Below are 57,671 nucleotides of genomic sequence, written 5' to 3'. Positions count from 1 at the left end.
TTTTAAGGTGTGCAACCCTTTTGGAAACAATGGACTCAGGTACACTTAAGTATGAGGATACTATAGTTGCCGAGAATGATCCCAACGGTAAGGCTGCATATGCAGATAAAAAAACCATAAGAAAAGTAAGTTCCGTATTCGGACTCGTTTTCCAGCAGTTCAATCTGTTCCCGCACTGGAATGTAATGCAGAATGTTACTGATGCGGTGATAAATGTCCAGAAAAAATCAAAAGCCGAAGCCGAAAAGATCGGAATGGAGCTACTGGAAAAAATGGGATTAAGTGATAAAGCAAACTACTATCCATTTCAGCTTTCCGGAGGACAGCAGCAGAGAGTAGCAATCGCAAGAGCCCTTGCCCTTAATCCAAAGGTCCTCTTTTTCGATGAGCCCACCAGCGCCCTGGACCCCGAACTTACCGGCGAAGTCCTGAAGGTCATTAAATCTCTGAAGGATCTTAAGATCGCCATGGTCATAGTAACCCACGAAATGTCCTTCGCCAGAGACATTTCCGACAAAGTTATCTTCATGGCCGACGGAGTAATCGTCGAGCAAGGCTCCGCCGAAGAAGTCTTCAACTCCGAAAACGAGCGCATGCAGACCTTCCTCGGCCGATATAAGGATATCCTGTAAAGTTGTCGTAGTAAATGTTTAGCACATTGACTACATATTCATATTCTTCACAATTAAGTCAACAATCTCAAAGCGCCTGTTCTTGATGACTGAAAATTTGGAATTATCTGATATGAGTCAAAACGCTATTACTGGAAGCAATTGAAATGTGGAAAAACCATTATGAATGCAGATTTTATGAAGATGTAATTCAGTTTAATTTACGTTTATTCCACATAAAATGTGGAATAATTTGCATAATTGTGGACAACTATGTGGATAAAAAAATGTTGCATAAAATGTGTGGATAAAATTTGTTAATATAATCAATTGTGAAAATGAAAAAAATTGATTAGTGACGTATTTAAACCTAAAAAGTGCAGATGTTAGAGAATAATAAACTCTGACATCTGCACTTATTTTTTTAAAATAAAAAGAAAACGTGAAGAAAATGCAAGGGATGGGTGGCTAGGGCTGCGAACTGAAAGAACAACACGGTCGGAATGTACGGCACAGATGCACGCCAGTGCAGCTGGGACGAACATTCCGACCGTGTTGTTCTTTCAACTTCGTGGCCCGTCACCCGTCCCTTGCATTTTCTGTACCATTATATAACCAAAAACTATGGCAAACTTTCAAATTTTATATATAATTGTTGTGTAATGTATTGCCACATTCCAAAACCTTAGATATACTCTTTAAAGTTTTGGACAGACAGCGGAAACGCTGTAAAAAAACATAGGAAGCTAAACGCTTCAAGCCAGGAGGAGAAGAATGAGGAAATCTATTTCTTTAGTTATGGCTGCTTTAATTGCGGCATCAACACTTGTAGGTTGTGGATCATCAACACCTGCAACTGAGTCAACAAAGGCAGCACAGGAGACAACTGCTGCAGGAGCAGAGGGAGAGAAGAAGGAAGCTGTAGAAGCACCTGCAGATGCAAAGGACGTAGACGTGCTTAATGTAGCATTCGTTCCATCACGTGAGCCGGACGAGATCGTTACAGCTACAGAACCCCTTAAGGAGATGATCAAGAAGGAGATGGCTCCTCTTGGTTACAATATCAAGGATGTTAACATCACAGTAGGAACAAGCTATGAGGCTGTTGGTGAGGGACTTGCTGCAGGAACTATCGATATCGGATTCATCCCCGGCGGTACCTACGTTCTTTATGATCAGGACGCAGAAGTTCTTCTTACAGCTACAAGAGACGGTCTTTCAATCGACAGTGACAGCGCAAAGGACTGGAACGATCAGAAGCCTACAGAGGCAGTTGAGAAGCAGGTAACATTCTACCGCGCACTTATCATTGCAGGACCTTCAGATAACGGTAAGGCTGTTGCAGAGAAGGTAAACAACGGTGAAGAGCTTACATGGGAAGACCTTGACGGTCTTAACTGGGGTGTAATGGGACCTACATCTTCAGCAGGTTACATTTATCCGGCACTTTGGATCCAGAAGAACTTTGGAAAGAACATCACAGATCTCGCACATGCTGTAGAGTGTGATTCATATGGTACAGCTTTTGCACGTCTTGCTCAGGGACAGATCGACGTACTTTGCACATATGCTGATGCACGTCGTGATTATGTTGAGAAGTGGAATGCTGAGTATGCAATGCCGAATTCAATCTGGGATGACACTAATGTTATCGGTGTTACAGAAGGAATCTACAATGACACTATCTCAGGTTCAAGAGTATCTGACGTTATGATGGATGAGGATTTCAAGGCTGCATTCAAGCAGGCTATGATCAACATCGGAAGCACAGAAGAGGGTAAGGAGATCATCTCTATCTACAGCCACAAGGGTTATGTAGAGGCTAATGACGCTGACTACAATTCTGCTCGTGATGCTCAGAATCTTATCAAGGAACTTCGTCTTGGTCAGAACTGATAAAAGCGGTACACGTTAAAGATTCGGAAAGTCCGCAGAATGCTTGCATTCATGCGGACTTTCTTTCTTTGTAAAATTGAGTATCAGGATTAGCGGGACATAATGATAATTACTGAATTCGACTAATTATTTATTATTTTTTATCCGATATTAGATGTGAGTGCTTAACGATTTAAACATTCACATGGAACATTGGGTTAAATAAACAATTTTATTTCATAACAGGAAAAGGAAATAACCATGATAAAGTTTGAGGATGTAGGAAAAAGATACCCAAATGGCTATGAAGGCCTGAAGCATATCAATCTGGAGATAGAGCAGGGCGAATTTGTTGCCATCATCGGTTTGTCAGGAGCCGGCAAGTCAACATTGATCCGTACCATCAACCGTATGCATGACGTAACAAGCGGAAAGCTTACTGTGGATGGAACTGATGTTATGACGCTTTCAGGAAAGAGTCTTCGTCGTTTCCGCAGAAAGATAGGTATGATCTTCCAGTCTTTCAACCTGATAACACGTACTACTGTTATCAATAATGTTCTTACGGCATTCGTTCCTGATATGCCATGGTTCCGTTCTGTTTTCGGTATTTACAACCAGGATGAAAAGATGAAGGCGCTGGAAGCCCTTGATAAGGTAGGAATCCTTGACAAGGCCTTTGTCCGTGCGGATCAGCTTTCCGGAGGACAGCAGCAGAGAGTTGCCCTTGCAAGAACACTTGCACAGAATCCTGAGATAATCCTTGCGGATGAGCCGGTTGCGGCACTGGATCCCGTAACTGCAAATCAGGTTATGGATGATTTCACACGTATCAACAAGGATATGAACATAAGTATCCTTATCAATATCCACCATGTAGACCTGGCTCTCAAGTACTGCTCAAGAGTTATAGGTATCAATGCCGGTGAGATCATTTATGACGGACCTGCATCAGAGGTTGATAAGGAAGTCCTCGATAAGATCTACAAGGGAGGACGGGAGGATAACGAATGAGTATTTACGATAAAATCTTCCCACCTAAAAAGTATACTCTGGACAACGGAAAATCAGTGGAGCAGAAGAGCTCCAGAGCACCAATTTACGTTATCCTTGTACTTATTATGAGTTACGTTTCCATAAGGGTAACAGGCTTTGATCCGGCTACACTTGCAAAAAGAGGCAATCAGTTTTTTGTAATCTTAAACCGTATGTTTCCGCCTGAGTATGGATATTTCAAAAATATAGTTAATCCGATCCTTGATACAGTAAAGATGTCTCTTCTCGGTTCAGCGCTTGGATCTATTTTATGTTTACCATTTGCAATGCTGGCGTCCACCAACATTTGCAAAAATCGTTTCGTAGTTGCGGCAATGAGACTTATCTTCAGTATCATCCGTACACTGCCTACACTTGTCAGCGCACTTATAGCTACATTTATATTTGGTCTCGGAACCATAGCCGGAACCACAGCTATTGCGATATTCTCATTTTCTTACATCGGAAAGATCATGTATGAGGAGATTGAGACTGTGGATATGGGAGCATTTGAGGCCATGGAGGCAATGGGCTTTAACAGAACCGAAGCCTTTATACATGCCATAGTTCCGCAGGTTATGCCGGCATTCCTTTCAAACAGTCTCTACAATTTTGAGGGTAATGTTCGTTACGCTGCCGTACTTGGTTACGTTGGAGCCGGTGGTATCGGTCTCATTCTCAATGAGCAGCTTGGATGGAGAGAGTATCCCAATGTCGGAATGATCCTTCTGGTGCTCTTTGTGACTGTATTTATCATCGAGTCTGTAAGCCGCTATGCGCGTAAGAAGCTTGTTTAAGGAGGTGCTCGTATGGATGAAAGAATTGTAAAAGCATATGAGAGCCGTCCCAAGGACTGGATCTGGCAGCTTGCCATAGCTGTTATTGTTATAGGACTTCTTATATGGAGTCTCGGTGCCATGGAAACCTCAGGCGCCAGTGCAAATGGCGGAAAAATGGCCATTAACATCCTGAACGGTATAGTTCATCCGGATCAGGAGCTTCTGTTTAATCTTACAACCGAAGGTGTTCCGTATCTTCTTGTGGAGACTATCTGTATAGCCTTTATGGGAACGGTTGTCGGTGCCATTTTTTCAGTGCCTCTGGCATTTTTATCCGCAAGCAACCTGACACCAAAGCCGGTTGCATTTATCGGACGTATACTCATCATGATAGTACGTACTGTGCCTGCATTCGTTTACGGACTTATGTTTATCAGAGTTACAGGTCCCGGACCCTTTGCCGGTCTTATGACAATGTCTGTGACCTCCATAGGTATGGTTTCCAAGATGTATATCGAAGCCATCGAGGATCTGGATACAAAGATCCTGGAATCACTGGATGCCATGGGATGTTCAACCTGGCAGAAGATACTTTACGGTATCCTTCCGCAGCTCATGCCGAACTTTGCATCAACGGCTATTTATCGTTTTGATATAAACCTCAGAGATGCAACCGTTCTTGGTCTTGTTGGTGCCGGTGGTATCGGTGCACCGCTTATTTTTGCCATGAATGCATATCGCTGGAATGAAGCGGGTTCTATATTGATCGGTCTTGTGGTGCTGGTTCTTATCGTAGAGTGGATCAGTACAAAGATTCGTGTTAAATTAACAAGAGGTTAATAAAGATGGGCGGAGAGTTTTCTCCGCCTTTTGCTGACTTATAGATAATGTTTTTGGAGAATCATAAATGAAAAGCTTTGAAATATTTTTCACTTCCGATACACATGGAAAGGTAATGCCTGTGGATTACGCCACAGGCATGAAAAAAGACTGCGGACTTTTAAACATTGCCCGGGATATAAAGAAAAGAAAAAACGAAGTAAAGGTTGAAAAAGAGATACTGGTCATGGACGGAGGAGACAGTCTTCAGGGAACTCCGCTTATAACAAACTATCTGGAGAATCCACAGAAGTTTTCCTGCCATCCTGTGGCTGAGGCTTTTAACGCCATGGGGCTTGATTTTTACACCCTGGGAAATCACGATTTTAATTTCGGCTACAATGTTATACGTGATTATGTTAATGCCATGAACGCAACTCTCCTCATTGCCAATGTGGAGGATCTCCGGGGTGAGATAAGACATAAAAGATTCGTTATATGTACTCTTCCGAATGGCCTCAGACTTGGTATCACAGGCGTTGTTACAGATTACGTAAATGTATGGGAACAGCCGGAAAACCTTACGGAGCTCAGGGTTAAGGATGCATTTGAATCCGCCTCAAATGTCTATAAGGAGATGAAAGAGGCGGGATGCGACATCACTATACTGATATATCACGGCGGATATGAGGAAGATCTGAAAACCGGCAGGAGTCTTACCGACAGCAGGGAGAATATTGCCTGTGAAATGTGCAGGAAGCTTGATTATGACCTTATGCTTACGGGGCATCAGCATATGTCTGTGCCGGGACTTGATCTTTACGGAACCTGGAGCGTTCAGCCTTCAGCCAATGCAGAGGAGTTTATCAGTCTTAAGGCAGAGTACAGCGAAGACGGAAAAATCAGTTTTTCTTCAAAACTTTTGAAAACAGGTTCTGAAACTGATGAAGTCGCCCAAGAAAAGATAATGCCTTTGGAAGAAAGCACTGAAAAGTGGCTTGATGAGACAGTCGGAGAGTTTGATAAAGAAATAGAGCCTGAAAATAAACTTGAGATAGCTCTTCACGGAAGTAAGGTTGCGGCTCTTTTTAACCAGGTGCAGCTGGAATCAGTTGAGTGTGATTTTTCCTGCACCAGTCTTGGAAATGGCGAAATAGGATTTAAGAAGAGTGTAAGCATAAGAGATATTTATGCGGCATATACATTTGCCAATACCTCAGTGGTGAAGGAAGTTACAGTGGATATACTTAAGGAAGCTCTGGAAAGATGCGCACAGTATCTGGAGCTTGACGAGGAAGGAAAGCCATACATTTCGGATGTTTTTATGAAGCCGAAGATCGAGCATTACAATTATGATTTTTATGCGGGGCTTGATTATGCTTTTGACCTGAGAAAGCCTGTAGGCAGCAGAGTAGTACGTTTAAGGAAGCTTGACGGAACCCCTCTTAAGGAAGGTGAAACCTACCGTCTTGTGACTTCAAATTACAGAGCCACCGGAACCGGAGGCTATGAGATGATCGGCAATGCTAAAGCAGTGTACGAGGATCCCGACAATGTTCAGGATCTGTTGGTGGAGTACATAAGGAAACATCCGAAACTGACTGTTCCGGATAATTACAGGTTTGAAGTAATATACTAAAAAAACACCGATCAAATCGGTGCTTTTTTAGAACTCCGTCGGGGAGATGATCTGTGTTTTCAGATTTCCGACGGGGAGATGATAATCTGTGTTTTCAAAACTCCGTCATGGAGACATTGCCAGATGATGTTTATATCAGAATATCAGCTGATTCCTGCAGCTGCCATTCTTGCAAAGGCGTAGCCCATAAGGGACTTCTTCCAGATATCGTAGCCTCCTTCGGTAAGGTGCATAAACTCGTCACAGCAGTATGCCGGATTCAGATCACCGTTTTTATTGGCGAGAGGATCACCGACATTCACATAACCCCAGCCATAGGTATTGGCATATTTTTGCATTGCAAGATTAAGTTTTTTGATATTTTCACTGGTGTATGGCCCGCCGCTTTTACCGGGATACATGTAGCTGGCACCGATGATAGTGACATCTGAGTCAGGAACATACTCTTGAAGAGTCTGGATAAGCTTAACGTAGAGCTCCGGAGTATCATTCCATTTCTGATCCTTGTATCCGAAGTGAAGATAAATATGAGTGGTTTCTCCGGGGTGAAAATCTTCGGCCAGGAGCTTAAGGGACTCCCATACCGGATGTTTTACACCTTTATATGTAGGAGTGCCGGGATCTTCTATAGTATCGTCAAAAGCAGAATGAACGCAGAATCCGGGACATGCCAGATACAGGAAATTTCCCATTACAGGATCAGTAGGATACTTAATGGCCTGATATCCCCAGCCGCAGCCTATGGAATCGCCAATGATAACGGAATTTTTGAAATATTGTTTCAGAAGCTGGTTTTGATGTTCAGTGGTAGTACCGGTAAAAGTATATACTCCAGAAGGATTGGCAGCAGCCACAGAAGCAGCTACGGAAGGGTCACCTACAGCTTTAGAGGGTGTCATGGCAAGGAGGGTTCCCTGGGCTAAAGCAGAAAGACTTTGTGTGACCATGATGCCGGTCAAAAGCAATAGTGTTGCAAAACTTTTTTTGAAATTGATTCTCATAAGTACTCCCTTGTAAAAGAATGTTTTTCGCCGTTTATTTCTGACAAACAGATCTGATTGGTGCTTCTTATAGTTCTGTTTTTTGAAGCTTGAATATCCGACATACAGAAGCATGTCGGATTGGCTTTACTGTTAACGGTAATGATTTTTTTATGTGTGTTTAGTACAATTCTAACAGATTATAATAATTATATCGAATTTTTAGAAAATATGTATAAGTTATCGGCAAGAATTGTAAGTACTCTTATGGAAATAGATTTACAATTTATGAGATAAATCCGATATAATAAAAGTCACTGTAAACAGATTATGATTTGCATATGTTCATATAGCAGGGTTTCCATCCGATTGGTGTTATGAGATATATGTGGAAAAGGAGATGTAATGAAGAAAGTCAGACTTTATATTGCAGGAATATCTGCTGTACTTTCATTAAGTATGACAGTTCCCGTATGGGCAGGAGTTGCCGGTTACGGGATTGATGTCAGCAACATGGAAAGCAATATGATGGGGCCGGGACCTATGGCCGGAGAGACCACAGGTACTGTTGTAAATGAAGTTTCTGGAACAGCATCAGGTGATACCACAGGTACTGCTGCAAGTGAAGCTGCAGGAACAGCATCAGGCGAGACCCCGGGAGCTGCTGCCAGTGAAGCTGCAGGAACGGTATCAGGCGAGACCCCGGGAGCTGCTGTCAATGAAATTGCCGGAACCGCGGTCAATATAGCTAATTCTGTTTCAGAGAAATGGGCGCAGAGAGATGTGGCCTATCTTACAAATGATGAAATAGAAGCTCTTCGGAACTATTTCCAGGGATCTGTCATCATCGGTGATTCAGTTGCAGAGAATTTCCAAAGATATAACATGGCCGGTGGGGCAGGGGACGTTGTAAGTGATAGTTTCACTTCCCTTGGAGTCGCAGGTTACAGTATCGCAAATGCTCTTCTTCCAAATGACGGAAAGAATATCCATCCCATGATCCAGGGAAAGAGATACAGACTTCCCGAAGCCATCGGCATGATCGGAGCCAAGCACGTTTACAGCTTTTTCGGCTACAAGGATCTTGCGGATCCCAATGCTGCCAATAACTACGAAATTCTCCTAAAAGAGATACAGGCCGCGAACCCGGGAATAGATATCAATGTCATCTCCACCACTTATATGACCGCAGCCTACCAGAAGACCGGTTACAACAATGATTCAGTCCGCATGCTCAATGCTGCCATGAAACAGAAATGTGCCGAAAACGGATGGACCTTCATAGACGTCCAGGAAATAATGAGCGACGGAAACGGAAACCTCCCGGACAGCTGGAGCATAGACCAGAAGATACACTATAACTACCAGTACTATATCTACTGGATAAATGAAATGAAACGAGCAGCCCTCACAAAGCTCGGACTCTGATCTCAAAGAATTACTGAATTCAGCTAGAGCGGTCGGGCATCCATTTAAAGCCGTAAAGCTGAGGCGTTGAAAAATAAAAATCGGACCCCTTAGAACCACTTGGTTTACTTTTTCCTTAGCCCCCTCGCCAAGTCAGAGTTGTCATAAAGAGAACTCTGACATTGGCGAGGGCCTAGTGGTTCTTAGGGGTTCGATTTTATATTTTTCCGCCGAAGCGCCTCGGCTTTAAATGGATGCCCGACCGCTCGGACGGATTTAGTTATCGCTGGCGTCATCCTCAGAAAGGGTGAATGTAAATCTCTTCTTGATATCCTCGTCGGATGCAAGGTACTCATCATAGGTTGTCATCTTATCGATGAGATGACCGTCGATGATCTCAAAGATACGGTTTGCGGTTGTCTCAACAACCTGGTGATCACGGGATGAGAAAATGATAACACCCGGGAAGTTCTTGAGACCGTCATTGAGAGCTGATATAGACTCCATGTCAAGGTGATCGGTAGGCTCGTCAAGGATGATAACATTGGAACCTGAGATCATCATCTTACTGAGCATACATCTTACGCGCTCTCCTCCGGAAAGGACATTAACCTTCTTTAAGCCATCGTCGCCCTTGAAAAGCATTCTTCCAAGGTAACCGCGGACAAACTGAGTATCCTTGTCAGGGCTGTACTGAGTGAGCCACTCAACGATGGTATCCTCAGACTTGAACTCTGCTGTGTTGTCCTTAGGGAAGTAGGACTGGCTTGTGGTTACGCCCCACTTGTAGTCGCCGCTGTCAGCCTCCATCTCACCGGAAAGAATCTGCATAAGGGTTGTCTTTGCAAGCTCGTTGGGACCAACAAGTGCAATCTTATCTGTACGGTTTACGATGAAGGAAATATTATCCAGAACCTTTACGCCGTTAATGGTCTTTGTAAGATTCTTAACCTCAAGAACGTCATTACCGATCTCACGGTTTGGCTTAAATACGATGTAAGGATACTGTCTTGAAGAAGGCTTAATGGTATCAAGCTCGATCTTCTCGAGAGCACGCTTACGGGAAGTTGCCTGCTTTGACTTGGAAGCATTGGCAGAGAAACGCTGGATAAATTCCTGCAGCTCCTTGATCTTCTCTTCCTTCTTACGGTTAGCTTCCTTCTGCTGGCGAACGATAAGCTGTGAAGACTCAAACCAGAAATCGTAGTTTCCTGCAAATACTGTGATCTTGCCGTAGTCGATGTCCGCAATGTTGGTACATACCTTATTAAGGAAGTAACGGTCGTGGGATACGACGATGACGGTATTCTCGAAATTGATAAGGAACTCTTCAAGCCACTCGATGGAGTTGAGATCCAGGTGGTTGGTAGGCTCGTCCAGAAGAAGGATGTCAGGATTTCCAAAAAGCGCTTTGGCAAGGAGAACCTTAACCTTCTCTGATCCCTTGAGCTCATTCATAAGCTTGTAATGAAGGTCTGTACCGATTCCGAGACCGTTAAGCATAGTCTCTGCATCAGCCTCAGCATTCCAGCCGTCCATCTGAGCGAACTCTGCCTCAAGCTCGGCTGCTCTCATACCATCCTCATCTGAAAAATCAGGCTTTGCATAGATGGCATCCTTTTCCTTCATGATGTCATAAAGACGCTGGTTTCCGCGGATAACAGTGTCGATAACCGTGCAGTCATCGTACTTGAACTGATCCTGTTCGAGAACGCTTAAACGCTGTCCCGGAGTCATGGTGATCTCACCGCTTGTGGGCTCCAGAGCGCCGCTCAGGATCTTGAGAAATGTTGACTTACCTGCACCGTTGGCACCGATGATACCGTAGCAGTTTCCCTCGGTGAACTTGATATTAACATCCTCAAACAGTGCCTTCTTGCCTACACGAAAGGTAATATTGTTTGCTGCAATCATTCGCTTCTCCTTTTCTGATATATATTATGTAAAAAAAGAGTGGCCATTGTAGCCGCTCTTAAATGTCATTAACCTTAGGCATTATATCCGAGACACCGCATAAAAGCAAGGTATTTAAAGGGTATAAATCTGCATAAATCTGTAATAATAAGTAAAATTTATTTGGTTAAGAATATTGTATAATGAAAAAAAGCATAAGTGGAAGATGAGCGGGTAACAGGTAAAACGCGAATAATCGGTTTTTGTTATCAGAGCTGATCAGATCTACATCCGTATTTCAGAAATAAACAGGAAAAACAAGAGTATTTATATTAGAGAATGAAGAAAGGGTAATGTATGAAAAACAATATATTAAAGAAAGCGGCGGCATTGGCGCTTAGCAGCATCATGACTGCCTCCATGAGCATACAGGCATTGGCATTTTATAACACACCGGAGAGCATAAAGGGTATACATTCATCTCACGTAACAATGGTTCATGATATGGTGGATCTGGGATGCAAGCAGGTTATTTTCCAGTTCAATGCAAGCTTCCTGAAAGATGAGTTCCAGATGCAGGGGGTTGACGCCCTGATAGATGCATATAATGCTGCGGATCTTACCGTTACTATAGGGGTTATGAATGACTTCCAGCCTAATGATGCTTTACTTCCGGTTGATCTGTCAGTTTCAAATCTCTATCAGTTTAATACTTTGACTGACATGGGAAAACAGAGAACCGAAGAGGTAGCCAATTCTCTGGCCTACAGATATAAGGATAAGATATCCAACTGGGTCATCGGAAATGAGATCAACAATCAGCTTCAGTGGAACTATCTCGGAGTGTCGGATATAAATGAATATGCCAAGGCTTATGCTGATGGTTTCCGCATTTTCTACAATGCCATAAAGACCTATAATCCCGATGCGAGAGTTTTTATCCCCTTTGACTATAACTGGACCATGTCCGGAGGAGATATGTACTATGCTTCGAGGGATCTTTTAAGTTATCTCAATATGTATCTTACAGATACAGACTATGGTATAGCATGGCATCCTTACCCTCAGGATCTTACAAATCCTGATTTCATGAATACTTCACCACTGGCAACAGATGATGCAGATTCAAAGATTATTAACATGAAGAATCTCCATGTTCTTACCGATTACATGCAGAATCAGGAAATGCTGAGTCCCGAAGGAAAGGTGCGACATCTGATTCTTTCAGAGCAGGGCTTCAGTTCTATAAGAGGTGAAGAGGCCCAGAGCTGGGCAATCATGCAGGCCTGGGAAAAGGCCAAGGAGAATCCTTACGTTGAGGCATTCCTTCTGAGCCGTCTTGTGGACGCTCCTGTGGAGGCGGTTCAGGGCTACGCCTTCGGTCTCTGGAACTCAAACGGAGCCAGCGAGACACCTACAACAAAGAAGCAGGCCTGGTACTACTATCAGGCGTTGAACTAGTACGAGCGGTCGGGCATCCATTAAAACACGAGTCGCTGCGGCGGAAAAATCTAAAATCGGACATCTAAGAGGCTCTAGGCCCTCGCCAATGTCTGAGTTTACTTTTATGAAAACTCAGACTTGGCGAGGGGGCTAAGGAAAAGGAACCAAGAGCCTCTAAGATGTCCGATTTTGATTTTTCACGTCCTCGCTCAACGCGTTTTAATGGATGCCCGACCGCTCTGGTCTTTATATCCCGGTTGAAATGGTTATTACAGCAGTCCCTGCTTTACGAGCTTTTCCAGTTCTTTCATTTCTTCTGTGACCCACTTGTCTTTGTGGTAGAAGATCTGACGATACATGGTCATGCTGAAATCTGCAGGTTTGATTTCCTTGAGTTCACCGTTGTGGATACATTCCTGTACGGAGAAGGCCGGAAGGAAGGTGATGCCTTTGTTTTCTTTAACAAGGCGGATGATGACCTCAGTGTTTCCGGTTTCGAAGAAAGGACGGATCTGCATGCGGTCTGCGGCCAGATCCTGCTCGAGAGCATATCTGTAATTGGAGTCCTGCTCCGTCAGGAAGAAAGGAAGCTGCAGAAGGTCATTCATATGAACCTGTCCGGTTTTTGGGTCTTCTCCGGGGATTTCCAGATCCGGGCTTGCCACAAAAATGATGGGTTCCGGTTCCTCAAGTATCTTTATCCAGTTGGAGTCATAAACACGTCGGTCGAGGAAATAAACCATATCCACCAGGTTATGCTCCAGCATATCTATGAGCTCTTTAGGTGACCCTGTTTTTATTTCCAATGTTATCTCCGGGTGATTGTCATAGAAGTATTTCACCACATTCGGAATCTTATAGGTAAGAAGAGATTCAAGTGAGCCTATACGAAGCTTATGTTCCTGCATCTGGGGATTTCCGAGGGCTGTGTGGACATCATCAACCCGGCGGAGGATTTCATTGGCATACTGGAGAAACTCCCGGCCCGGAGGGGTGAGGACAACGTGTCTTCCCACTCTGTCAAAAAACTTTGTATTGAATTCCTGTTCAAGCTGACGTATCTGAATAGTAACCGCAGCCTGAGTATAACCAAGGGACTCGGCTGCCTTACTGAAACTCTGCATTTCTACTATTTTAACAAAAGAATTTAGCTGTCTTATTTCCATAATATCTCCATTCCGCCTCTTTAAGCCGGCGGTACAAACAGTGATGTAAAGTGTTTTTCAAATTATCTCCATCACTTCAATAAAGCATGGAATAGTATATATAAAAAAAAGAGAGCTATCAATCTTTAAATAAAAAATATTTATTAAAAAATTAAAAGTTTTAAATTGGATTTTTATTCAAAAAAACCTTGGTTCTCACTATTGACGATATAAAAAAGTTTGTTAAAATAGTAAAAAATCAAACGAGGGATTTTAAAATTAAGATGAAGATACTGATTAAAAGGTCATTGTAAATAACTATCAAGCACGCAAGGAGGGAATTTTTCCTCCTAAGCGTGCTTTTTCTTTGTAATGACTAATTAGGAAAGGGGTTAATAAATGAGTAACGAAAAAATCAAGATTGGAGAAGAAGGTATCTATGATGCCAGAAAGCTTGGAACAGGAAAGGTTTTGATCCTGGGATTCCAGCATATGTTTGCGATGTTTGGATCAACTGTTCTGGTACCACTGCTCACAGGACTCAGCGTGTCGGCAACATTGCTCTGGGCAGGTCTTGGTACACTTTTGTTCCACCTTATAAGTAAGAAAAAGGTACCTGCATTTTTGGGATCATCCTTTGCATTCCTTGCCGGATATGCTGCCATTGCTCCAAACGGCGAGCCTGATCTTCTTAGATATGCGTGCTTCGGTGTAGCCTGTGCAGGTCTTGTTTATCTTGTACTTGCCACTGCTTTCAAGGCCTTCGGTGAGTCAAAGGTAATGAAATATTTCCCGCCTGTAGTAACCGGCCCTATCATCATCGCAATCGGTCTCAACCTTTCAAAGTCAGCTATCGAGAACTGCTCTTCCAACTGGCCCATCGCCCTGGTAGCTATCTTTATAGTTGTTATCTGTAATATCTGGGGACGCGGCATGGTGAAGATCATCCCTATCCTTCTCGGTGTTATAGGTTCATATCTCGTTGCAGCAGTTGTGGGAGTTATCGATTTCTCACCTGTTTCTGAAGCTGCATGGTTCGGACTTCCTTTAAATTACAGCCGTACAGTATTCTCACTTTTTACTGACGGAACCCTGGACAGCTCACTGCTTATAACTTCAGTGATAACCATCGTGCCTATAGCATTCGCAACCATGATGGAGCATATCGGTGACATCTCAGCTATCTCTTCAACAGTAGGAGAGAACTTTATCAAGGAGCCGGGTCTCCACAGAACACTTACCGGAGACGGTCTGGCAACAGCTCTTGCATCTCTTTTCGGAGCACCTGCCAATACAACCTACGGCGAGAACACAGGTGTGCTTACACTTACAAAAGTTTATGATCCTATGGTTATCCGCCTGGCTGCATGCATTGCTATCATCCTCAGCTTCTGCCCTAAGTTCGCAGCTCTTATCGAGGTAATGCCGGCGGCTACAGTCGGTGGTATCTCACTGGTTCTTTACGGTATGATTTCTGCTGTCGGAATCAGAAACATCGTTGAAACTAAGGTTGATTTTTCAAAGACCAGAAACGTCATCATCGCAGCACTTATCATGGTACTTGCAATCGGAGTCAACTACTCCAGCGCCGGCGCCATCATCATCCCGCTTGGAGCTATAACGATCAACTTCTCAGGTATCGCAACAGGTTCACTTGTAGGTATCATTTTGAATGCCATCCTTCCCGGTAAGGATTATGCCTTTAAGGACAGCGAGCCTAATGCTACAGGCGTTGACCTTGAGATCGCCCAGGGTGAATCCCTTGTCTGGCAGCTTGCCAAGAAGGCAGGAGCAAAGAACATGGTTGAGGATGGTTCTGAGAAGTCAAAGAACTAAGACGATAACCAAAGAATCGAAGTGCTCACAGATCATTCTTAATCGGATACTGCTTTCATAGCAGCAATTCGGATATGAATGGAGCTCGACATTTACACTTCAGATTAAAAAATCTTTAAAGATTTATGAGGACCGGTTTTATACCGGTCCTTTTTTAGTATAATGAAGCGAGGGGTATAATCAGACGGGGACAGGATTGGATAAGATAAAAACCGTTCCCAATGGATAATGGGGGAGATCATTGGATAAGGATAACGAAACTAAAAAAGAAAATCTCAAGAATGATCATAAAAATACTGTCAAAAAGCCCAAAAGGAAAAGGGTGCAGATAGATCCGGAGTACCAGTGGGAGAGTCTTCATCATAAATCCATCAGGATGAATGAGAGGAATGTTAATCAGAATCTCCATGATGAGCATGAAAAATCCCATAAAAAAAGACGGCTTACAGAACATAAGATGATGGTAAAGTTTGCCATCGGCAGTATCATTTTCTTTGTTTTTCTGCTTTTCTGCATTTTCCTGGGGAAGAGAATCAGATCCGGAATCAATGAGACACAGGAGGTCTCGGAAAGCAGCAGTACAGCGGCAGATGAGAACACTCCTACAGGAGATGAATCAGAAGAAGAAACCACAGCCTCAAAATATCTGATCGAAGAGAACGTGGCGCCGCCCAATGACATTGAAAACCTCGATATCATCGGAGGAAACGGAGAGCTTATAGGCTTCTCCTTCCCGGATCAGCAATGTGAAAAGTGGATGCTTATGGAGAAGCAGATTGATAAGGTGCTTCATGCTTCCGGATATAATGCAGACTTTAAATATGCTGTGGAGCAGCCTCTGGAGGAAGGCCCTTCAGTGGAGGGATTCCATAAAGATAAGCTGGTTAAAAAGCAGATTGAGGATATCGAAGAGCTGGTAAAAGAAGGAGCGGGGATCATATTTGTGGCCCCCGGGGATGTTTCGTCGGAAGCCCTTGCAGCGGAGCTTACACAGGTGAAAAACTCGGGTATCTATGTTGTCGCCATCGATCATGTACCCATGAGAACAGACGGTGTGAATTTCCTTTTTGGATGTGATGACTACCATGTGGGTGAAACCATGGGTAATTACATCGTTGATGCGCTGGATCTCAAGCATGCTACAGCGGAGGAGCCAAAGACCGCGGAAATCTTTACGGGAGACATGTCGGATGAGACCCTGTACTTCAGGTTCCCGGGTCTGATGGAAGCATTGTTTCCGTATATCGATTCCGGAGCCCTTGTTATACCTTCCGGGCAGATAGAGCTTGAGCAGGTGAGTACATTGGACAACAGTGAGTCTGAGGCCTATGAACGTATGAAGGAGCTTCTTGCCGAGGTTTATACCTCCGGAAATCTTGATGCTGTTATATGTATTGACGATGTGCTTGCGGGAGGCGTATCCAGGGCGATGGCTGAGGCCGTTATGGACGGCACATATGGAGGAACTATGCCGGTCATAACCGGAGACGGTTCAAGTGAAGAGGCTCTGGACAGGATACTTCAGGGAAAGCAGTCAATGTCTGTATTTTACGATCCTGCGCAGTATGCTTTCAGTATAACAGAGCTTGTGGACGACATATATCACGGCACAGAGATTGAGATCACGGACGCTGAGATGTACCAGAACGGGGCGATTGTGGTGCCCGCTATCGAGTTGTTTCCTTTAGTTGTGACGGCTGAGAACTATGAGGATATGATAGTGGATACCGGGTATCTGCATACGAAGGCGTTGTTGGATTGATTACATATCCGAAATAATGTTTTTGAGTCAACTATCAAGTGATGATCAATTGACTTATAACTCGAAAAGCGGAGGATGGGTCAAGCAGGAGCAGGGTTCTGTATGACTCAAATCACGAGAAATGAAGAATGGGTCAAGCAAGAGCAGGGTTCTGTATGACTCAAATCACGAAAAGCGGAGAATGGGTCAAGCAAGAGCAGGGTTCTGTATGACTTAAATCACGAAAAGCGGAGAATGGGTCAAGCAAGAGCAGGGTTCTGTATGACTCAAATCACGAAAAGCGGAGAATGGGTCAAGCAAGAGCAGGGTTCTGTATGACTCAAATCACGAAAAGCGGAGAATGGGTCAAGCAGGAGCAGGGTCCTGTATGACTTAAAACACGAAAATCGAAGTATGGGTCAAGTTTGGCTGAATTTTTCTCAGCAGGAACCAAAGGGTGATGTTATAGAGAAATAAAATATCCTATGTTATACTTTTTGGAGAAAAAGCAAATTTAAATGTTTCAGTTCATCCGTCACCAGGGTTCCGGATGAGCTGCTACATTAAAATAGAATTTATAGAATGGAGATCAGTTATGAAATTAGTAATCGGAAATGATCACTCATCAGTAGATATGAAGAAGGAAATCAAGGAGTATCTCGAGGGAAAAGGGATCGAGATGATTGATGTTGGAACCAATTCAACAGACAGCTTCAATTATCCGATTTCAGGATACCGCGTAGGAAAGATGGTTGCAGAGGGAAAGGTTGACGGCGGTATCGCCATCTGCGGAACCGGCGTAGGCATCAGCCTTGCATGCAACAAGGTTGACGGTGTTCGTGCCTGCTGTTGCAGCGAACCTTATTCTGCTGAGATGAGCAAGCGTCACAATAACGCAAATGTTATATGTTTCGGTGCGAGAGTCATCGGTATCGAGACTGCAAAGCAGATTGTTGATGCCTGGATCAATGCTAAGTTCGAGGGCGGACGTCATGAGACCCGTGTTAATATGATCATGGAGATTCAGGATACACAGAAGCTTAAGGCAGCAGAGGAATAAGATAGTTTTTTAAAACTCCCGGTCATTTTGACCGGGAGTTTTTTTGTGGGACTAACATTATAAAAATCGGACTTTTAGCCGTATATTCAAGTGTCAAAGTAAAGTGAAAGGAGCGAAGTGTTATGAGAAAGAGGATTGCGGCTGTGGCTGTGGCAGGGTTGATGGTAATGAATATTTCTGCCTGTCAGACACCGAACACAAGTGTTAATACTAACGGAAGTGCCGAAGCCACTGTGGGTGCTGCGGAAGGAGCTTCAACTGTTGCAGAAAACGAAACAGTTGAGGCTGCTCAGGGTAAGTCAACGGAAGAATCAGAATCGCAGGAACAGGAAGCAGTTGAGGCTGCAGGCATAGAAAAGAAAACTTTGCCCCTTTATGTTACATCTGCAGATAACAAACAGGAAATAGACCTTTACTTTGTGGATGGCAGTGTGATCCCTTATGTTTCCGTTGCAGATATTTCTTCACTTCTTCAGCAGGTTTACGAAAGTGATAATCCGGCAGAGCCTTTTTATGAACTTAAGTATGAGACTGACGGGAATCAAGCTGGGTATGCTCGAGGTGCCTACAAGCTTGATTTTGATTTCGAAAATGACACCATCGAGTTTAATGATTACGATGCCTTTTTCAAAATGGATAACAGTCTGTTGGTAGATATGGTGTGCCTTACCGCCAATACCGCAAAACTGTTTCAGCAGAGCAGCCTGTCCACAGACAGATATGGCAAGGTGGTAACATTTGACCTTAAGCCCTACGGCATAAAGCTTATAAGGGACAAGGATGGTTATTACGCGCCGCTTCAGACAGTAAGTGACGTGATCTTCAGCTATTATGAGAATATGGCGCTTTATAATGGAGACAGCGTTATCATAGCGGCATATATGGATGATGATCTCAAGAAGATATTCAATTCCGGAAGCGAAAAATGGAGTGAAGAGCTGGCGGAGTTTTCATATAATGAGATCTGTTTTGCCCTGGACTACCAGTATGGATTAAAAGAGATCCATGATATCGAAAGTTTCGATAAGCTTCTCAGCGAAACCGGCTTAAAGAGTGAGTTTTTAAGCTCAGATGAGACAGTGGCGGAAGCTGCATTATATAAGCTTATATATCTTTATCTCGGAGATCTGCACAGTCAGTTTAACGGAATATCCTATATGACAGACAGGGACAAATTAACCGGGATGGTGAGCCCCATAGGGATGGGACTCGCAGGTACAGCCTGGGGAAATGACAGGGATGAGTTGAGCACTGCGCGGGATAAACATTATCCTGAGGGGATTCCGGCGTATGAGGAAATCTGGAATACCGCATATATAACTTTTGATCACTTTACGGACAGAAAGCCGGAAATCGACTATTTTGCCGAGCCGACAGATGAGGATAACAGCGATGCGGATACCATCAGGTTAATGCAGTATGCCTGCCAGCAGATACTGAGGGAAAACAGTCCTGTTGAAAATGTTGTTATGGATCTGTCCATCAATGGGGGCGGCGATACCTGTACGGCTGAGTATGTTATGGCAACATTTTTGGGACAGGCAGATCTCAGCGCCAAAAATACACTTTCAGGGGCTATGACTGATGCTGTATACACTATCGATACAAACCTGGACGGGGAATTTGATGAGAAGGACACTCTGGCAGGAAAAGGCCTTCATCTTTTCTGCCTGGAATCACCGGTGAGCTTTTCCTGCGGAAACCTTGCGCCGAATGCATTCAAAGCCTCTCACAAGGTAACCTTGCTGGGACAGGAATCCGGCGGTGGATCATGCTCAGTACACTGCTTCTCCACAGCAGGTGGAAGCCAGTATCAGGTATCGGGTTTCAGAAGATTTTCCATCATGAAGAACGGATCCTTCTATGATGTGGACAGGGGAGCACAGCCTGACTACTTCATAGGCGAGTTCGACAGGTTCTATGACCGTAAGAACCTGACGGAATATATCAATAGTTTGTACTAGGGTAAAAATCATGAAGAAACAAAGAAGGATAATGTTTTCGACCGTTCTGCTTTCGATGACAATGTGTGTGTTGTCGGCATGTAAGTCATCGGCCGCTGCCCCTAAGGCGCAGAAGGAAACGGAAGCTGTCATACAGGTGCAGAAGGAAACAGAAGCTGCCACGCAGGAGGAAAAAGGGAAGAATAAGTCTTCAGCTAAACAGGATGTAGCCAGGTTATCCAGAGAACCGGAAACCTCCAAAGAAGAGAATGAAAAAGGCAGTATTTTTGATATAACAGAAGATAAACTGAACCCGAATATTTCCGATTTTCTTGAAGATATCGATGAAGAAGACCGGGATGCGCTTATGAGCATGGCAGTTGATAATGCTTACTCGGTCAACTGGCCCATGCTTTGGATCGTGGTGAAAAGGGTCAATGTTGACGGCAAAGGCTTTGATGGCAAAAAGGTACATTTGGATGTGGAAATGAGCGATGAAGAGGCTGAGTATCTGCTTAATGATATGTCTGAGAGATTTGCCAATCGTGTCAGTGAATACACCAATGGACTCGTAAATGTAGAGATCACCACAAAGCTCTGTGATGAAGTGACTTATCTCGACAAGGATCTGTGTTCGTTGGTTCCGGAATCCTTTGGGGAGTTTGCAGATACATTTTCTGACTACAATTCTGTGATGTGCACTGCAAGATATGCAGACCACGAGGATCCGACATTGGCCCAGGACTGGGCGGGACTGGCTTATCCTGACGTTATGGATGGAAACTACAGTTTCAGTCAGATTCAGACGGACAGTTATCTCGATTCCTTTGAGAATGGTGCTTTACTGGCAAAGTTTGATGACAACCCGGTTCCCGAGGAGGCATATATCCACGAATGGCTTCATACTTTCGAAACCTTCGAGACCATCATGTGGGACTGCGACGGCAATCCCGATGATGCCGAGGTTTACGGCTATGAATGCAAGACTCATTTCGGAGCAAACGGGTTTTATGAGTATTACAAGGATCTCCTGAATCGTGACGTCTGGAGCGAAGAGAAGAAGGATTACCTCGGCATGGGTGATGAGCTCTGGAGAACTTACGCAATGCTGATGGACTTTGTGAAGGGAAGATGATGAAAAGAGCCACCGGGGACGGTTCTCGCCGGCGAGAACCGTCCCCGGTGGCTCTTACACAGTCCGTCCTTTGATTCCTGACTCTTTTAATGCCTTCAGGAATGACTCTCTATTCAGGCCTGCGATGAGTTCCTCCGGGAAATGAACTTCTTCAAGAAGAACCTTTGTCTTCTCAAAGCGGCCAATGAGGTTTGAGATATGTGCATCGGTGGCGATGGAAACCTTGCAGCCTTTCTCGGCACAGATTTCAAGAAGCTCTTTGCAGCGGCTTCTGGTTATGCTGTCCTCCGCCTCGCTGCCAAACTCAAAGCTGTGTTCATTAACCTCAAGAAGCTTGTTGAGACTCTTTGCGGCATCAACGATAGCCCTGAAATCCACATCCAGACCGCTTCTTCCGAGGTGACCGAGGATGAAAACTTTCTCATCCTGAAGGGCCTTTATATACATGTCAGTAAGCTGGTTTCTGCCAGCCCCTTTTGTAAATGCCTTTCCATGTATGCTTGCGATTACATAATCCATTTTTCTGGTAACCAGCTCATACAGATTTGTGGGTCTTATGGGGTCTCCGACGATATTTTTGTCGATGCTGATGTCTTGTCCGAACAGTCCTCCATCAAGATTCACTATATCTACCTCGCAGCCTGAGAGAAGTGTCACGCCCATCCATTCCTTTGGCCAGATGGTTGGAGAAGTTGCAAGGTACTGATAGTTTTTGAGATTAGTATATTCCGGCCAGAGCATTTCCGAAAAATGGTCTGTGGATGTCAGAAGCTCTATTCCGTTTTCTTTGGCCTCGATAACATTTTCCTTTATGGTTGAGTAGGCATGCCTGCTGTATAAAGTATGTGTATGTGTGTCACATTTTATATCGTACATAGATTACCTCCGGAAATTCAAAAGATATAACAAACATATAACACGAACCGGCAAAACAGTCCGATTTTATGTTACTATTCTGACTTTGTGGCAAAAGCCGCTTGTTACTGGTAGAATATGCTTGAAATCATAACACAGATATAATATTTTTTTAAGGCACATAATGACCAAAAACATTCGCTTATAGAGGAGATCAATATGTCAGAATCTTTGGTTTCAAACGGAAAAATAGTTTTAAAAAAGGGTGAGGGCCGCACCATCAAGGCGGGCGGAGCCTGGATCTTTGATAATGAAATCGACCGGTATGAAGGTGAATATGAAAACGGAGATATAGTCACCGTTTCCGACTTTGACGGCTTCTTCATGGGTTACGGTTTTATAAATCACAATTCCAAAATAAGAGTTCGAATGCTTTCGAGATGGAGAAAGGAACCCATCGACAGAGAGTTTCTCCGGAAGAGAGTGAAGAATGCCTGGGACTACAGAAAGACCGTGGTTGATACAAGTTCCTGCAGAGTCATCTTCGGTGAGGCTGACTGGCTTCCGGGACTCACAGTTGATAAGTACGAGGATGTGCTGGTGGTTGAGTCATTGGCACTTGGAATCGACAGACTCAAGGAAATGATACTTGAGGATCTGGTTGAGATTTTGAAGGAAGACGGCATTAGCATAAGAGGAATCTATGAGAGGTCTGATGCCCCGGTCAGAAAGAAAGAGGGCATGGAGCCGCACAAGGGGTTCATCGGGCCTGAGTTCGATACTGATGTTCTCATCACAGAGAATGGCGTTAAGTATATGGTGGACGTTGTAAACGGTCAGAAAACCGGATTTTTCCTTGACCAGAAGTACAACCGTCTATCTATCCACAAGCTTTGCAAGGGCAAGAAGGTGCTGGACTGCTTCACCCACATGGGAACATTTGCTTTGAATGCAGGTATCGCCGGGGCAGCTTCCGTTGAGGGCCTCGATATCTCTGAGCTTGCGGTGCAGCAGGCTACTGCCAATGCTGAGAGGAACGGTCTTTCCGATACAGTTCACTTCCGCGTGGCTGACGTGCTGGATGAGCTTCCGAAGCTCAACAAAGCCGGGGAGAAGTATGACGTTGTGATCCTAGATCCGCCGGCATTTACAAAATCAAGAGAAGCCACAAAGGCAGCTATCCGTGGCTACCGCGAGATAAACATGCAGGGCATCAAGCTTGTAAAAGACGGTGGTTACCTCGCAACCTGCAGTTGCAGCCACTTCATGACTCCTGAGCTTTTCACCAAGACCATTGCCGAGGCAGCCAACTCCGTTCACCGCCGCCTCCGTCAGGTAGAGTACCGCACCCAGTGCTCCGACCACCCTATCCTCTGGGCCAAGGATGAAAACAGCTACTACCTTAAGTTTTATATCTTCCAGGTTTGTGACGAGAAGTAATTTAAAAAGGTTACACAGAAACCAGTGGGGACGGTTCTCTCCGGAGAGAACCGTCCCCACTGGTTTGCCCAAGAAATCACCCAAGAAATTATAAAACCAGCTCACGTAAATGGATTAAAATCCACTTACGCGGGCTGGTTTATTCTTTCGGAAAAGAATTCCGGATATTACTGACACCTGAAATGTAGTCCATGGAAACATCATAAAATTGGGCAAGCAGAATCAATCGCTCGACCGGAATTCTGGAACGATAATCTTTTTCATATTCATTGTAGGTTTGTTGGCTGATGCCAAGCTCGTGGGCAATAGCCTTCATAGGGAGATTTTTTTCTTCCCTGAGTTCTCTGATTCGCTCGTAATATTTCATAAATGTTTCATGGAATTCTCCTCGGAACATCATATAAACATTTTAAACCCGCGGTTGATTTTACTGGAATATCCAGTAAAATATATATCATATTCGTTTATTATCGTGTTTAGTTTCCTGATTTTTAGGAAATCGAACTTTGGCATGTGAATGTCTGAGATAAATAACGAAAGCAAGAGTTTTTAGTAGGAGAATAGAATAATGGGGACAAATGACGACGATGAGGTTGTGATCGATCTGCTGGACATGCTGGCTTATTTTTTCCAAAAATGGAAATATCTGCTGGCAGGTCTTGTTTTTGGTGTCCTTTTGATAGGATGTCCGCTTACATACAGGCAGTACAGGCAGATTCAGAGCAAATATGCTGATACAACGCTGGATGCCATACAGGAAGACATGACCAAGGGAGAAATCGAAACAGTCAACCAGCTATATAATCGTTATAAGACTTTTAGGAAACGAATTACAAATAATCAGTATTATATGGATCATTCTATTCTCATGAATATGGATCCCAACAATGTTTCAAATTACTATGTGAGCTATGTATTTGAGGCAGATCAGCGGACTGCGGTGGATTATTTTAATGATTTTTCACTAAATCTTGATGATTATAAAGACATTGCTTTGATTCTTGGAAATGAGGCTGACCCCAGATTTGCATATGAAGTACTGAGTATTCGATGTACCGCAGCAGCTGATGACAAGATCATTGATGCGGATATGCCGGATAAGATAATTGTCAATGGAGATATTTCAAATAAATACCGTGGCCTGGTAAAACTCAGAATCAAGGCAAGTAACAGAGAACAGTGTGAAAAAATTGCCGGGATTGTTGACAAGGCACTATCAAAAGCTGTGACAGAGTTAACGGATATCGGAGTTACAGTAAAGCTGACCCAGTCAGGAGTGAACTATACAGAAAGTGTAGACACGGGACTGGTGGAGCAGCAACAGTCAAGGATGGCAATGGGAAGTGAACTTGTTGCCAGCTATAATGCATTTGAAAAAGATAATAAGTCCTCCCTTAACAGCCAGGAGCAGAAACTGTTTGAATACATGATCCATCATGATGATTTCGTTACACAGAGACCTAGCTGGAAGAAATATGTTGTTGTCGGTGGATTTGCCGGAGCATTTGCTGTAGCAGTAGTTTTATGTCTCATGTATTTGTTTGCAGGTGATTTTAAGACGGTTGAAGATGTTTCAAGATTCACCGGAATAAAGCTGGTCGGATGCATTTACAAGAAAGAAAAACCCTTTAAAGGATTAGATAAACTGTTTCTCGGAATTGCCAAAAGCATCAAACTACGAGGACATGCTGAGCAGCAGGATGAAGAGGCTGCGGCGGTAACTGTAACAAGGATAACAGAGTACTGTAAGCAAAAGAACATTGATCACATTTTTATTGCCAGAGATGATTCATCCGATTATGCAAAAACCATAACTGATCAGATGGTTAATGATTTAAAAACCCAGATTTCAGGTGTTGAAGCAGGTGACCCTTTAAAATCACCTGAAGATCTGAAGAAATTACATTCTTCTGATATGGTTGTGAGAATGATCACATTAGATAAGGCACGTAAGCTTGCACTGAAAGAACTTCAGGAAATGTGCGGAGAAGTAAGCATTCCTATATTTGGAGATGTAGTGATCATCAATTCATAAAATCAAAAAGCTCGTGTAGGCAGATTATGACCTACACGGGCTTTTTTACTTTTGGACTAAAAGTCCTAATATTTCTCCGATTCAAAACATCATATTTCTCCGATCGAAACCCTCACATTTCTCCGATTCAAAACATCATTTTTCTCCGATCGAAACCCTCATATTTCTCCGATTTGCCACTGCATTCTACTCTACAGCCTTGCCTCTTCCCCATCCTGCTTCGGCAGCCTGAAGTACACTGTCACCAGCATCGTTGAGAATGCAGCGGTTCCGCCGATTATGTTTGAAATCGGCTCAGCGGCAAATACACCGTCGACACCCATGTAAAGCGGAAGTATCAGGGTCAGCGGAAGGATAATGATGATCTTCCTGAGAGTTGAGAAGAATATAGCCTTCTTCGACTGGCCAAGAGCTGAGAACACTGACTGTCCGCAGAACTGTCCCATCTGGAAGATAAAGGCCAGAAGGTAAAGCCTGAGGCAATGAGTTCCCACGGTGATGGTTTCCATATCCGGTGTGAAAATGCGGATAAAGAAGGTCGGGAAGATCAGTATAAGTATCCAGACAAGTCCGCCGTAACTGCTTGCGGCAGCAGACGCAAAGACGATGCCCTGCTTTAAACGCTTGTATTTTCTCGCTCCGTAATTGAACCCAAGCACAGGCTGTGAAGCGTGAGTGATGGCAGTTCCCGGAAGGGAAATAAAGTCTCTTATGGAATTAATGATGGCAAAGATGCCAATGTATAAATCTCCGCCGTAGTCACGGAGCATGATGTTGCAGGCTGCCTGAGTTACGGTGTTGGTGGATTTCATTAAAAAATTGGCAAAGCCCAGGGTGGCGATCTCACGGGCTATCCCGCTGTTGAAACGTATCTCTGAAAGCTTAAGTCTGTACAAAGCTTTTTCTGAAAGCAGAAATCGTACAACCCATACAGCGCTTACTATCTGAGAAATGACAGTTGCTATTGCGGCTCCTACCACACCCCAGTTTAAAACAAACATTAAAATCGGATCCAGAATGATGTTCAGTATGGCACCTATGGCTGTGGTTATCATACCGATTCTCGGGAAGCCCTGGGCACTGATGTAGTAATTAAGCCCTGAGCCCGTCATGAAAAATACTGTTCCCAAAATGTAAATCGTGAAATAACTTTTGGCATAGGTATAGGTGGCATCACTGGCACCCAGGGCATAAAGCATTGGCCTCATAAAAATAAGAGTCAGCACAGTCATGACTACGGATGTCACGATAAGAAGAAATGCACTTTCACTCATGATGCTGTGAGCCCGGTTTCCATTCCCTTTGCCTCTGGCTATGGAAAAGAGTGGGGTTCCGCCGATGCCGAACCAGTCTGTGAATGCAGTGATCAGCGTTATGATCGGGAAGCAGACACCGACTCCCGTCAGGGCAAGGCCGTTGGAACCCGGGAGGTGCCCGATGTATATTCGGTCGACTATGTTGTAAAGGAGCTGTATGATCTGAGCCACCAGTAGCGGAATGGACTGAGCCATGATGGCTTTAATGACAGACCCCTTTGAAAAATCCGTAGCGGTTGATGCCAAGGTGAAACCTCCTGAAGATGTGGTAAATATTAGGCAGCAAATATCATCCGCAGATGCGTGTGCTTTGCGTCATATATGATGGACCAAGGGGACGGGGTTAGTGGTTCATTTTGTCAAAATGAACCACTAACCCCGTCCCCTTGGTCCACCGGCTGAATTTTTACGATATATTAGTAAAAAAATATATAGTATCTGTTTTTCAGTGTATCACCGTATTTCGATATGGTAAAATAGCTATTATTGATGCCCGGTATAGTATTGTCTGCAGCATGGTGTGAATGCGTAACATTAAATCGGGTATAAGTGAATAATGTTTAAAATGTGAATATACACGTCCGCATATCACTGCGGAGGAAACGGAGAATATGTCATGAAAAAAATGATTTCCTGGAATGTTAACGGTCTTCGTGCCGTTATGGGCAAGAACTTTATGGAAGACTTTCAAAAACTTGATGCCGATATCTTCTGTCTTCAGGAGACGAAGCTTCAGGCCGGACAGATAGATTTGGACCTCCCGGGATATCACCAGTACTGGAACTATGCTGAGAAAAAGGGATATTCCGGCACAGCTCTTTTCACTAAAGAGGAGCCTCTGAATGTGACCTACGGCATGGGAATTCCGGAGCATGATATGGAAGGCCGTGTCATAACGGCAGAGTTTCCGGACTATTATGTTCTCACTGTTTACGTTCCAAATTCCCAGGGCGAACTTAAGCGCCTTCCCTACAGAATGGAGTGGGAGGACGCCTGGAGGAATTATATAAGCGAGCTTGATAAGAAGAAGCCGGTCATCTATTGCGGAGATCTCAATGTTGCCCACGAGGAAATAGACATTAAAAACCCGGCAACAAATCATCATAATGCAGGCTTCACGGATGAAGAACGTGCCAAGTTCTCGAGACTCCTGGCAGCAGGCTTTGTTGACAGTTTCCGTATGCTTCATCCGGACGCCGTAGACGAGTACAGCTGGTGGTCCTACCGCATGAAAGCAAGGGAAAGAAATGTGGGCTGGCGTATAGACTACTTTGTTGTATCCGAAAAGCTGAAGGACAGGATTAAAGATGCAAGCATTCATCAGGAGATAATGGGATCGGATCATTGCCCGATAGAGCTCTGCATTGAATGATCATACAAATGATCTAAAATTCGATAGTGCTGATGAAATAGATTTAAGAATAAAGCATTAAAGGACTTTTCTCAAAAAAAGCCCGAGCTTGCGGTGCAGCAGGCTACTGCCAATGCTGAGAGAAACGGTCTTTCCGATACGGTTCATTTCCGCGTGGCCGACGTGCTTGATGAGCTTCCGAAGCTCAATAAGGCGGGTGAGAAGTACGATGTGGTGATCCTTGATCCGCCGGCATTCACCAAATCAAGAGAAGCAACGAAGGCAGCTATCCGTGGCTACCGTGAGATAAATATGCAGGGAATCAAGCTCGTTAAGGACGGTGGTTACCTCGCAACCTGCAGCTGTAGTCATTTCATGACCCCTGAGCTATTCACAAAAACCATTGCCGAGGCAGCCAATTCAGTTCACCGCCGTCTCCGTCAGGTGGAGTACCGCACCCAGTGCTCAGACCACCCGATCCTCTGGGCGAAGGACGAGAACAGCTACTATTTGAAGTTCTACATTTTCCAGGTGTGTGATGAGAAATAGGGTTCGGAAACGTTGAAAAATATTGATTTTACAGGTTATTCATAATGAAAAGCCGTCGTGCTTTTGGATTATATCCATCAGCACGACGGCTTCTTTACTATGGATTTGGATTTTTGATTTAGCTACATACTCATCCATAATCAGGATAATAAATTTTTACTATTTTACCTTAGACAGCAGTTCTTCCTGTATTTCTTTGACTAAATCAATCGGATATGCACAGAAATCCGCAATCTCTTCGGGGGTTTTTCCTCTGCGAAGCATATCGGAAATGTGATTCCGTTCATACTTCTTTTCGCCTTTCTTTTCGCCTTGTCTAAATCCGTCTTTAAACCATATATCCTGTCTGAGTTCTATTATCTGTCCGCCCAAGAGTGTCACCATCCTTCCCTTTAAATCTGGATCAAGTTTTCGTGTTACATAATTAAGTACGATCCTTGAAAGCTCTGCAAGGTTACGGGTATCGTCTTCTGACAGTACCTTGGTCTCACATGCTTTCATAAATCTGTCATAACAATTTTTAAGCTCTGAATATATTCTATCATACTCGGCTTTGTTGGAAGCTTTAATTTTTTCGATTCGTTTTTTTGATAATTTTTTAGATGGTTTTCTGGATATTCTTTTAAGACGATTTTCAAATCTGATTGAATAGAATGGAATCAGGAAGAACAGACCATTACTGAAGATTTCGTCGGCTGAGAAAGCCCGGATGTTCATTACCGGAACCGGCATGACTATTTCCTGATCGGAATAACGATAGATTATTTCTTTCTGAGAAAACTTCGGTGAAATTGAGGGAGCTCTTAGATTTATCAATCCCGAACTCGGAAGTTCTACAAGAATGGAGCTCTTTGAATCAGTTAGTCTGGCATTGTCGATAGCTATACGCAGGTTATATTCAACGAGGCGGAAGAGGATGCTCCCGTCCTGGGTGGACTGGCATTCGATATGATAGTATTTTCCTCCGATTTTGAAGCAGCTGTCAGTGAATCTTTTGGAAATAGTAGTTCTTGTGTCGCCATCTATTATGAGATAGCGTTCATTGGCTATCCGTTCTATTTCTTTTAGGTCAACGAGCTCGGCTTTGACGTGAAACATCTGCTCTATAACGGCGACCATTAAATGCCCTGCTTTTTGAGTAGCTGTCTTAAAGACGGAATCAAAGAGCATACCGGGTGAATTATCTGTTTCATCATTGGGCATGTATTGTTTTGTTACCTCCGTAATTACTTGATTATGCATGTAGATGATAACAGATAATTCACAGATTGCATATGCTCTAAAAAACGACCATATTAATCATTGACTCTGATTTGAAAAAACACGATTAGGGTCATAAAGACTTGCTGGAATCAATGACTCAAAATAGAGATGTTTGGAATGGAGTCATATAAACTGGTTAAAGCTATTGACTCAAAAATGAAAAAACACGATTAGGGTCATAAAGACTTGCCGAAATCATTGACTCAAAAATGAAATTTCTTGATTTGAGTCATTTTGACTGCGTAGATCAATGACCTAAATTAGACATGTTACGTTATGAGTCATATAGGTGCACTTAATTAAATGACTTATTAAGAAGAATATGTGTATGTGGTCAATCCGCAGAGGTTATTTTGGGGGTGTGGGCTGGTTTTTGTTTTACCGACTGATTATTTCACCTGCTTATAAGTAACAGTTCAACTGTGCCCTCCGACTCGAGCCTACATATAAACGGAAAAATATTCTATTTGATATTTTTATGTGATATACTTATTCCAACTATACATAAATGTATTTATCCTATCCCTTATATGCCACACCGGGGAACAAAAGTAAGGAAAAAATGTTTGGATTAAGAAAAGAAAATAACATATATATATTTGAGGCAGTGGTCCATACCGACCAACTGTTCCTCAATCTATATGACGGTAACAGAAAGGTTCGACAGATAGCCTTTGATCCGTACCAACGTATAGGCGATGTGTGGAAGCTTGAGATTTCGGAAGATATCTCAGGCTACAGCTATTGCTATGAAGCGGACGGACATGTTTTTACCGATCCCAACGGAACGGTATTTGAAGGAAGGAAAAAATTCGGTTACCTCAAGGATGGCACCAGGATACTGAAAACCCCTGTGGGGGAAGCAGTGGCCATGCCTGAGATCAGCGAGGAGTGGATGAAGGACAGACCTTTGGAAACTCCCTATGACGAAACTATCATTTATCGTCTTCATGTAAGAGGATTCACGGAGCACAGCTCCTCCGGACTCAAAAACGATGTCCGGGGCACATTCCAGGGCATCATAGAAAAGATACCATATCTTAAATCCCTGGGAGTAACTGCGGTGGAACTCATGCCGGCCTACGAATTTAACGAGGTAATGCTCCCGGACTACGGCAGCAAGAATCCCTATCAGACAGAGGTTAAGCCTACAGGCCGCATAAACTATTGGGGCTTCACCAAAGACGCCATGCAGCTGGCGCCCAAATCAAGCTTTACCTCAGATCACAAAAACCCTAGAAACGAATTTCGAAAAATGGTGTATGAACTGCACCGGAACAATATAGAAGTAATCGTCGACCTGTATTTCACCTACGAGACATTACCGGACTACATAACCACGGTGATGAGGTACTGGCGCATCAACTATCACGTGGACGGCATCCATATGATAGGTTCAGCCCCCTACAGCGTCATCGCCCGTGATCCTTATCTCAGCAGATTCAAGATCTGGGCCGACAGCTGGGAGGATCCGAACCGCGGAAATGACAGATACGGAGCCTACCGCCATGCGACCACGAAATACCTTGCGGATTACAATGACGGCTTCCAGAACGACATGCGCCGCATCCTGAAGGGAGACGAGAGCATGCTGCAGGCCCTTATGAGCAGGATCAGATACAATCCTGAAGAGCGGGCAAACATCCAGTATATGGCCAATGTCTCCGGCATGAGTCTCTATGATGTCCTGAGCTATGACAGAAAGCATAACGAAGGAAATCATGAGGACAACCGTGACGGCACCAACATGAACTTCTCCTGGAACTGTGGAGAGGAAGGTCAGACAAGAAAGAAATCCATCAAGCAGCTTAGAAGGAAGATGTGGAGGAATGCTTACCTCCTCCTCATGCTCAGCCAGGGAACTCCCCTTATAAACTCAGGTGATGAGTGCGGGCAGACGAGACTTGGCAATAACAATGCCTACTGCCAGGACAACAACATTAACTGGCTTGACTGGCGGCTTCTTGATAAGAACAAAGAGCTTTACGAGTTCGCAAAATACATGATCGCCTTCAGGAAAAATCACAAGGTATTCCATCAGAGCCAGGCGCTAAGGATGCTGGACTACCGTTCCGTAGGCATCCCGGATTTAAGCTTCCACGGCGAGAATGCCTGGAGGCCGGAGATGGAAAACTTCAGGCGTCAGCTCGGAGCCATGTATGCCGGTGAGTATGCGGATGATGACACCTTCCTGGTGCTTTACAATTTCCACTGGGAGAAACATGACTTCATGCCGCCGCATGCTCCTGTAGGCAAGAAGTGGGCAGTAGCCATAGATACTTCAAAGGATGACATTAACGGCATCTACCCTGAGGGGCAGGAGCTGGAGCTGGATATCTCGGATATCATAGTTGAGCCGAGAACCATAGTGGTTCTTAAGGCTGTAAAGGATAAGAGCTATAAGCCGAAGAGGAAGAGAGCAGTCCGGAAGAAAAAGGACGTGACTGACAACGGAAAAACAGCTGAGGGCAGCCCAGAAACCCCGGAGCAGGAATCAAAAGCTAAGGGCAGCCCTAAAACTCCGGTGAAGAAGTCAAAAGCTGATACAGATGCCGCGGCATCTTCAGAAGATACAATTAGTAAAGAGAAAAAGAATGAAGCAATAAAAGGCGCTTCTCGAAAGAAGCGCTAAGGAGGAGAGGAACTCATGACCGAAAAATTATATGATGTAATGAATTGGGCAGATGTAGAAGATGTAACTTATGCGGAAACAGCAGATCCCAAACACATTCTTGGAGCGCACGTTGTTCCTGAGGGACTATTGATCCAGGCTTTTGTTCCTACGGCAAAAGACATCGAAGTAAAGATCCAGGGAGACAGGGTTTATCAGATGGAGCTTGCGGATGAAGAAGGCTTCTATGCAGTGCTGGTTCCCATGAAAAAGAAGTGGGAGAAGGAACTTCCCAAGTACTCCTATATCATTACCTATGATAATGACACCACCACCGAGTCTGAGGATCCTTATTCATTTGCTTCCATCTATACCGAAGAGGATATCAAGAAATATCAGGCCGGCATCTGGTACAACATCTATGACAAGATGGGCGCACACCCCATCACCATCGACGGGGTAAAGGGCGTAGTATTCTCAGTATGGGCGCCTAATGCTGAGCGCGTGTCAGTAGTTGGCGACTTTAATATGTGGGACGGAAGACGCAACATGATGCAGAGACTTGGGAATTCAGGTGTATTTGAGACTTTTATTCCTAAGCTCACTCCGGGAACAGTTTATAAGTATGAGATCAAGTGCCGCCATAAGGAGCCTTTCCTGAAGACTGACCCTTATGCAAATGCAATGGAGATGCGTCCCAACAATGCCTCCGTTGTAGCTGATCTTGAGAAATTCACCTGGACAGATAAGGCCTGGGAGGACAGGAAGCTTGAGCTCAAGACTTCCGGAATTAAAGAACAGCCTATGAGCGTTTACGAGGTTCACCTCGGATCCTTCGCCCGTAAGCAGATAATGATAAATGAAGACGGAACCGAGGTTCCGGGCTCAGAATTCTATAACTACAGAGAGCTTGCAAAGAAGCTTGCTGCATACGTAAAGAAACAGGGCTACACACATGTGGAGCTTATGCCTATCATGGAGCATCCTCTTGATGCAAGCTGGGGCTATCAGGTATCAGGCTACTATGCACCAACAAGCCGTTACGGAACACCTGAAGATTTCATGTTCTTTGTTAACCACCTTCACAATGAGGGAATCGGTGTTATCCTTGACTGGGTTCCTGCCCACTTCCTGAGAGACACCTGGGGACTTGCCCAGTTTGACGGAACAGGACTTTATGAGAATCCGGATCCTGTACTTGCAAGCCATCCTCACTGGGGAACCCTGACATTTAACTATCGTAAGAACGAGGTTTCAAACTTCCTCATCGGAAGCGCTATGTACTGGGCTGACAAGTATCATGTTGACGGACTCCGTATGGATGCCGTAGCGTCAATGCTTTATCTTGACTACGGACGCCAGGGTCAGGGAGCACCGAGAAATATCTACGGCGGAAATGAGAACCTTGATTCCGTAGAGTTCCTTAAGCACCTGAACTCACAGTTCCACAAGAGATTTCCGGGAACACTCCTTATAGCTGAGGAGTCAACGGCATGGCCTAATATCACAAGCTCTGTAAAGGATGAAGGACTGGGCTTCGACCTCAAGTGGAATATGGGCTGGATGAATGATTTCCTGGGATATATGGAGACAGATCCTTTCTTCCGTAAGGGAAGCTACAACCAGCTTACATTCTCAATGCTTTACAACTACTCTGAGGACTTCATGCTTGTGTTCTCACATGATGAAGTAGTTCACGGCAAGCGTTCACTTCTCGGAAAGATGCCGGGACAGACCTTTGAAGAGAAGGCAAGAAACCTCCGTACCGCTTACGGCTACTTCTGGACACATCCCGGAAAGAAGCTTCTCTTCATGGGACAGGATTTCGGCCAGTATGATGAGTGGTCCGAGAATCAGGAGCTGGAGTGGAACCTTCTTGAGTATCCGGTTCATAAGGAGACCCAGGACTTTGTTAAGGACCTCAATGCCATCTACAAGGCACAGCCTGCATTATGGCAGCTTGACTACTATCCGGACGGCTTTGAGTGGATCAACTGCAGCTACAGCGATCTTTCCATGGTGATGTTCATCAGAAAGACCGATAAGCCGGGTGAGACCATCCTTGTAGTTACAAACTTTGATAATGTTGCCCATCCGAAGTTCAGAGTGGGTGTTCCGTTTATGTGTAATGCCAAGGCCCTGATCTCAACAGATGATGAGAAGTACGGCGGCTTCGGTATGGTTAAGCATACACAGATAAAGGCAAAGAGAATTCTCTGGGACGACAGAGACTTTGCCGTAGACCTCGACATCCCGTCCATGTCTACAACCGTTTATCAGCTCACACCTTGTGCGGAAGCAGATGAAAAGGCTCCTGCAAAGAAGGCTGCAGCAAAGAAGAGTACCTCAAAGAAATCCTCAAAGAAAGAGGATACCGAAGAAAAGTTAGCAGCAAAGAAAACAGCAGCTGCCGATGTTGAGGTTGTAAATCTTTCAGACGCCAAGAAGCCGGCTGCAAAAAGGACAACTGCCGGAAAAAGTAAAAGTACGACAAAAACCACAGCAGGCAAAGCAAAAACGGACAGCAAGCTGACAGTAAAAAAGCCGGCGGCAAGCAAAGCTTCAAAGCAGGCTTCAGGGGCAGCTCGTAGACGTAAAGGATAAGTAAGAATTCAAACTTTATAAAGATTTGGACTTGTGCCGAAATATACATGAAGGGTATGGAAGCATGGGCTAAATTTTACAGCTTGTGAATAAAAGACCCATGGGCACCGGAAAGCTGGAGCCTATGGGCCTTTGAAGAATATACCTGTGTATGGAGATATCCCGGTTTCACCGGGATAAGGTCTGTCATAACGGCAGGAGAGAAGCACATACTCGATAATAGGAGAATGGTCAATGAAAAAAGCAGGCGTGTTGATGCCGGTATTTTCTTTTCCCGGAAAATACGGCATAGGAACATTGGGGAAAGAGGCGTACAGTTTTATAGATGTTCTGCGGGATACCGGAAATAAGATCTGGCAGGTGCTTCCCATGGGGCCGACCGGTTTCGGGGATTCACCCTATCAGTCGTTCTCGGCATTCGCAGGAAATCCTTACTTTGTGGATCTGGAGGCTCTTATAGAGGAAGGGCTTCTCACTGAAGAAGATCTGGAGGATCCGGAGGAGTTCGATTTCGGTGACGGCGAAGCCATTGCGCTTCTTAAAACTCTATGGCAGAAAAAAGCCTGGGAGGGCGACGAGAAGGCAAGGAATCTGCTGTCCACCCTGAACCAGGATGATGATAAGTACGAGGAAGAAGACAGCCCATTCAAGGTAAATTACGGCAAGATCTATGTAAGTAAATTTAAAGCACTGAAGCTTGCTTTTGAGAACTACAGGAAGCAGGGCGGAAAGATCGATAAGATCTACAAGGAGCTGAGACCGGAGACCGTAGAGTATTGCGTTTTCATGGCAATAAAAAACAACTACTTCGGTGCAAGCTGGGATGTCTGGCCGGAAGATCTTCGAGACTGTGAGAAAGCAGCGGTCGAAGAATTCAAAGCCGCTCATAAGGATGAGATAGATTTCTATGCTTTCATCCAGTACCTCTTCAATAAACAGTGGGGTAAGCTCCATGAGTATGCAAAGATCAAAGGCATTGAGATAATCGGTGACATACCTATCTACTGTGCCCCGGATTCCGCGGATGTCTGGGCTCATCGTGAGCTTTTTCAGTACACTGAGAAGGGCGAGCCCAAGAAGGTGGCAGGAGTTCCGCCAGATGCATTCTCAGCAACGGGACAGCTTTGGGGAAATCCTCTCTACAGCTGGGACGTTCATAAAAAGACCGGATATAAGTGGTGGCTTTCACGTATGGATTACTGCCTGGAAATGTATGATACCCTGAGAGTTGACCATTTCAGAGGTTTTGAAGCATATTACGCTATACCTTACGGTGATGAAACCGCTGAAAACGGAGAGTGGGTTCCGGGACCGGGAATGGACCTTTTCGACGCCATGACAAAGCATTATGGCAGGAAGGACCTTCCCATCATCGCAGAGGATCTCGGTATCATCACGGATGAGGTGAAGGAGCTTATGAAGAAAACAGGCTTCCCGGGTATGAAGATACTTCAGTTTGCCTGGGATTCTGGTCCTGATAATGCTTACCTCCCACACAGTCTCACGACGCCTAACTGCATTTACTACACCGGCACACATGACAACGACACCCTTAAAAACTGGTTTGAGACCTTACCGGACTGGATAAGGAACTATATGTACATGTACATGAGCAGGTCTCACAATGACTGGAATGCCATGCCGGAGCTTCTGATCAGGCTTTCCTTGAGCACCGTGGCGGATACGGTTATAGTACCTGCGGGGGATTATCTGGGTCTGGGAGCCGAGGGAAGGATAAACACCCCCGGAACCAGCGGAGGTAACTGGCAGTGGAGAATGAGTAAGGGCGCCTTTACCGATGAGATAAAGCGGAAGATGTCTGAGATCGTCGGAGTTTACGGACGGTATTATCATAAGGAGGAGGCTGTTCCGGTAGAAGAAACAACTCCGGAGGATGAAAGCCTTCTGGAAGAAGAGAGCTTTTGATTTATTCACGAAAAAAGCCCCGGTTCGTTGTGAACCGGGGCTTTTTGCAGCTGTCTTTATTTAGTTGACTGAGAAACTTGCCTGAGCTTCGTTGCCGGCGAGATCCTTTACATAGACTGTTATGGCATCGCCTGCCATGGAGAAGGTAACTCTTCCGGTGGTCTGATTGATATCTGTGGGCTTAACATTGTTACCCAGATTATCGATACCGTAGATGGAATCCCAGTTTATGCCGGATTGAGTATCGGAAACATCGAACTCTAGATAACCTGCGCCAAGTACGATGGAATCCTCATCGATAACAGGATTTGCCTCATCCAGGAGATTAACCTGTATATATGTTGATTTTGTCATCTGGTTAATGGCTACGGCCTTTACTGTCAGATTACCGTTGTTTGTGAGTGTACACTTGTAAGTTGAACCATTCTTCTCAAGAGGAACTTCCTGTCCCTCGATGGTAGCTGTGACTGATTTCATTGGAATAAGGGATGAAACCTTGAAGGAGACATCAGCGCTTTTGTAATCCTTTGTATCAGGTTCATCAGCAGTAATGGTCGGTGTCTGGATAACGAAAAACAGGATGAGACCGTTGATCACCAGATACGGAATCAGGAATCCGAGGAAGAATCTCAATATCCCTGACTTTGAAGAATCGTCCTTTATTTGGCGTCCCTGAGCACTGTTACGTGAAGGGCGTCTGTCTGTATTTGCTCTTGTCATATTTACCTTTCTGTGATAATAAGAATCACTGCGCATATAAGTCCAACGTAATATTAGACTTATGTGAGTATAACAAAATGAATCTTGCGTTACAAGACGGTTATTGTTATACTTATCAATACTTGAATACTATTTTCGGAAAATTTAATCTTTTTATCGATAATTATTTCCCAAAACACTTATAAAATTACATTTAATGATAGATATTTACTATATCAAACAAGAGTTATTCGTTGAGAGATATTTCCAATAATCTGGGTATAGTCATTTATATTTTCAGAATTAAAAATCAATCATAAATACTTGCTCAAGAACAATCAGTCAGTGATATAAATCTTGCGCCAACCGATCAAGGAGGATACATGGCAGACGAAAAAGACGAGAAAATGACAGCTGAGTCTAAGCCGGTTAGCAGAAGAACCAGAACTAAGGCTGTTAAGGAAGAAAGCGGTGATGCAGCTGAGAAAAAGCCGCGAACAGTCCGTAAGACAAAAGCAAAAGCTGAAGCTGCGGAAGCTGTTGAGAAGGAAGTCACGGCAGCAGGGGAAGCAGCGGCTGATTCCGGTGAAGAAAAGCCGAAAAAGCGCACAACCAGACGTACTGTGAAAAAAGCGGAAGAGGCAGAAGGCGCTCAGGGTGCTGCAGCAGAAGAGAAGAAGACAGTCCGTAAGAGAACCACAACCAGGAAAACTGCGTCTAAAAAGAGTGATGAGGAAGAGGCTCAGGCTGAGAGTTCTGAGACTGTTTCTGCAGACAGCGTAACGGAGAAACTGTCCGATACATCCGCAGTTCAGGCAGAGGGCAGTAATGACGAAGCTCCGGCGAAAGCATTGGCAGCAGAGGCTTCCGATGATACTGACGCAAAGGTTCAGGAGAACAGGACAAATGCCCATCACAAGACCATAGTTGTTAACAGAAAGGGCATCCACGGGGTTAAGCCTGTCAGAAGTCAGGGCAGGGACACAAGGAATGAGCATTATACCCAGAGAACCGATAATGTTAACAGGCCGGAGTCTGTGAAAGAGGCAGGAAGTGTTCCAAAGCAGGAAAATCCTTACAAGGAATCTGAATTTATAGAGAAGGATGCTGCCGATCGTACAGAAGAAGATATGGCAACACGAGATGCCGCTATCGCTAAGGCTGCCGAGAATGAAAAGACCGATGAGCTTGATAACGAGACTCAGAAGACTCCTACAGGAAATCCCTGCGGCGGAATCCTTGAGGTTATGCCGGATGGCTTTGGATTCACAAGATCCGAGAATTTCCTTCCGGGCGAGAGTGATGTTTATGTAAATCCGGCTATCATCAAGAGATACAGACTTAAGACCGGTGACGTCATCAAGGGACTTTACAGAAGTAAGAATCCCAATGAGCGTTTCGGTGCTCTTTCCTATATAGAGACAGTTAACGGTAAGCCGCTCAGTGCTATTTCCCAGAGAAAGAGCTTTGACCAGCTCACACCGGTATTTCCAAATCAAAGAATAAAGCTTGAAGTTGATGGCGAGAAGGCTCCTACATCATTACGTATTCTTGACCTCCTTGCCCCTATCGGTAAGGGACAGAGAGGAATGATCGTGTCACCGCCTAAGGCAGGTAAGACCACGCTTCTTAAGCAGGTTGCCAAGGCTATAGTTAAGAATGAGCCAAAGATGCATCTGCTTATCCTTCTTATTGATGAGCGTCCCGAGGAAGTTACGGATATGAAGGAAGAGGTAGAGGGAGGACTTGTTACAGTTATCTACTCAACTTTCGATGAGCTTCCGGAGCATCATAAGAGGGTTGCGGAAATGACTATCGAGAGAGCAAAGCGCCTTGTTGAGCAGGGTGAGGATGTTACAATACTTCTTGACTCCATCACAAGACTTGCAAGAGCCTACAACCTGGTGGTTCCCGCCTCGGGAAGAACCCTTTCAGGAGGTCTGGATCCTGCGGCTCTTCATATGCCTAAGAGATTTTTCGGTGCTGCAAGAAATATGCGAGAGGGAGGCTCTCTTACCATCCTTGCAACAGCACTTGTGGATACAGGATCACGTATGGATGATGTTATCTACGAGGAGTTCAAGGGTACCGGCAACATGGAACTGGTGCTTAACAGAGAGCTTCAGGAGAGGAGAATATTCCCGGCTATCGATATCGTTAAGTCGGGTACACGCCGTGACGATCTGCTTCTTTCCGAGCTTGAACGGAAAGCGGTGGATATCATTCACAAGAGAACCTATGATGAGAAGGCCGGAGCCGCAGAAGAGGTTATCAGTCTTTTCGATAAGACCTTTAACAATGATGAGGTATGTCAGTTTATCGTGAACGGTAAGCCTGTGATGCGCAATTCCAATGCAACTGCCAACTCGGCAGCAAATCCGAATTCGAGACTGGCAATAAAGATAAACAGACCACAGTGAAATGGTACAGAAAATAATTCCTTGATGAAAAGGTATATTGAAATATACTGAATATTGATTTATTATAAAGATGTAAAAAGTGCTTACCGATAGACGGTTAGCCCTTTGTTGATTGGTTAAAATAACCGCTCAAGTTTGTTAGGCTTGTGGGCGGTTATTTTTTTGCAATCTTATATACAAGACCAATGATAGCAACTATCAGAATCCCAAATTGGAATAAATCAGAATAACTGACCATGGAGCCACGGCCTTCGATTTTTAATCGAAGGAGCCGCGCGGCTTTGAGCGGTTCAAAGGAATCCGTGAGGATTCCCACTTTATCCTTTCTGAAGGGACTTACAAAATGCCCTTCTAAATTGAAAGGGCTAACCGCCTACCGCATTGGCAAGCACTGGATGGGATTGTAACATAAAAGGCAGTATTATCATATGGTCTGAATTTCGACCATATTAAAAATGTAGATTTTAGATTTTTGAAAAGCGCTTGCAAAGGAAAATGATTTGTGTTATCTTGGTAAGGCTTTACAATTAACTAAGCATATGATTCTGCATCATGTGCGAATTTATATGGTTGGAAACCATGTAGAAAGAGGTACAAAATGAGAGAAGGAATTCATCCTAAGTATTATCAGGCTACAGTTACCTGCAACTGCGGTAACACATTCGTAACAGGTTCAACAAAGCCTGAGATCCACGTAGAAGTTTGCTCTGCTTGCCATTCATTCTATACAGGCAAGGAGAAGTCAGCTATGGCTGCTGGTCAGATCGATAAGTTCAACAAGAAGTTCGGTCTTTCTTAATAAGTCGACAGAAACGGGATTCAAGAGGACGCTTGCTACGGCATGCGTCCTCTTTTCTTGAATAAATAGCTCACTTCGTATACACTTAATGATAAACATATTTTTATAAAGGTTACTATTATGACATTTTTTTCTACACATACAGAAACTGCAGAAGCTACACCTTGCGAGGCTGTGGCTAAAGCCCGGGGACAGGTTTACAGTGGAATAGGCGGTCAGGCTGTTCTCGAGGGCATGATGATGAGAAACGGAAAGAGATACTCGGTGGGGGTTCGTAAGCCGGATGGAAGCATCGAGGTTATGGAAGATACTTATATCTCCATGACTGACAGGTTTGCTATCTGCAAAGCGCCTTTTATAAGAGGAATCTTTTCATTTATTGACTCGATGGTGCTGGGGTCCAAGTGCCTGAACTACAGCGCAACATTTATAGAGGATGATCCTGAGGATGCAGATCAGGAACCAAGCAAATTTGAGAAGTGGCTGGATGACACATTTGGAGAGAAACTGGAACCGGTACTTTCCGGAATAGTTATGTTTTTTTCTTTTGTAGTTGCCATAGGTCTCTTCGTTGTTTTTCCTGCTTTTATAGCGAGCTTTTTAAAGCCAATGCTTCCAAGCGAAGCACTTCTCGGGCTTGTGGAAGGCATCATCAGAGTAATATTGTTCGTCATATACATTAAGCTTGTCTCCAGAATGCCGGATATCAGAAGAACTTTCCAGTATCACGGAGCAGAGCACAAGTGTATCAACTGTGTGGAGCACGGACTTCCGCTGACGGTGGAAAATGTTGCTGCCTCCAGCAAGGAGCATAAAAGATGCGGCACCAGCTTCATTGTTTATGTAATGCTCATTTCCATCATGCTTTTCATGGTCATAAGATTTGACAATATCATGTTAAAGCTTGCGAGCCGCCTGGTGCTTATCCCGGTGATCGCCGGCATCAGCTATGAGGTACTTCGCATAGTGGGAACTCATGATAATGCTTTGACCCGGATACTTTTCATTCCGGGCATGTGGATGCAGGGACTCACTACTTTCGAGCCGGACAACAGCGAGATCGAGGTTGCCATAGCGGCAGTTGAAAAGGTTTTTGACTGGCGTGAATTCGAGAAGAAAACCTTCGGACTGGAATTCCCGGAAAATAAAACGGCTGATTCTGCAAATGATACCCTCGAACCGGAATTTTCCGAGGATAATGCAGAGAATGCTGTAAATTCAGATGACAATGTGACGAGCGCAAGGGAAATCAAGGCGGATGAGCCGGATAATGTTAATGCAAATACAGACGACATGATGATCTCAGAGCCTCTTCCGGCTACCGGCACTGAAAATTAGCAATTCTTCCTGTAACTGTTGGATACAAGGTTATAAGGAAGAAAAAATATGATTGATAAAACTTTCAAAGAAATATTGTCAGAGGCAGAAAAGAGACTTAAGGCTGCAAATGTTCCGGACCCGCGTTTTGATGCGCGGGCTCTTGTTATGGATGCCTTTAAGCTTGAAGGATCACATTATCTTTCTGTCTCAGAGGATAAACCTTCAGATCTTATCCCCCGGTATTTTAAGGATGAGGGGGCACTGAAAAAGGCGGCAGAGACCTTCGAAGAGAATCTATCGAGAAGAGAAGGAAGGGAGCCACTGCAGCAGATATTGGGATCAGCGTGGTTTTATGGTTTTGAATTCAAGGTCACGAAGGATGTGCTCTGTCCGAGAGCCGATACGGAAACCCTGATCGACACGGTGCTTGGAAGCCTATTATATGACAACCTCCCGGCTGAACTCCGGGAGAGAAAAGATCTTGTAGACAGGTTGACAACCGGGAAGCAGATTGTGGAAAAAGAGGACGCTGCGCTGCTGGATCTATGCACCGGAACGGGATGCATTGCCATAACCCTATGTAAAACGGGGCATTTCAGCAGGGTCGAGGCTGTGGATATCTCGGAAGAAGCATTAAAAATCGCAACATATAACAAAGAAAGCCTTCTGACAGAGGATGAAAAATGCCGGTTCAAGCTGTACAGGTCGGATATGTTCAGTGAGGTAGAGGGCAGATTTGATTTGATCGTCTCAAATCCTCCCTACATCCCCTCAAAGGTGGTGGATACTCTGGAGCCTGAGGTCAGGGAATATGAGCCGAGGATAGCATTGGACGGAACAGAGGACGGACTCAGGTTTTACCGGATACTGGCAGAGGAATCACCGAAGTATCTGAATCCGGGCGGACATGTGGCATTTGAGATTGGCTATGACCAGGGAGAAGTTGTAGCAGAGCTTTTGAAAACGGCCGGATTTCGGGATGTCATGGTCATAAAGGATTACGGCGGAAACGACAGAGTGGTGACAGGTCACCTCTGAAAATCCGGAGATTATCCCCGGAAACTCAGATTAACAGCTGAACAAAGCAGTTTTACAGCGGTGATGAATATATGAGGATTAAAAATCCCGGCAGCAGTTTAGAAATAGAAGAGGAAAAATTATGGATATGTTTGACCGTCTCGAGTCCATATCGAGACATTATGAAGAGATTCAGCGCTTTATGACAGAGCCTGATATAGTAAATGACACAGAAAAATACCTTAAGCTCATGAAGGAGAGCTCCGATCTTGAGACATTGGTAAACACCTACCACAAGTACTGCGATGCAGTTCAGTCGGAGAAGGATGCTCTGGAGATTCTTTCCTCAGAGAAGGATCCGGATCTTCTGGACATGGCGAAGGAGGAGCTTGCCCAGGCGAAGGCAGACCAGCCGGAGCTTATAAAAGAGCTTCAGATCCTGCTCCTTCCGAAGGATGAAAATGATGACAAGAATATCATTATCGAGATAAGAGGCGGTGCCGGCGGAGACGAGGCTGCTCTTTTTGCCTACGAGCTTTACCGCATGTACCTTAACTACTCGGAGCGGAGAGGCTACCGCACTGAGCTTGTTTCTGCCAATGAAACCGGCATCGGGGGCATGAAGGAAGTTGTATTTATTGTCACCGGAAAGGGTGCTTACTCAAGACTTAAGTATGAGGCCGGGGTTCACAGAGTGCAGCGTGTTCCCGTGACCGAGTCAGGCGGACGTATCCACACCTCCACCGCCACAGTTTCGGTTATGCCTGAGGCAGAGGACGTGGATGTAGAGATCAATCCGGCTGACGTAAGGATGGAGGTATTCAGATCCTCCGGTGCCGGCGGACAGCACATCAACAAAACCTCATCCGCAGTACGTCTCATTCACGAGCCTACAGGTATGGTGGCAGAGTGTCAGGAGGAGCGTTCACAGGTTCAGAACCGTGAAAAGGCAATGCGCCTTCTGAGAGCCAGATTATATGAAATAGAGTATAATAAAAAGCAGAGCGAAGCGGCTCAGGCAAAGCGTTCACAGGTTGGTACCGGAGACCGTTCCGAGAAGATCAGAACCTACAATTTCCCGCAGGGAAGAGTTACAGACCATCGTATAGGTCTCACACTCTATTCAATTGATAAGGTGCTTAACGGTGACCTGGATGAGCTTCTGGATCCAATCATTTCCGCGGACCAGGCAGCGAAGCTTCAGGAACTGAACAATGAAGTGATTTAAATCCGATGAATGAGCATTCTAAATTCAGAACAGGTAACAAATACGTTTAATGCACATCTGAATTTAGAACAAGAAACGTAATTATAGACGAGTATATTTACTTTGGGCAATCATATAGGCGGATGTCTATGTGAAAGATTGATCAGGGAGAACATCATTTTGGCAAAAGAATTGAAAAGTTTAAAGCAGCGTCGTGAGACCAGAAAGAAAAAAGCGGGAGGGAAAAAAGGCACTTCCTTTGTGGTTGTGTTTATACTGATTCTTCTGGCCTTCGGACTGGTGGGCTACTATTTTTACGAGAAAAAGTTTGCGCCCACAAAGGTTCTTGCGGATAAGGCAGCGTACTTCCATGTCAGCGGCGATGACGTGGCATTGTTCCTGAACGAAGAGCAGCTGTTTAATGAAGAAGACAAGCCCGTGACGGCCAGAGCCATTAACGGCGGACTTTTCCTGCCCTATGAGTGGGTTATGTCTGAGCTTAACAGAGGCTTCTACTGGGCAAAGGATGTTAATGAAATCTTTTATACATTACCCGACAGGACTGAGAAATACGGTCTCGGGGATACCCTGGAGGACGGCTCGACGGCCTTTGTCCGTATAGGAGATACCACAGAAGATCTGTACCTGAACATTAAATTTGTTCAGAAATATACGAATATCCGCTACAGCGCTCACCTGGATGACGAGGTGAAGAGAGCCTTCATCTTCAATGACTGGAACCCATACGAATCCTGTAAGGTCAAGGGCAAAGAATCCGTGAGACTTCTCGGTGGAATCAAGTCCGAGGTGCTGACGACGCTTAAGTCCGGGGATGAGGTTAAGCTCCTTGAAGCTATGGAGAACTGGAGCAAGGTTCAGACAAGAGATGGCTACATCGGGTGGCTCAGGAACAATCATCTTTCCGACAAAACCGAGGTAACACCGGAATCTGAGTTTAAGGCTCCGGTGTACACTCATATCACAAGAAATGATGGCTCAAAGGTGGTGCTTGGTTTCCACCAGATAACTTCCACTGCGGCCAATGCTTACATCGACGACATGGTGAAGGGCGTCACAGGAATGAATGTCATTGCCCCCACCTGGTTTATTCTTACCTCCGACGAAGGTGACTTCGACAACTACTGGACCCAGGATTATGTTGATAATGCTCACGCAAGAGGCTACCAGGTCTGGGCTACAGTCAATAACTTCGACGGCGGCGACATCGATGAATCAGTATTCTTAAAGAGCACAGAGATCAGGGAAAAGCTTATCTCAAACCTTGTGGATGCTGCGGTGGCCGGAGGCATTGACGGACTAAACATTGACTTCGAGCTTATACCGGAGAGGCTGGGCAGAGACTATGTTCAGTTCATGAGGGAGCTTGCGGTTGAATGCAGGAAGACCGGAATAATTCTCTCTGCCGACTGTTATGTTCCTTACAATTACAACAGCTACTATGACCTTGAGGAGCTGGGAAAACATATCGATTACGTGCTCATCATGTGCTATGATGAGCACTATGCCGGAAGCGAGGAGGGAAGTGTTTCCTCCATAGGCTACCTTAATCATGGTATTTCCGAGACTACAAAGATGGTTCCGGCTGACAGAGTGATCATTGCTGTTCCGTTCTATACGAGAATATGGATGACCAATGAAGCAGGCGAGACAAGTTCCGATGCTCTCGGAATGTCGGATGCTCTCGACTGGGTTCAGAACCATGGCGTACAGCTTAGCTGGATAGGCGATGACATCGGCCAGAATTACGGCGAAGTGGTTGAGGACGGTATCACCAAGAAGGTATGGCTTGAGGATCGGCAGTCAATGCAGCTGAAGATCGATGCCATCAAGGAAGCCGGCTGCGGAGGCGTCGGTGCCTGGAAGCTTGGCCAGGAGCCGAACGAGATTTGGGAGATTGTGAATATAAATCAATAGAGGAAAACAATGGAAACAATAGTCAAAGGAATGGAGGGTGTTCAGCAGGCCGCGGACATTATAAAACGGGGCGGGCTGGTGGCATTTCCGACGGAAACCGTATATGGACTCGGGGGTAATGCTCTGGATCCTGAGGCAAGCCGGAAGATATATGAGGCGAAGGGGCGGCCTTCGGACAACCCTCTCATCGTACATGTGTCATGTATAGAAGAGGTGGAGCCGCTGGTGTCGGCATTTCCGGAGGATGCAAAGAAGCTTATGGACAGCTTCTGGCCGGGACCCCTCACCATCATCATGCCGAAGGCGGACATCGTGCCAATGGAGACAACCGGTGGGCTTAACACCGTGGCTATCAGGTGTCCCGAAAACAAGCTGACCCTTTCCTTTATAAAGGCTTCGGGGCTTCCCATTGCGGGGCCCAGTGCCAATACTTCCGGAAAGCCAAGTCCCACTGAAGCGGAGCACGTTCTCCACGATCTGAACGGGCGCATCGATATGATCCTTGACGACGGGCCGGTGGGTATCGGAGTTGAGTCAACTATAGTGGATCTCACGGGAGAGGTTCCCACACTTCTGAGACCGGGGGCAATTACTGTGGAGGATCTTTCAGAAGTTCTCGGTAAGACCGTTGAGGTGGATCCCGCAATTGTGGCAGGCGGAGTGCAGGAGGGTATACACCCAAAGGCTCCGGGCATGAAGTACAGACATTATGCTCCCAATGCAAAGATGGTGCTTGTGACCACAGGTCTTTTGAAAGAAAAGGACTATGAGGTAAGCGAGGAAGAGAGAGCTCTCGCTGACAGGCAGGTATCGGATTACATCAATGAGCTTGTGAAAAAGGACGTGGAAGCAGGACTTAAGGTCGGGATAATATGCTGCGAGGAGACATTGGCATACTACGAGAAGGTTTCCGGGAAGAAAGCTGATATCAAGGTGCTGGGGCACCGGAGCGAGCCTTTGTCCATGACTCATGAGCTTTTCAGAGTGCTGAGAGAGTTCGACGATGATAAGGCAGAACGGATCTACGCGGAAAGCTACAGCGACAGAGGCGTTGGCTTTGCACTTATGAACCGCATGCGGAAGGCGGCGGGGATGACTGAGATACTGGCGGATGAAGGAATCTGAACTTTTTACATGAAGTCTACGGAGCCTGATCGATTCGGCCGGTGAATGGTTGAATCGGATCAGGCTAATAGAAGATGGTTTGAGAATTCGAGTTGAGAGGAGAAATAAAGAGATGGAAGACAGCGGCAAGAGAAGAGACTACATCACCTGGGACGAATATTTTATGGGAGTGGCAGAGATGTCTGCCCGCCGTTCGAAGGACCCCAACACTCAGGTTGGAGCCTGCATAGTAAGTCAGGACAACAAGATCCTTTCCATGGGTTACAACGGTTTTCCAAAGGGATGCTCAGATGATGATTTTCCCTGGACCAAGATCCATGCGGTGGATGATCCTTACAATGCAAAATATTTTTACTCAACTCATGCGGAGCTCAATGCTATTCTCAACTACCGTGGAGGTTCACTGGAGGGGACAAAAATGTATGTTACATTATTCCCCTGCAATGAGTGTGCAAAGGCTCTTATCCAGGCCGGCATCAGGACTCTCATCTACTATTCAGACAAATATGCGGATACTGATGCCACAAGAGCAAGCAAGAGAATGCTTGATGCAGCAGGAGTGAGATATTATCAGTATCAGCCAACCGGAAGAAAGGTGACATTGGATCTGTGATTTTGCGCCGGTTCAGAAGAATCTGAAAGAATGCGATTAGTTAATGCAATTCTGTGGTCTAGAGCTAAGTGAGGTAATATGTTCGTTAAGGGAGAAAAAAGCGAAGAGAGGGTTTTGAGAGTCCGGAAGCTGATGGAGATTCTGGACAGCGCCTATGGTTCCGACCCGCCGGCATTTCTGAAGAGTGATAATGCCTGGCAGCTTTTGTTTGCCACGATCCTCAGCGCCCAATGCACCGATGAAAGAGTCAATATGGTGACGGAGCAGCTTTTTAAGAAGTACCGGGACCTGGAAGCATTTGCGGCAGCAGACCTTTCGGAGCTGGAGCAGGATGTAAAGTCCACGGGATTCTACAAGAACAAGGCAAAGAATATAAAGGCCTGTGCGGGAGAACTCCTGAGCCGTTTCGGAGGAGCGGTGCCGGATAACATTGAAGACCTCACTACCCTTCCGGGAGTCGGCAGAAAAACCGGGAATCTCATTCTCGGGCACATTTACAACAAGCCCGCCATCGTTGTGGATACTCATGTGAAGAGAGTTTCCAACAGACTGGGATTTGCGGATTCAAAGGATCCTGAGCAGACGGAGTACCAGCTTAATGCAATCGTTCCGGAGGAGTACTGGATAAGGTGGAACACCCACATCATCTCTCTCGGAAGAAACTACTGTAAGTCCGCATCCCCCGATTGCGGGAATTGCATCGCGAGGGAGCTTTGCCCGAGCTGCGGAAAAAAGGATATCCTTGAGGCCACCAGAGCGGGTGTCACAAGCGGAAAGAAAAAGAAGAAATAATAAAGTGACTGAAGGTGCCGCCGAGTTATCCACCGACTGAACTGTTATATATAATGTGAAAAATACTTTTCAGCACTATTCATGCCACCGGCTGAAAGAAACAGAATGGAGTAACTATGTCAGAATGTGAGATGTGTTCAAATTACACTTATGATGATGAATATGATGAGTGGGTCTGTGACGTGGATATGGACGAGGATGATATAGCTCGCATCTGGGGCAGCAGGAATAGGCATTGTCCTTACTGGCATACCAATGACGAATACAGAACTGTTAAACACCAGTCCATAGGTCATCTGCCCGGCTACAGTGATGACGGGCGTTTCGTGGATGACCTTCACGATGAACTTTCAGACGGTGAAGCATAAATCGGTGAGTATCTATTTTCACGCCTGAATCACCAATAAAAATCATCGTAAATGTCACACAGCGACTTGTTTTTGTGTGGTACAATACACATTAAGAAGGATTCCTTAATGTGAAAACAGAAAAAGTAGAATTAAATGGAGGCATTGAACATTATGAGTAATGCTGTCAGAGATGATTCTAAAAAATACACCGTAGATGATGTTGTGAACATGGATAAACATGCTGAATTAATAGAAGGTAATTTGGTGATAACGGATGTGGCAACTATAACACATCAAAGAGTCATAAGCATAATTCGCCGGGCATTTGAACAACATATTGAAAGCAGACATGGCGACTGTGAAGTTTTCACAGATAATGCAGGGTTGTTTTGCAACGAGCTGTGTGAAAGCAAAAACAATTTCTTTATTCCTGATGTCATGGTTGTATGCGATAAGTCAGGAATAAAAGATGATGGAATACACGTAGCTCCACGTTTTATTGCGGAGGTCACATCAGTTTCTACAAGGAAACATGACTATTCTTCAAAATTGGCTGTGTATGCCCAAATTGGCGTTGAGGAATACTGGGTAGTGGATTTGCAGAAAAAGATCGTAGCTCGTCACATGTTGGATAACGATTATATGCCGGAGTTATACTGTTCTCCGTCGCTTTCTGCAATACCCGTATATACATACCCGGATTTAGAGATAGATTTATCTCGTATCTTTGAATAATTGCCGCCGCATTCTCGTGACTTTAGTCGTGTGAGGCTTCACTAAACATCCAAAGGCTTCGCTTCTGCGAGGTCTTTTGTTTTGCTGAAATATGTATATAATACAAAAACGGAGCCAATAAGGTTGAAACCGATGATAAGATATTACGGCTTAAAAAGCGTTAATAGATAAGGAATAATATATGCTGAATATAGTTTTACATGAACCCGAAATACCATTTAATACCGGGGCTATAGGGAGAACCTGTGTTGCGACGAATACGCCGCTTCATCTCATCAGACCCTATGGATTTGTGCTTAATGACAAGTACATCAAGAGAGCCGGTATGGACTACTGGGAGAAGCTGAAGCTTTCGGAGTATCTGGATTATGAAGATTTTCTGGAGAAGCATCCGGAGATTTGTTTTGCCGATGATTTCTTCAGTGAAGAAAATAATGCTTCCAACGAGCGCAGTAGCCGCGCAGAGGGTAATGCTTCCGGCGGGCGCATCAGCTGTGAAGAGGGTAATGCTTCCGGCGAGTGCATCAGCTGTGAAAAGGGTAATGCCTCCTGCGAGTACAGCGGCTGGAGCAAAGAGGTCATCGAAACCCCGAAGCTCTGGTTTGCAACAACCAAAGGCAGAACTGTTTACAGCGATGCGAAGATCGGTCCCAATGACTACATTATGTTCGGAAAGGAGTCTGCAGGGATTCCGGAGGAGATTCTGGTGAAGCATCCTAAGGCCTGCATTCGCATCCCTATGTGGGGAGAGATGAGGTCACTGAACCTCAGTAATTCTGTGGCGATACTACTTTATGAAGCCTACAGGCAGAATAACTTCATGGACCTGAATAGAGAAGGGGAGCTCCACCACCTGCACTGGTGAAATATTTTTCCTTGTGTGATAATCTTTAATAAGAGTCTGAAGTGTTGTTCAGACCGTATCAAGAGGAGTATGAAGAATGCAGCAAAACCTGTACGGGAAAAATCCCGACAGAAAACCTAAAGACAAAAATCCGCGTAAGAAGACCGGGAAGGGCAAGATCCTTGCAGGGATTGTCGTTCTTCTTCTCGTCATCGTGGGCGCCGGATTTTACCTTAGTGACTCTCAGTTACTGATAAAATATCTGAGAAAACAGAAGGACATAGAATCGGTGGATGAGCTGGATCTGCCGGCCTCCATTGAGAATCTCATAAACGAAGAAACGGAGCAGCCGGAGGAAAACATTGATCCCGAAAAGGATACGGGATGGGTACAGCGAGACGGTGAGTGGTACTATCTTGATGAGGATCACGAACCTCTGACAGACCAGTGGATCGATGACATTTACTACGTGGACGAAGACGGAAAAATGCTTAAGGATACTGTCACACCCGACGGCCGAAGTGTTGACAAAAACGGAGAAGTCATCAGCATGACGGGTCAGGCCTACGGCGCTTATTATAATGAGATCCTGAAGCTTGAGAAAAAGCTGGGGAAGACCGGAGTGAAGAGTTCCGATGTCAATGCTCAGGACGCTGACAAGTACCATGACATAACGGGAATCGGGCTTATAAAGCTCATTGATTTTAATCGTGACGGACTGGATGAGATGCTGGTGGGGTATCTTGATCCCAAGGAGGAGAAGTATCACTTCAGGGTGTATGGTTACAAAAATGAAGAGCTGGTGAACTATGTTGACGATGTTATGGGCGGCAACGGAAACCCGATGGTCTATTCGGTTTCCACGGAAACCCTGAATGGGGGCGAAGAGTATGTTGTTGCCCACGACGGCATTAGTAAACACAGAATTTACGGGTTTGATGCCGACGGTGAGTTCGGAAAAGTTAAGGATATCGGTCTCCGGGAGATTGACGGAAAGCCGGCCAATGATTCCGAGGTTGCAAGAGTCACGGATTTCTGGATTTCTTATGGCGAGGCTGTCTATCCCATGACGGTGCTTACGGACTACTACGAACGGATCGGCGAGATTTACGAGTACCGAAAGGCAATGAGAATTGAGGCCAACAATTCGGGCAAGCGGAATGATGTTATCGAGAGGAATCCGCAGGACTATCCCGATAAGGCGAAGGAGTACACTCCCCGGGATCTGGTGGAGGCCGTATATGAATTTACCCCTGATGCAGTCATGGATTATATTTACGATGATTTCAATGGCGACGGTTCCAAGGACATGGTGGTCATGACCGTGTCATATGATCATTTTGAGGCGGAAGAAGGGAAGACCAATGCTCCCGACGATAAGGAGGAGGGAGCCGATGCTTTCTTCGATAACGGCTACAACTATCATGCGGAGTGGTGGTTCACGGATGGCTACGAGACTTATAAGTTTTATGATTTTTCGGCACCGGTCATGACGGGACTCAGGCTCTATCGTATCGAAACGGACAGGGGCATCCAGTTGGCTGCCACCATGTACTGGCGGGATACCATTATGCCGGACTACCAGATGGGTTCCGTTGTCAACAATGGCCGTACGCCGTATATGATAGACGCCTACGGTACTACCGGCCGCACCACCGGCACCGAAAGCACGGGTATCATTTTCAGGTTCTCGAAGGATGAGGGTGAGGTTATGCTGTTCGAGGAGGAGGGTTACAACTTCTCGGTTCCGAACAAGAACCGTATAGAGTATGAGCACGCGGAATACAGCATTGGCACCGACGGCACCACGTGTGAAAATGTCTCATACGGCAGTCTCCGGTATGACGCGGAGGAGGATTGCTGGATGACAAATAAATAATAAGTCACTGCCATCAGATCATTAAATCCGGTGGCAGTTTTTTTGTTGCCGAAAGATATATTGACAAAAGCAAAACATATGATAATATATTCATATGAATAATGATTCATTTGAAAATTGCTCATTTGTAGCTGAGGCAGCGTGTAAAGGAAAGAGGTGTAAATGTCCGGAGATTACAGTAGTGACAATATAAATCATTTTATACAGAATGTTTCGGAAGATGAGCTTAGCGACCTGGCGGAGCTTTTCAAGATCTTCGGAGATTCCACCCGCATAAAGATTCTTTACGAGCTTTTTCAGGGAGAGAAGAATGTTACGGAAATCTGCGATGATCTCGAAATGAATCAGTCCGCCATATCTCATCAGCTGAAGATTCTGAAGACCAGCAAGCTTATCAAGTCGAGACGAGACGGAAAAGCGATGTATTACAGCCTGGCGGATGACCACGTGAAGATGATTATTGCAATGGGCAAAGAGCATATAGAAGAAGATTAAAAAACAGGATGTGATATAAATTAAAGAAACGGAGACATGTTATGAAGAAGAAATTCAAGTGTGAAATCGATTGTGCAAACTGTGCGGCAAAGGTTGAGGAAGCAGTAAAGAAGCTTGAGGGTGTTAATGATGCAAAGGTTAACTTTGTCATGCAGAAGTTTACTCTCGATGCCGATGATGAGAAGTTCGATGACATTCTGAAGCTTGCCATCGAGACAGGAAAGAAGATCGAGCCGGATTTTTCTGTTGAGATCTGACGAAATATTGAGCAAACCACCGGAGATGATTCTTTCAGAACCGTCTCCGGTGGTTGATTTATATCGATGATCTTAGTCATCAATAAGACATACAGAAGAGTGACAGTAGAGGAATTACTGACCTATGGAAAAGAAACTGAAAAAGGAACTGAATAAAATCCTCGCCGGCATCGCGGTGTTTTTCCTGATGCTGATAGTTGACAAGACCGGCCTTTGCCAGGTGATTTTTGAGAACAAGCTGTACAGCTTCATTCTTTACCTCATCCCATATCTCATGAGCGGCTATCCGGTTGTGAAGAAAGCGCTTCTCGGAATCAAAAACCGGCAGCCCATGGATGAGTCCCTGCTCATGACTATCGCCACGGCGGGAGCATTTGTCACAGGAGAAAATTCCGAAGCCGTAGCAGTTATGGTTTTCTATCAGGTGGGCGAGTGGTTCCAGAAGTATGCAGTAGGAAAGTCCAGAAGAAGCATTTCCCATCTTATGGAGATAGTTCCGGAGGAGGCTCACGTGGAGCGGGAAGACGGAACTGTCGAGACTATCGACCCGGACGAGGTTGAAGTCGGGGATGTTCTCATCATCAGGGCCGGCGACAAGATACCGGTGGACGGCGAAGTGCTGAGCGGAGAGTCACTTGTGAATACCGCGGCATTGACGGGTGAACCCGTGCCACGAAGTGTGAGAAAAGGCGACCAGATTATATCCGGCTGCATCAACGGCGACGGCCTTCTGAAGGTTAGGGCGACAAAAGCCTTCGAGGATTCCACGGTTACGAAAATCCTGGAGCTGGTTGAGAATGCTTCCGAAAAGAAGTCAAAAACCGAGAATTTCATCACCAGATTCGCGCGGGTTTACACCCCCATCGTGGTGTACTCCGCCATTGCCCTTGCGGTGCTGCCGTCACTGATCACCCACGATCCCGCAACCTGGTTCTACCGCGCCTGCACCTTCCTGGTTGTGTCCTGCCCCTGCGCCCTCGTGATCTCCATTCCGCTTTCCTTCTTCGGAGGCATCGGAGCCGCCAGCGCAAACGGAGTCCTCATCAAGGGCTCCAACTACCTTGAGCTTCTCGCAAAGCTTAACACCGTGGTTTCCGACAAAACGGGAACCCTCACAAAAGGAAACTTCAAGGTTACCGGCGTCGAGACGGCAGCAGGCGTTGACCGCGCCGAGGTTCTGAAGGCAGCAGCCCTTGCCGAAGGCATGAGTAACCACCCCATCGCGAAGTCCATTCGCGAAGAACTCAGCGAGGAACTGCCGGGGTTGACATTAAACACCAATCTCGTGACAGATGTTGATAATGTCACCGGCCGGGGTCTTGTGGCCACCGCCGAGGGGAAAAAGATCTACATCGGAAACGATAAGCTCATGGACTCCGTTGGGGTCACTTATGCCGGGGTCAACGACCCGTCAGCAACCGTTTCCTATGTTGCTGTATCGGAAGGCGAGGGTGTCAGATATCTCGGTGCCATACTCATCAAAGACGAAGTGAAGCCTGAGGCAAGGGAAGCCATCAGAGAAATGAAGAGTGCAGGAGTCGAGAGCATTGTCATGCTCACCGGCGACAGAAAAGAAGTGGGAGAAGCAGTCGGAAAAGAGCTGGGGGTTGACCGGACCTTTGCGGAGCTGCTTCCTCAGGATAAGGTTTCAAAGGTTGAGGAACTCATCGGGGCTCTGGATCTGAAGGGCCACAAGGACGGCAAGGCGGAACTTGCCTTCATCGGAGACGGAATCAATGACGCTCCGGTTCTTGCAAGAGCCGATATCGGAATCGCCATGGGCTCCATCGGATCCGACGCAGCAATTGACGCAGCGGACGTTGTCATCATGGACGATGACCTGCGACGCATACCCACAACCATCCGCATCGCCCGCCGCACCGTGAGCATCGCGATGCAGAACATTACCTTTGCTCTCATCGTAAAGCTGGTGGTTTTGATCCTCGGCGCCCTCGGTATCGCCAACATGTGGGCCGCAGTTTTCGGCGACGTCGGAGTCTCGGTTATTTGCATATTGAACGCCATGCGACTTTTGAAGAGAGAATAATGGTAAATCAAACTCAAAAAATGGACTGTAGCACCAGAAACATTTCCGGTGTTACAGTCCATTTTGATTTGAATTAATTTTAGAATCAATAAATTGACTCATTTTGAGCAATAGTAAAACAGTAGTCATACATTATGTTTGTAGATATGACTCAGTTTGTGGATTATAAGATTTTGAATCATTCTGTAAAAAATCGATGTTTGACTCACTAGAAGATATCTGAAAATTGAGGTCAAAAAAACTTAGCGCTTGAATTGACTCATATCGATTATTACTGAAATGTAGGTCAATTTATTTCATTAAAATGGTTGACTCAATTTTAAGATATTTAAAGTGCGGTCATAGAAACACTCCATGATATTTGACTCACCCGGGGAATTAAATGTTTTAAGTCATATTGGCTATGATATTTTATGTTCATTTATTGAAAAACGGCTTCGTCTGCTGAAACTCTAGGATTGTGTCAAGTTCCGGAACTCCTTCCGGGTGAGACTTCAGGTAGTACTCCTTGATGCGGGCGAATGTCTCCGGGCTCAGCACATGCTCGATGCGGCAGGCATCCTGACCTGCGGTGTAGGCGTTAACACCCATATCAACAAGAAGATTTGTTATGACAACATGCTTTTCGTAAGTTCCCTTGGCGATAGCCATGCCGGCATCGGTTAGGGTAATGTAGCCGTTTTCGTCAACAAGGATCATCCCTTCCTCACGAAGACGTTTCATAGCTACAGATACCGAAGGCTTTGAAAAACTCAGCATGTTAGCTATATCAATGGAACGAACCACCTTATGATCCATGGAAAGCATCAGGATACTCTCCAGATAGTTCTCGGAAGATTCGTGGGTTTCGTAAGCTTTCATAGTTACCACCTTTCAATTTATAAAAATTTTATAAAATACATAATTTTTACTATTAGTAATACCTAACTTTAGTTAGTCGTGACTATTGACTTTTGAGTTAGTCAATGCTAATTTTAACATGTATTTTAGTAATGTAAAGTGTCAGGGATGAAGTATCATCAAATGCACACCATCTTTTAAATAATTTGGCGTGTGTCAATTGACAGGGAGGTTTATATGTTGCCATTATCCATGGTCGGGGCAGGCGGTAAACATTTGATTGCGCGGGTGACCGGAAAAGAAGACATGAAACAGCATCTTGCGGATCTCGGATTTGTGCCGGGGGAAGAGGTTCAGGTCATTTCAGACACCGGGGACGGCAACATCATCGTCAACATCAAAGAGACCAGGCTCGGGATAACAAGCCAGATGGCATCAAAAATAATGGTTGAATGATCAAACGATCGGATATCAAGGCGATAACCGGAATTAAGAAATCAGATGGCATCAATGATAAGGGTCGATTGATAAAACGATCGGATATCAGAGCGATAGCCGGAATGAATAAATCATTGCATCAGCAGGTTATTTGACATTTGTCAGATATGTTTTTCCAAATGTCAGGTAGCCATTTTTTACGCGATACAGGTTAGCGGATACTAACAAAAGGTAATCATGACTAACTTTATCATATAGATTCAAAGTCCAGCGGTGTGATGTCAAGTGAAAAATAATAATGTTTTGATATATTTTCTGCATCATTTGCTGGAAAAAGGGTAACCTTAATAAACCCTGCGATTTCAGCTTTTTTGAAGCAGGTGGTATTAGCAACAGGAATAAGTTCTTATTCCGCTGCTCGATATAGGCGATTATCTTTCAGCAGTCGAAAGATTAACCGCACAAATTTACGGGCAGTTAATGCGAGTGCACGTTTGTGTTGATGCCTGTTCACTTCTTTATACTTGGAGTGATAGAAGTTGCGGTACTCTGTGTCGCATTTCACGAG

46 protein-coding genes and 1 pseudogene (1 of these 47 running past the window's edge) are annotated in these 57,671 nt (G+C 45.0%); 37 read left to right on the top strand and 10 right to left on the bottom strand.

The annotated features are described in order from the left end of the window. From BLV86_RS09445 to BLV86_RS09420, 6 genes are all read left to right on the top strand, one after another. Positions 1-632 carry the 3' portion of an amino acid ABC transporter ATP-binding protein gene (locus BLV86_RS09445; protein WP_031551300.1) on the top strand. 133 nt of this gene lie to the left of the window's left edge, so 632 of the gene's 765 nt are visible here — the last part of the coding sequence; its start codon lies off the left edge, out of view; it ends in the stop codon at positions 630-632. A 753-nt stretch (positions 633-1,385) separates the two neighbouring features. Continuing rightward, positions 1,386-2,507 (top strand): phosphate/phosphite/phosphonate ABC transporter substrate-binding protein, encoded by a 1,122-nt coding sequence (locus BLV86_RS09440; RefSeq protein ID WP_090816514.1) that lies wholly within the window; start codon positions 1,386-1,388, stop codon positions 2,505-2,507. 240 nt (positions 2,508-2,747) lie between these two features. After that, entirely contained in the window at positions 2,748-3,500 is a 753-nt protein-coding gene (phnC, locus tag BLV86_RS09435) for a phosphonate ABC transporter ATP-binding protein (RefSeq protein WP_031551294.1), read from the top strand. After that, complete coding sequence (gene phnE / locus BLV86_RS09430) at positions 3,497-4,318, top strand: phosphonate ABC transporter, permease protein PhnE (RefSeq protein ID WP_090816512.1); 822 nt, start codon at positions 3,497-3,499, stop codon at positions 4,316-4,318. The genes phnC and phnE (BLV86_RS09430) overlap by 4 nt, the downstream gene beginning before the upstream one ends. 12 nt (positions 4,319-4,330) lie before the next feature. Then, positions 4,331-5,140, top strand: a complete 810-nt coding sequence (phnE, locus tag BLV86_RS09425) for a phosphonate ABC transporter, permease protein PhnE (protein WP_090816510.1) — start codon at positions 4,331-4,333, stop codon at positions 5,138-5,140. A 67-nt stretch (positions 5,141-5,207) separates the two neighbouring features. Next, positions 5,208-6,758 carry a bifunctional metallophosphatase/5'-nucleotidase gene (locus tag BLV86_RS09420; protein ID WP_090816508.1) on the top strand — a complete coding sequence of 517 codons (1,551 nt, stop codon included), beginning with the start codon at positions 5,208-5,210 and terminating at the stop codon, positions 6,756-6,758. Between the two features lie 143 nt (positions 6,759-6,901). Here the strand turns inward: BLV86_RS09420 and BLV86_RS09415 are convergent, their stop codons facing one another. Continuing rightward, positions 6,902-7,759: a GDSL-type esterase/lipase family protein gene (locus BLV86_RS09415; RefSeq protein WP_175456494.1), complete on the bottom strand. Its 858-nt coding sequence runs from the start codon at positions 7,757-7,759 to the stop codon at positions 6,902-6,904. 384 nt (positions 7,760-8,143) lie between these two features. Here BLV86_RS09415 and BLV86_RS09410 point away from each other — a divergent pair, with 384 nt between their 5' ends. After that, on the top strand, positions 8,144-9,166 hold the full coding sequence (locus tag BLV86_RS09410; protein ID WP_090816503.1) for a GDSL-type esterase/lipase family protein: 1,023 nt from the start codon (positions 8,144-8,146) through the stop codon (positions 9,164-9,166). A gap of 255 nt (positions 9,167-9,421) precedes the next feature. Here the strand turns inward: BLV86_RS09410 and BLV86_RS09405 are convergent, their stop codons facing one another. Next, positions 9,422-11,059 (bottom strand): ABC-F family ATP-binding cassette domain-containing protein, encoded by a 1,638-nt coding sequence (locus tag BLV86_RS09405; RefSeq protein ID WP_031551271.1) that lies wholly within the window; start codon positions 11,057-11,059, stop codon positions 9,422-9,424. A gap of 336 nt (positions 11,060-11,395) precedes the next feature. Here BLV86_RS09405 and BLV86_RS09400 point away from each other — a divergent pair, with 336 nt between their 5' ends. Next, positions 11,396-12,499 carry a DUF5722 domain-containing protein gene (locus BLV86_RS09400; protein ID WP_090816501.1) on the top strand — a complete coding sequence of 368 codons (1,104 nt, stop codon included), beginning with the start codon at positions 11,396-11,398 and terminating at the stop codon, positions 12,497-12,499. A 251-nt stretch (positions 12,500-12,750) separates the two neighbouring features. On the opposite strand, the gene BLV86_RS09395 is transcribed toward BLV86_RS09400, so the two are convergent. Then, complete coding sequence (locus BLV86_RS09395) at positions 12,751-13,647, bottom strand: LysR family transcriptional regulator (RefSeq protein ID WP_090816499.1); 897 nt, start codon at positions 13,645-13,647, stop codon at positions 12,751-12,753. A gap of 378 nt (positions 13,648-14,025) precedes the next feature. Here BLV86_RS09395 and BLV86_RS09390 point away from each other — a divergent pair, with 378 nt between their 5' ends. The 5 genes from BLV86_RS09390 (at position 14,026) to BLV86_RS09370 (ending at position 21,341) form a co-directional block, all read left to right on the top strand. Beyond that, complete coding sequence (locus tag BLV86_RS09390) at positions 14,026-15,462, top strand: uracil-xanthine permease family protein (protein ID WP_090816497.1); 1,437 nt, start codon at positions 14,026-14,028, stop codon at positions 15,460-15,462. A 241-nt stretch (positions 15,463-15,703) separates the two neighbouring features. Next, positions 15,704-17,224 carry a substrate-binding domain-containing protein gene (locus BLV86_RS09385; protein ID WP_090816495.1) on the top strand — a complete coding sequence of 507 codons (1,521 nt, stop codon included), beginning with the start codon at positions 15,704-15,706 and terminating at the stop codon, positions 17,222-17,224. A gap of 574 nt (positions 17,225-17,798) precedes the next feature. Further along, entirely contained in the window at positions 17,799-18,263 is a 465-nt protein-coding gene (rpiB, locus tag BLV86_RS09380) for a ribose 5-phosphate isomerase B (RefSeq protein WP_090816493.1), read from the top strand. Between the two features lie 122 nt (positions 18,264-18,385). After that, positions 18,386-20,227, top strand: a complete 1,842-nt coding sequence (locus BLV86_RS09375; RefSeq protein WP_090816491.1) for a S41 family peptidase — start codon at positions 18,386-18,388, stop codon at positions 20,225-20,227. A 10-nt stretch (positions 20,228-20,237) separates the two neighbouring features. Beyond that, entirely contained in the window at positions 20,238-21,341 is a 1,104-nt protein-coding gene (locus BLV86_RS09370; RefSeq protein ID WP_139297905.1) for a hypothetical protein, read from the top strand. A gap of 54 nt (positions 21,342-21,395) precedes the next feature. Here the strand turns inward: BLV86_RS09370 and BLV86_RS09365 are convergent, their stop codons facing one another. Beyond that, positions 21,396-22,217 carry a PHP domain-containing protein gene (locus BLV86_RS09365; RefSeq protein WP_090816488.1) on the bottom strand — a complete coding sequence of 274 codons (822 nt, stop codon included), beginning with the start codon at positions 22,215-22,217 and terminating at the stop codon, positions 21,396-21,398. 198 nt (positions 22,218-22,415) lie between these two features. Here BLV86_RS09365 and BLV86_RS09360 point away from each other — a divergent pair, with 198 nt between their 5' ends. Further along, positions 22,416-23,636 (top strand): class I SAM-dependent rRNA methyltransferase, encoded by a 1,221-nt coding sequence (locus BLV86_RS09360; RefSeq protein ID WP_175456493.1) that lies wholly within the window; start codon positions 22,416-22,418, stop codon positions 23,634-23,636. A 139-nt stretch (positions 23,637-23,775) separates the two neighbouring features. On the opposite strand, the gene BLV86_RS09355 is transcribed toward BLV86_RS09360, so the two are convergent. Beyond that, complete coding sequence (locus BLV86_RS09355) at positions 23,776-24,003, bottom strand: helix-turn-helix domain-containing protein (RefSeq protein WP_090816486.1); 228 nt, start codon at positions 24,001-24,003, stop codon at positions 23,776-23,778. Positions 24,004-24,204: 201 nt separating this feature from the next. Here BLV86_RS09355 and BLV86_RS09350 point away from each other — a divergent pair, with 201 nt between their 5' ends. Next, a complete protein-coding gene (locus tag BLV86_RS09350; protein WP_090816484.1) occupies positions 24,205-25,671 on the top strand; it encodes a hypothetical protein in 1,467 nt (488 codons plus the stop codon). 191 nt (positions 25,672-25,862) lie between these two features. Here BLV86_RS09350 and BLV86_RS09345 read toward each other — a convergent pair whose 3' ends face one another. Then, positions 25,863-27,233, bottom strand: coding sequence for an MATE family efflux transporter (locus tag BLV86_RS09345; RefSeq protein WP_242873277.1), 1,371 nt, complete (start codon positions 27,231-27,233; stop codon positions 25,863-25,865). A 370-nt stretch (positions 27,234-27,603) separates the two neighbouring features. On the opposite strand from BLV86_RS09345, the gene BLV86_RS09340 reads away from it, so the two are divergent. Both BLV86_RS09340 and BLV86_RS09335 read left to right on the top strand, forming a co-directional pair. Then, positions 27,604-28,359 (top strand): exodeoxyribonuclease III, encoded by a 756-nt coding sequence (locus BLV86_RS09340; protein WP_090816482.1) that lies wholly within the window; start codon positions 27,604-27,606, stop codon positions 28,357-28,359. Between the two features lie 84 nt (positions 28,360-28,443). Continuing rightward, a pseudogene (locus BLV86_RS09335) lies at positions 28,444-28,887 on the top strand (methyltransferase domain-containing protein); the annotation flags it as partial. 159 nt (positions 28,888-29,046) lie between these two features. Here the strand turns inward: BLV86_RS09335 and BLV86_RS09330 are convergent. After that, the gene (locus BLV86_RS09330; RefSeq protein ID WP_090816480.1) at positions 29,047-30,090 is read right to left on the bottom strand and encodes a hypothetical protein; all 1,044 of its coding nucleotides are present in this window, start codon (positions 30,088-30,090) and stop codon (positions 29,047-29,049) included. Between the two features lie 622 nt (positions 30,091-30,712). On the opposite strand from BLV86_RS09330, the gene BLV86_RS09325 reads away from it, so the two are divergent. From BLV86_RS09325 to malQ, 3 genes are all read left to right on the top strand, one after another. After that, positions 30,713-32,782, top strand: a complete 2,070-nt coding sequence (locus tag BLV86_RS09325) for an alpha-amylase family glycosyl hydrolase (protein WP_175456492.1) — start codon at positions 30,713-30,715, stop codon at positions 32,780-32,782. A gap of 15 nt (positions 32,783-32,797) precedes the next feature. Beyond that, the gene (glgB, locus tag BLV86_RS09320) at positions 32,798-35,365 is read left to right on the top strand and encodes a 1,4-alpha-glucan branching protein GlgB (protein ID WP_090816476.1); all 2,568 of its coding nucleotides are present in this window, start codon (positions 32,798-32,800) and stop codon (positions 35,363-35,365) included. Positions 35,366-35,599: 234 nt separating this feature from the next. Next, the gene (malQ, locus tag BLV86_RS09315) at positions 35,600-37,291 is read left to right on the top strand and encodes a 4-alpha-glucanotransferase (protein ID WP_090816474.1); all 1,692 of its coding nucleotides are present in this window, start codon (positions 35,600-35,602) and stop codon (positions 37,289-37,291) included. Between the two features lie 60 nt (positions 37,292-37,351). Here malQ and BLV86_RS09310 read toward each other — a convergent pair whose 3' ends face one another. Further along, positions 37,352-38,011 (bottom strand): hypothetical protein, encoded by a 660-nt coding sequence (locus BLV86_RS09310; RefSeq protein ID WP_090816472.1) that lies wholly within the window; start codon positions 38,009-38,011, stop codon positions 37,352-37,354. Between the two features lie 362 nt (positions 38,012-38,373). On the opposite strand from BLV86_RS09310, the gene rho reads away from it, so the two are divergent. Further along, positions 38,374-40,410, top strand: a complete 2,037-nt coding sequence (rho, locus tag BLV86_RS09305; RefSeq protein WP_242840087.1) for a transcription termination factor Rho — start codon at positions 38,374-38,376, stop codon at positions 40,408-40,410. Positions 40,411-40,564: 154 nt separating this feature from the next. Here the strand turns inward: rho and BLV86_RS18655 are convergent, their stop codons facing one another. Beyond that, entirely contained in the window at positions 40,565-40,648 is an 84-nt protein-coding gene (locus BLV86_RS18655; protein WP_242840089.1) for a putative holin-like toxin, read from the bottom strand. Positions 40,649-41,008: 360 nt separating this feature from the next. On the opposite strand from BLV86_RS18655, the gene rpmE reads away from it, so the two are divergent. The 15 genes from rpmE to BLV86_RS09230 all read left to right on the top strand — a co-directional run bounded on the left by rpmE (position 41,009) and on the right by BLV86_RS09230 (position 55,825). Next, entirely contained in the window at positions 41,009-41,209 is a 201-nt protein-coding gene (rpmE, locus tag BLV86_RS09300) for a 50S ribosomal protein L31 (RefSeq protein ID WP_029200738.1), read from the top strand. Positions 41,210-41,329: 120 nt separating this feature from the next. Further along, positions 41,330-42,547, top strand: a complete 1,218-nt coding sequence (locus BLV86_RS09295; protein ID WP_090816470.1) for a DUF1385 domain-containing protein — start codon at positions 41,330-41,332, stop codon at positions 42,545-42,547. A gap of 48 nt (positions 42,548-42,595) precedes the next feature. Beyond that, positions 42,596-43,567, top strand: a complete 972-nt coding sequence (gene prmC / locus BLV86_RS09290) for a peptide chain release factor N(5)-glutamine methyltransferase (protein ID WP_090816468.1) — start codon at positions 42,596-42,598, stop codon at positions 43,565-43,567. A gap of 127 nt (positions 43,568-43,694) precedes the next feature. Further along, positions 43,695-44,774, top strand: coding sequence for a peptide chain release factor 1 (gene prfA, locus BLV86_RS09285; protein ID WP_031551195.1), 1,080 nt, complete (start codon positions 43,695-43,697; stop codon positions 44,772-44,774). A 159-nt stretch (positions 44,775-44,933) separates the two neighbouring features. Further along, positions 44,934-46,688, top strand: coding sequence for a glycosyl hydrolase family 18 protein (locus BLV86_RS09280; protein WP_090816466.1), 1,755 nt, complete (start codon positions 44,934-44,936; stop codon positions 46,686-46,688). Between the two features lie 9 nt (positions 46,689-46,697). Beyond that, positions 46,698-47,813, top strand: a complete 1,116-nt coding sequence (locus BLV86_RS09275; protein WP_090816464.1) for an L-threonylcarbamoyladenylate synthase — start codon at positions 46,698-46,700, stop codon at positions 47,811-47,813. Positions 47,814-47,925: 112 nt separating this feature from the next. Then, the gene (locus BLV86_RS09270) at positions 47,926-48,426 is read left to right on the top strand and encodes a deoxycytidylate deaminase (RefSeq protein ID WP_031551185.1); all 501 of its coding nucleotides are present in this window, start codon (positions 47,926-47,928) and stop codon (positions 48,424-48,426) included. A gap of 78 nt (positions 48,427-48,504) precedes the next feature. Further along, positions 48,505-49,218, top strand: a complete 714-nt coding sequence (gene nth / locus BLV86_RS09265; protein WP_090816462.1) for an endonuclease III — start codon at positions 48,505-48,507, stop codon at positions 49,216-49,218. Positions 49,219-49,334: 116 nt separating this feature from the next. Then, positions 49,335-49,586, top strand: a complete 252-nt coding sequence (locus BLV86_RS09260) for a DUF6472 family protein (protein WP_090816460.1) — start codon at positions 49,335-49,337, stop codon at positions 49,584-49,586. Positions 49,587-49,739: 153 nt separating this feature from the next. Continuing rightward, positions 49,740-50,303: a Uma2 family endonuclease gene (locus BLV86_RS09255; protein ID WP_175456491.1), complete on the top strand. Its 564-nt coding sequence runs from the start codon at positions 49,740-49,742 to the stop codon at positions 50,301-50,303. 181 nt (positions 50,304-50,484) lie between these two features. Beyond that, complete coding sequence (locus BLV86_RS18770) at positions 50,485-51,168, top strand: tRNA (cytidine(34)-2'-O)-methyltransferase (protein WP_330386220.1); 684 nt, start codon at positions 50,485-50,487, stop codon at positions 51,166-51,168. Between the two features lie 76 nt (positions 51,169-51,244). Next, positions 51,245-53,026: a hypothetical protein gene (locus BLV86_RS09245; RefSeq protein ID WP_090816458.1), complete on the top strand. Its 1,782-nt coding sequence runs from the start codon at positions 51,245-51,247 to the stop codon at positions 53,024-53,026. 162 nt (positions 53,027-53,188) lie between these two features. Continuing rightward, positions 53,189-53,521, top strand: a complete 333-nt coding sequence (locus tag BLV86_RS09240) for an ArsR/SmtB family transcription factor (RefSeq protein WP_044916586.1) — start codon at positions 53,189-53,191, stop codon at positions 53,519-53,521. A gap of 41 nt (positions 53,522-53,562) precedes the next feature. Then, positions 53,563-53,778, top strand: coding sequence for a cation transporter (locus BLV86_RS09235; RefSeq protein ID WP_029200727.1), 216 nt, complete (start codon positions 53,563-53,565; stop codon positions 53,776-53,778). 124 nt (positions 53,779-53,902) lie between these two features. Beyond that, positions 53,903-55,825, top strand: coding sequence for a heavy metal translocating P-type ATPase (locus BLV86_RS09230; protein WP_090816456.1), 1,923 nt, complete (start codon positions 53,903-53,905; stop codon positions 55,823-55,825). A gap of 417 nt (positions 55,826-56,242) precedes the next feature. Here BLV86_RS09230 and BLV86_RS09225 read toward each other — a convergent pair whose 3' ends face one another. After that, the gene (locus BLV86_RS09225; RefSeq protein WP_090816454.1) at positions 56,243-56,686 is read right to left on the bottom strand and encodes a metal-dependent transcriptional regulator; all 444 of its coding nucleotides are present in this window, start codon (positions 56,684-56,686) and stop codon (positions 56,243-56,245) included. Positions 56,687-56,902: 216 nt separating this feature from the next. On the opposite strand from BLV86_RS09225, the gene BLV86_RS09220 reads away from it, so the two are divergent. Further along, complete coding sequence (locus tag BLV86_RS09220; RefSeq protein ID WP_330373105.1) at positions 56,903-57,121, top strand: FeoA family protein; 219 nt, start codon at positions 56,903-56,905, stop codon at positions 57,119-57,121. Positions 57,122-57,671 lie beyond the last annotated feature (550 nt).

This window comes from Oribacterium sp. KHPX15 (genome assembly GCF_900107835.1).
In the GTDB taxonomy this organism is placed as follows: Bacteria; Bacillota; Clostridia; order Lachnospirales; family Lachnospiraceae; genus Oribacterium.
The sequence above is the reverse complement of the archived record's forward strand: the minus strand, read 5'-3'. Positions and strand labels throughout refer to the sequence as shown.

Excerpts from the sequence above, each read along its gene's own strand:
- BLV86_RS09440 (WP_090816514.1), top strand. The coding sequence starts at position 1,386 with ATGAGGAAATCTATTTCTTTAGTTATGGCTGCTTTAATTGCGGCATCA.
- phnC (WP_031551294.1), top strand. The coding sequence starts at position 2,748 with ATGATAAAGTTTGAGGATGTAGGAAAAAGATACCCAAATGGCTATGAA.
- phnE (WP_090816512.1), top strand. The coding sequence starts at position 3,497 with ATGAGTATTTACGATAAAATCTTCCCACCTAAAAAGTATACTCTGGAC.
- phnE (WP_090816510.1), top strand. The coding sequence starts at position 4,331 with ATGGATGAAAGAATTGTAAAAGCATATGAGAGCCGTCCCAAGGACTGG.
- BLV86_RS09420 (WP_090816508.1), top strand. The coding sequence starts at position 5,208 with ATGAAAAGCTTTGAAATATTTTTCACTTCCGATACACATGGAAAGGTA.
- BLV86_RS09415 (WP_175456494.1), bottom strand. The coding sequence starts at position 7,759 with ATGAGAATCAATTTCAAAAAAAGTTTTGCAACACTATTGCTTTTGACC.
- BLV86_RS09410 (WP_090816503.1), top strand. The coding sequence starts at position 8,144 with ATGAAGAAAGTCAGACTTTATATTGCAGGAATATCTGCTGTACTTTCA.
- BLV86_RS09405 (WP_031551271.1), bottom strand. The coding sequence starts at position 11,059 with ATGATTGCAGCAAACAATATTACCTTTCGTGTAGGCAAGAAGGCACTG.
- BLV86_RS09400 (WP_090816501.1), top strand. The coding sequence starts at position 11,396 with ATGAAAAACAATATATTAAAGAAAGCGGCGGCATTGGCGCTTAGCAGC.
- BLV86_RS09395 (WP_090816499.1), bottom strand. The coding sequence starts at position 13,647 with ATGGAAATAAGACAGCTAAATTCTTTTGTTAAAATAGTAGAAATGCAG.
- BLV86_RS09390 (WP_090816497.1), top strand. The coding sequence starts at position 14,026 with ATGAGTAACGAAAAAATCAAGATTGGAGAAGAAGGTATCTATGATGCC.
- rpiB (WP_090816493.1), top strand. The coding sequence starts at position 17,799 with ATGAAATTAGTAATCGGAAATGATCACTCATCAGTAGATATGAAGAAG.
- BLV86_RS09375 (WP_090816491.1), top strand. The coding sequence starts at position 18,386 with ATGAGAAAGAGGATTGCGGCTGTGGCTGTGGCAGGGTTGATGGTAATG.
- BLV86_RS09370 (WP_139297905.1), top strand. The coding sequence starts at position 20,238 with ATGAAGAAACAAAGAAGGATAATGTTTTCGACCGTTCTGCTTTCGATG.
- BLV86_RS09365 (WP_090816488.1), bottom strand. The coding sequence starts at position 22,217 with ATGTACGATATAAAATGTGACACACATACACATACTTTATACAGCAGG.
- BLV86_RS09360 (WP_175456493.1), top strand. The coding sequence starts at position 22,416 with ATGTCAGAATCTTTGGTTTCAAACGGAAAAATAGTTTTAAAAAAGGGT.
- BLV86_RS09355 (WP_090816486.1), bottom strand. The coding sequence starts at position 24,003 with ATGAAATATTACGAGCGAATCAGAGAACTCAGGGAAGAAAAAAATCTC.
- BLV86_RS09350 (WP_090816484.1), top strand. The coding sequence starts at position 24,205 with ATGGGGACAAATGACGACGATGAGGTTGTGATCGATCTGCTGGACATG.
- BLV86_RS09340 (WP_090816482.1), top strand. The coding sequence starts at position 27,604 with ATGAAAAAAATGATTTCCTGGAATGTTAACGGTCTTCGTGCCGTTATG.
- BLV86_RS09330 (WP_090816480.1), bottom strand. The coding sequence starts at position 30,090 with ATGCCCAATGATGAAACAGATAATTCACCCGGTATGCTCTTTGATTCC.
- BLV86_RS09325 (WP_175456492.1), top strand. The coding sequence starts at position 30,713 with ATGTTTGGATTAAGAAAAGAAAATAACATATATATATTTGAGGCAGTG.
- glgB (WP_090816476.1), top strand. The coding sequence starts at position 32,798 with ATGACCGAAAAATTATATGATGTAATGAATTGGGCAGATGTAGAAGAT.
- malQ (WP_090816474.1), top strand. The coding sequence starts at position 35,600 with ATGAAAAAAGCAGGCGTGTTGATGCCGGTATTTTCTTTTCCCGGAAAA.
- BLV86_RS09310 (WP_090816472.1), bottom strand. The coding sequence starts at position 38,011 with ATGACAAGAGCAAATACAGACAGACGCCCTTCACGTAACAGTGCTCAG.
- rho (WP_242840087.1), top strand. The coding sequence starts at position 38,374 with ATGGCAGACGAAAAAGACGAGAAAATGACAGCTGAGTCTAAGCCGGTT.
- BLV86_RS18655 (WP_242840089.1), bottom strand. The coding sequence starts at position 40,648 with ATGGTCAGTTATTCTGATTTATTCCAATTTGGGATTCTGATAGTTGCT.
- rpmE (WP_029200738.1), top strand. The coding sequence starts at position 41,009 with ATGAGAGAAGGAATTCATCCTAAGTATTATCAGGCTACAGTTACCTGC.
- BLV86_RS09295 (WP_090816470.1), top strand. The coding sequence starts at position 41,330 with ATGACATTTTTTTCTACACATACAGAAACTGCAGAAGCTACACCTTGC.
- prmC (WP_090816468.1), top strand. The coding sequence starts at position 42,596 with ATGATTGATAAAACTTTCAAAGAAATATTGTCAGAGGCAGAAAAGAGA.
- prfA (WP_031551195.1), top strand. The coding sequence starts at position 43,695 with ATGTTTGACCGTCTCGAGTCCATATCGAGACATTATGAAGAGATTCAG.
- BLV86_RS09275 (WP_090816464.1), top strand. The coding sequence starts at position 46,698 with ATGGAAACAATAGTCAAAGGAATGGAGGGTGTTCAGCAGGCCGCGGAC.
- BLV86_RS09270 (WP_031551185.1), top strand. The coding sequence starts at position 47,926 with ATGGAAGACAGCGGCAAGAGAAGAGACTACATCACCTGGGACGAATAT.
- nth (WP_090816462.1), top strand. The coding sequence starts at position 48,505 with ATGTTCGTTAAGGGAGAAAAAAGCGAAGAGAGGGTTTTGAGAGTCCGG.
- BLV86_RS09260 (WP_090816460.1), top strand. The coding sequence starts at position 49,335 with ATGTCAGAATGTGAGATGTGTTCAAATTACACTTATGATGATGAATAT.
- BLV86_RS09255 (WP_175456491.1), top strand. The coding sequence starts at position 49,740 with ATGAGTAATGCTGTCAGAGATGATTCTAAAAAATACACCGTAGATGAT.
- BLV86_RS18770 (WP_330386220.1), top strand. The coding sequence starts at position 50,485 with ATGCTGAATATAGTTTTACATGAACCCGAAATACCATTTAATACCGGG.
- BLV86_RS09245 (WP_090816458.1), top strand. The coding sequence starts at position 51,245 with ATGCAGCAAAACCTGTACGGGAAAAATCCCGACAGAAAACCTAAAGAC.
- BLV86_RS09240 (WP_044916586.1), top strand. The coding sequence starts at position 53,189 with ATGTCCGGAGATTACAGTAGTGACAATATAAATCATTTTATACAGAAT.
- BLV86_RS09235 (WP_029200727.1), top strand. The coding sequence starts at position 53,563 with ATGAAGAAGAAATTCAAGTGTGAAATCGATTGTGCAAACTGTGCGGCA.
- BLV86_RS09230 (WP_090816456.1), top strand. The coding sequence starts at position 53,903 with ATGGAAAAGAAACTGAAAAAGGAACTGAATAAAATCCTCGCCGGCATC.
- BLV86_RS09225 (WP_090816454.1), bottom strand. The coding sequence starts at position 56,686 with ATGAAAGCTTACGAAACCCACGAATCTTCCGAGAACTATCTGGAGAGT.
- BLV86_RS09220 (WP_330373105.1), top strand. The coding sequence starts at position 56,903 with ATGTTGCCATTATCCATGGTCGGGGCAGGCGGTAAACATTTGATTGCG.